This is a genomic window from Dryocola clanedunensis (assembly GCF_038405435.1).
GTDB lineage: Bacteria > Pseudomonadota > Gammaproteobacteria > Enterobacterales > Enterobacteriaceae > Dryocola > Dryocola clanedunensis_A.
On sequence record NZ_JBBYHZ010000001.1, the window covers coordinates 794530 to 852200 of the forward strand.

The 57671-nt window shown below is 56.7% G+C and carries 50 protein-coding genes (2 of these 50 only partly in view); 18 read left to right on the top strand and 32 right to left on the bottom strand.

Features of this window, described 5'->3' with window-relative positions; genetic code table 11:
• Positions 1-14: the 3' end of a Hok/Gef family protein gene (locus AAE045_RS03710; RefSeq protein ID WP_455546507.1), read on the top strand. The gene continues 142 nt to the left of window position 1, outside the view; only the last 14 of its 156 coding nucleotides appear in the window; its start codon lies beyond the left edge, outside the window; the stop codon is at positions 12-14.
• An 82-nt stretch (positions 15-96) separates the two neighbouring features.
• Here the strand turns inward: AAE045_RS03710 and AAE045_RS03715 are convergent, their stop codons facing one another.
• Complete coding sequence (locus AAE045_RS03715) at positions 97-831, bottom strand: response regulator transcription factor (protein ID WP_455546509.1); 735 nt, start codon at positions 829-831, stop codon at positions 97-99.
• Positions 832-1122: 291 nt separating this feature from the next.
• Here AAE045_RS03715 and fdhF point away from each other — a divergent pair, with 291 nt between their 5' ends.
• The 3 genes from fdhF (at position 1123) to AAE045_RS03730 (ending at position 6061) form a co-directional block, all read left to right on the top strand.
• Positions 1123-3270, top strand: coding sequence for a formate dehydrogenase subunit alpha (gene fdhF, locus AAE045_RS03720; protein ID WP_455546510.1), 2148 nt, complete (start codon positions 1123-1125; stop codon positions 3268-3270).
• Between the two features lie 197 nt (positions 3271-3467).
• Complete coding sequence (locus AAE045_RS03725) at positions 3468-5198, top strand: DUF3300 domain-containing protein (RefSeq protein ID WP_455546511.1); 1731 nt, start codon at positions 3468-3470, stop codon at positions 5196-5198.
• Between the two features lie 14 nt (positions 5199-5212).
• Entirely contained in the window at positions 5213-6061 is an 849-nt protein-coding gene (locus AAE045_RS03730; RefSeq protein ID WP_455546512.1) for a DUF2950 domain-containing protein, read from the top strand.
• A gap of 107 nt (positions 6062-6168) precedes the next feature.
• Here the strand turns inward: AAE045_RS03730 and gltP are convergent, their stop codons facing one another.
• The gene (gene gltP / locus AAE045_RS03735) at positions 6169-7482 is read right to left on the bottom strand and encodes a glutamate/aspartate:proton symporter GltP (protein WP_455546513.1); all 1314 of its coding nucleotides are present in this window, start codon (positions 7480-7482) and stop codon (positions 6169-6171) included.
• 424 nt (positions 7483-7906) lie between these two features.
• On the opposite strand from gltP, the gene acs reads away from it, so the two are divergent.
• The 3 genes from acs to actP all read left to right on the top strand — a co-directional run bounded on the left by acs (position 7907) and on the right by actP (position 12014).
• Positions 7907-9865: an acetate--CoA ligase gene (acs, locus tag AAE045_RS03740; RefSeq protein ID WP_455546514.1), complete on the top strand. Its 1959-nt coding sequence runs from the start codon at positions 7907-7909 to the stop codon at positions 9863-9865.
• A gap of 161 nt (positions 9866-10026) precedes the next feature.
• Positions 10027-10359 (top strand): DUF485 domain-containing protein, encoded by a 333-nt coding sequence (locus AAE045_RS03745; RefSeq protein WP_455546515.1) that lies wholly within the window; start codon positions 10027-10029, stop codon positions 10357-10359.
• Positions 10353-12014, top strand: a complete 1662-nt coding sequence (gene actP, locus AAE045_RS03750; RefSeq protein ID WP_455546587.1) for a cation/acetate symporter ActP — start codon at positions 10353-10355, stop codon at positions 12012-12014. The genes AAE045_RS03745 and actP overlap by 7 nt, the downstream gene beginning before the upstream one ends.
• A gap of 34 nt (positions 12015-12048) precedes the next feature.
• On the opposite strand, the gene AAE045_RS03755 is transcribed toward actP, so the two are convergent.
• The 5 genes from AAE045_RS03755 to AAE045_RS03775 form a co-directional block, all read right to left on the bottom strand.
• The gene (locus AAE045_RS03755; protein WP_455546516.1) at positions 12049-12738 is read right to left on the bottom strand and encodes an LrgB family protein; all 690 of its coding nucleotides are present in this window, start codon (positions 12736-12738) and stop codon (positions 12049-12051) included.
• A complete protein-coding gene (locus AAE045_RS03760; protein WP_455546517.1) occupies positions 12731-13156 on the bottom strand; it encodes a CidA/LrgA family protein in 426 nt (141 codons plus the stop codon). The genes AAE045_RS03755 and AAE045_RS03760 overlap by 8 nt, the downstream gene beginning before the upstream one ends.
• Before the next feature lie 81 nt (positions 13157-13237).
• Positions 13238-15379 carry a polysaccharide biosynthesis tyrosine autokinase gene (locus AAE045_RS03765; RefSeq protein WP_455546518.1) on the bottom strand — a complete coding sequence of 714 codons (2142 nt, stop codon included), beginning with the start codon at positions 15377-15379 and terminating at the stop codon, positions 13238-13240.
• A 20-nt stretch (positions 15380-15399) separates the two neighbouring features.
• Positions 15400-15834 carry an arsenate reductase/protein-tyrosine-phosphatase family protein gene (locus AAE045_RS03770; protein WP_455546519.1) on the bottom strand — a complete coding sequence of 145 codons (435 nt, stop codon included), beginning with the start codon at positions 15832-15834 and terminating at the stop codon, positions 15400-15402.
• Positions 15831-16976, bottom strand: a complete 1146-nt coding sequence (locus tag AAE045_RS03775; protein ID WP_455546520.1) for a polysaccharide export protein — start codon at positions 16974-16976, stop codon at positions 15831-15833. The genes AAE045_RS03770 and AAE045_RS03775 overlap by 4 nt, the downstream gene beginning before the upstream one ends.
• 328 nt (positions 16977-17304) lie before the next feature.
• Here AAE045_RS03775 and AAE045_RS03780 point away from each other — a divergent pair, with 328 nt between their 5' ends.
• Complete coding sequence (locus AAE045_RS03780) at positions 17305-18195, top strand: LysR substrate-binding domain-containing protein (protein WP_455546521.1); 891 nt, start codon at positions 17305-17307, stop codon at positions 18193-18195.
• 66 nt (positions 18196-18261) lie between these two features.
• Here AAE045_RS03780 and AAE045_RS03785 read toward each other — a convergent pair whose 3' ends face one another.
• The 4 genes from AAE045_RS03785 to soxR form a co-directional block, all read right to left on the bottom strand.
• Complete coding sequence (locus AAE045_RS03785; RefSeq protein ID WP_455546522.1) at positions 18262-19908, bottom strand: Na+/H+ antiporter; 1647 nt, start codon at positions 19906-19908, stop codon at positions 18262-18264.
• Positions 19909-20057: 149 nt separating this feature from the next.
• Positions 20058-21407 carry an NCS2 family permease gene (gene ghxP / locus AAE045_RS03790; RefSeq protein ID WP_455426083.1) on the bottom strand — a complete coding sequence of 450 codons (1350 nt, stop codon included), beginning with the start codon at positions 21405-21407 and terminating at the stop codon, positions 20058-20060.
• Between the two features lie 349 nt (positions 21408-21756).
• Positions 21757-22425: a glutathione S-transferase family protein gene (locus tag AAE045_RS03795; protein ID WP_455546523.1), complete on the bottom strand. Its 669-nt coding sequence runs from the start codon at positions 22423-22425 to the stop codon at positions 21757-21759.
• A 333-nt stretch (positions 22426-22758) separates the two neighbouring features.
• A complete protein-coding gene (soxR, locus tag AAE045_RS03800) occupies positions 22759-23214 on the bottom strand; it encodes a redox-sensitive transcriptional activator SoxR (RefSeq protein WP_455546524.1) in 456 nt (151 codons plus the stop codon).
• Positions 23215-23300: 86 nt separating this feature from the next.
• Here soxR and soxS point away from each other — a divergent pair, with 86 nt between their 5' ends.
• Positions 23301-23624, top strand: coding sequence for an AraC family transcriptional regulator (gene soxS / locus AAE045_RS03805; RefSeq protein ID WP_455426086.1), 324 nt, complete (start codon positions 23301-23303; stop codon positions 23622-23624).
• Position 23625: 1 nt separating this feature from the next.
• Here the strand turns inward: soxS and AAE045_RS03810 are convergent, their stop codons facing one another.
• On the bottom strand, positions 23626-25221 hold the full coding sequence (locus AAE045_RS03810) for an EAL domain-containing protein (protein WP_455546525.1): 1596 nt from the start codon (positions 25219-25221) through the stop codon (positions 23626-23628).
• Between the two features lie 520 nt (positions 25222-25741).
• On the opposite strand from AAE045_RS03810, the gene AAE045_RS03815 reads away from it, so the two are divergent.
• Both AAE045_RS03815 and AAE045_RS03820 read left to right on the top strand, forming a co-directional pair.
• Positions 25742-26023 carry a YjcB family protein gene (locus AAE045_RS03815; RefSeq protein WP_455426088.1) on the top strand — a complete coding sequence of 94 codons (282 nt, stop codon included), beginning with the start codon at positions 25742-25744 and terminating at the stop codon, positions 26021-26023.
• Positions 26024-26120: 97 nt separating this feature from the next.
• Positions 26121-27662, top strand: a complete 1542-nt coding sequence (locus AAE045_RS03820; RefSeq protein ID WP_455546526.1) for a transglycosylase SLT domain-containing protein — start codon at positions 26121-26123, stop codon at positions 27660-27662.
• Between the two features lie 54 nt (positions 27663-27716).
• Here AAE045_RS03820 and ssb1 read toward each other — a convergent pair whose 3' ends face one another.
• A complete protein-coding gene (gene ssb1 / locus AAE045_RS03825; protein WP_271131218.1) occupies positions 27717-28256 on the bottom strand; it encodes a single-stranded DNA-binding protein SSB1 in 540 nt (179 codons plus the stop codon).
• Positions 28257-28483: 227 nt separating this feature from the next.
• Here ssb1 and uvrA point away from each other — a divergent pair, with 227 nt between their 5' ends.
• Positions 28484-31309 carry an excinuclease ABC subunit UvrA gene (gene uvrA / locus AAE045_RS03830; RefSeq protein ID WP_455546527.1) on the top strand — a complete coding sequence of 942 codons (2826 nt, stop codon included), beginning with the start codon at positions 28484-28486 and terminating at the stop codon, positions 31307-31309.
• Position 31310: 1 nt separating this feature from the next.
• Here the strand turns inward: uvrA and AAE045_RS03835 are convergent, their stop codons facing one another.
• From AAE045_RS03835 to dnaB, 5 genes are all read right to left on the bottom strand, one after another.
• Entirely contained in the window at positions 31311-31664 is a 354-nt protein-coding gene (locus AAE045_RS03835; protein WP_455546528.1) for an MmcQ/YjbR family DNA-binding protein, read from the bottom strand.
• Positions 31665-31811: 147 nt separating this feature from the next.
• Positions 31812-32525: an acid phosphatase AphA gene (aphA, locus tag AAE045_RS03840; RefSeq protein WP_455546529.1), complete on the bottom strand. Its 714-nt coding sequence runs from the start codon at positions 32523-32525 to the stop codon at positions 31812-31814.
• Between the two features lie 212 nt (positions 32526-32737).
• A complete protein-coding gene (gene tyrB, locus AAE045_RS03845) occupies positions 32738-33931 on the bottom strand; it encodes an aromatic amino acid transaminase (protein WP_455546530.1) in 1194 nt (397 codons plus the stop codon).
• Positions 33932-34060: 129 nt separating this feature from the next.
• A complete protein-coding gene (gene alr, locus AAE045_RS03850; RefSeq protein ID WP_455546531.1) occupies positions 34061-35140 on the bottom strand; it encodes an alanine racemase in 1080 nt (359 codons plus the stop codon).
• A 75-nt stretch (positions 35141-35215) separates the two neighbouring features.
• Complete coding sequence (gene dnaB / locus AAE045_RS03855; protein ID WP_202305222.1) at positions 35216-36622, bottom strand: replicative DNA helicase; 1407 nt, start codon at positions 36620-36622, stop codon at positions 35216-35218.
• An 83-nt stretch (positions 36623-36705) separates the two neighbouring features.
• On the opposite strand from dnaB, the gene AAE045_RS03860 reads away from it, so the two are divergent.
• Positions 36706-37689, top strand: coding sequence for an NADPH:quinone reductase (locus AAE045_RS03860; RefSeq protein WP_455546532.1), 984 nt, complete (start codon positions 36706-36708; stop codon positions 37687-37689).
• Positions 37690-37903: 214 nt separating this feature from the next.
• On the opposite strand, the gene dusA is transcribed toward AAE045_RS03860, so the two are convergent.
• The 3 genes from dusA to AAE045_RS03875 all read right to left on the bottom strand — a co-directional run bounded on the left by dusA (position 37904) and on the right by AAE045_RS03875 (position 40982).
• Positions 37904-38902 (bottom strand): tRNA dihydrouridine(20/20a) synthase DusA, encoded by a 999-nt coding sequence (dusA, locus tag AAE045_RS03865; RefSeq protein WP_455546533.1) that lies wholly within the window; start codon positions 38900-38902, stop codon positions 37904-37906.
• Positions 38903-38998: 96 nt separating this feature from the next.
• On the bottom strand, positions 38999-40306 hold the full coding sequence (traF, locus tag AAE045_RS03870; protein ID WP_455546534.1) for a conjugal transfer protein TraF: 1308 nt from the start codon (positions 40304-40306) through the stop codon (positions 38999-39001).
• Positions 40307-40478: 172 nt separating this feature from the next.
• Positions 40479-40982: a cupin domain-containing protein gene (locus AAE045_RS03875; RefSeq protein ID WP_455426098.1), complete on the bottom strand. Its 504-nt coding sequence runs from the start codon at positions 40980-40982 to the stop codon at positions 40479-40481.
• A gap of 110 nt (positions 40983-41092) precedes the next feature.
• On the opposite strand from AAE045_RS03875, the gene zur reads away from it, so the two are divergent.
• Complete coding sequence (gene zur, locus AAE045_RS03880; protein WP_455546535.1) at positions 41093-41611, top strand: zinc uptake transcriptional repressor Zur; 519 nt, start codon at positions 41093-41095, stop codon at positions 41609-41611.
• 76 nt (positions 41612-41687) lie between these two features.
• On the opposite strand, the gene AAE045_RS03885 is transcribed toward zur, so the two are convergent.
• The 4 genes from AAE045_RS03885 to AAE045_RS03900 form a co-directional block, all read right to left on the bottom strand.
• Positions 41688-41897 (bottom strand): CsbD family protein, encoded by a 210-nt coding sequence (locus AAE045_RS03885; RefSeq protein WP_202305212.1) that lies wholly within the window; start codon positions 41895-41897, stop codon positions 41688-41690.
• Between the two features lie 237 nt (positions 41898-42134).
• Positions 42135-43469, bottom strand: coding sequence for an MATE family efflux transporter DinF (dinF, locus tag AAE045_RS03890; RefSeq protein WP_455546536.1), 1335 nt, complete (start codon positions 43467-43469; stop codon positions 42135-42137).
• A 76-nt stretch (positions 43470-43545) separates the two neighbouring features.
• Positions 43546-44154 (bottom strand): transcriptional repressor LexA, encoded by a 609-nt coding sequence (gene lexA / locus AAE045_RS03895; RefSeq protein ID WP_455426101.1) that lies wholly within the window; start codon positions 44152-44154, stop codon positions 43546-43548.
• Positions 44155-44263: 109 nt separating this feature from the next.
• Positions 44264-44632: a diacylglycerol kinase gene (locus AAE045_RS03900; RefSeq protein WP_455546537.1), complete on the bottom strand. Its 369-nt coding sequence runs from the start codon at positions 44630-44632 to the stop codon at positions 44264-44266.
• Between the two features lie 181 nt (positions 44633-44813).
• Between AAE045_RS03900 and plsB the strand changes: the two genes are divergently transcribed.
• A complete protein-coding gene (plsB, locus tag AAE045_RS03905) occupies positions 44814-47246 on the top strand; it encodes a glycerol-3-phosphate 1-O-acyltransferase PlsB (protein ID WP_455546538.1) in 2433 nt (810 codons plus the stop codon).
• Between the two features lie 84 nt (positions 47247-47330).
• On the opposite strand, the gene ubiA is transcribed toward plsB, so the two are convergent.
• The 5 genes from ubiA to malK form a co-directional block, all read right to left on the bottom strand.
• Entirely contained in the window at positions 47331-48203 is an 873-nt protein-coding gene (ubiA, locus tag AAE045_RS03910; RefSeq protein ID WP_455546539.1) for a 4-hydroxybenzoate octaprenyltransferase, read from the bottom strand.
• Positions 48203-48712 (bottom strand): chorismate lyase, encoded by a 510-nt coding sequence (ubiC, locus tag AAE045_RS03915; protein WP_455546540.1) that lies wholly within the window; start codon positions 48710-48712, stop codon positions 48203-48205. The genes ubiA and ubiC overlap by 1 nt, the downstream gene beginning before the upstream one ends.
• A 164-nt stretch (positions 48713-48876) precedes the next feature.
• Positions 48877-49845 (bottom strand): maltose operon protein MalM, encoded by a 969-nt coding sequence (gene malM / locus AAE045_RS03920; RefSeq protein ID WP_455546541.1) that lies wholly within the window; start codon positions 49843-49845, stop codon positions 48877-48879.
• Between the two features lie 143 nt (positions 49846-49988).
• On the bottom strand, positions 49989-51338 hold the full coding sequence (locus tag AAE045_RS03925) for a maltoporin (protein WP_455546542.1): 1350 nt from the start codon (positions 51336-51338) through the stop codon (positions 49989-49991).
• Between the two features lie 46 nt (positions 51339-51384).
• Complete coding sequence (gene malK, locus AAE045_RS03930; RefSeq protein ID WP_455546543.1) at positions 51385-52494, bottom strand: maltose/maltodextrin ABC transporter ATP-binding protein MalK; 1110 nt, start codon at positions 52492-52494, stop codon at positions 51385-51387.
• Between the two features lie 380 nt (positions 52495-52874).
• On the opposite strand from malK, the gene malE reads away from it, so the two are divergent.
• From malE to malG, 3 genes are all read left to right on the top strand, one after another.
• A complete protein-coding gene (gene malE, locus AAE045_RS03935; protein ID WP_455546544.1) occupies positions 52875-54065 on the top strand; it encodes a maltose/maltodextrin ABC transporter substrate-binding protein MalE in 1191 nt (396 codons plus the stop codon).
• Between the two features lie 101 nt (positions 54066-54166).
• Positions 54167-55714 (top strand): maltose ABC transporter permease MalF, encoded by a 1548-nt coding sequence (gene malF, locus AAE045_RS03940; protein ID WP_455546545.1) that lies wholly within the window; start codon positions 54167-54169, stop codon positions 55712-55714.
• Positions 55715-55726: 12 nt separating this feature from the next.
• Positions 55727-56617, top strand: coding sequence for a maltose ABC transporter permease MalG (gene malG, locus AAE045_RS03945; protein WP_455546546.1), 891 nt, complete (start codon positions 55727-55729; stop codon positions 56615-56617).
• A gap of 95 nt (positions 56618-56712) precedes the next feature.
• On the opposite strand, the gene psiE is transcribed toward malG, so the two are convergent.
• Positions 56713-57120 carry a phosphate-starvation-inducible protein PsiE gene (psiE, locus tag AAE045_RS03950; protein WP_202307093.1) on the bottom strand — a complete coding sequence of 136 codons (408 nt, stop codon included), beginning with the start codon at positions 57118-57120 and terminating at the stop codon, positions 56713-56715.
• A 145-nt stretch (positions 57121-57265) separates the two neighbouring features.
• Positions 57266-57671, bottom strand: the 3' end of a protein-coding gene (locus tag AAE045_RS03955; RefSeq protein ID WP_455546547.1) for a YjbH domain-containing protein. Its footprint extends 1691 nt past the window's final position; 406 of the gene's 2097 nt are visible here — the last part of the coding sequence; its start codon lies off the right edge, out of view; it ends in the stop codon at positions 57266-57268.

The window sequence follows — 57671 nt, forward strand, 5'->3', positions numbered from 1 at the left end:
CATTCGCGGGCTAGCGCTCAACGGGCGGGGTTCGCCCCGCCCAACTTGTGACGGGTAAGGGAGAAGTCTTAAGCACCCATTCTTGACATAAATATTTTACGCGGCGTTATTTTCAGAATGAATAATGTCTGCGGCAAATACATAACCCACGCCGCGAACGGTTCTTATTAAAGTGGGCTGATGCGGATTCACCTCTATTTTTCTGCGCAGCCGCATAATGAGAACATCAATCGTTCTGTCGAAGATATCCATCGTTTCACCGTGCGTTAACTCAAGTAGCTTTTCGCGTGATAAAACCTTTCGGGCATTTTGAATAAGTGCCAGCAGCAGCCCGTACTCTCCTTGAGTAAGATCCACCTGAGCCGCATGGGGATCGAAAAGCTGGCAACGATCCCTGTCCAGGCGCCAGCCGTTAAACTGTAGCCCCCTGCCTCTCTGTGGCACAGTTTCTGTCGCCAGCACGCCCGTGCGCCGCAAAACGGCTTTCAGGCGGGCAACAACAATCCGCGGATTGAAAGGTTTGCCGATGTAATCATCCGCCCCCATTTCCAGCCCGACCACCACGTCTGACTCACTTCCCAGCCCGGTCAGCATTACCACCGGCAATTCGGGCCGCTGCCGCTGGATCTGCTGTAAAACCTGTAGGCCGTTAATATCCGGCAGCATCATATCCAGCAGAACCAGCGCGATGTCTGGCTGCCCGGCAATCGCCTTCAGCGCCTCGTTGCCCGTATGACAAACCGTCACCGCAAAAACGTGCTCATTGAGCGTATCGCGCAGCACCTCGCAAATCGCCAGATCGTCATCCACCACCAGTATCACAGGTTTCATTATTTTCTCCGGGGAGGAGGCCAGGGGATGGTAAGAGTGTGGGTGATTGTTGAAGGAGTGCCGCATAAATGGCAACTGCGCGTGCTGAATATTCAACCAGCGTCACAAAGGGCGGGCTGCTCGTCACGTCATTTTTGACGATGTGGTGGTTTTCGTCAGGCTTCCTGCGCATTGCTCCATGCAGCATGGGCAAATACCCCTCATGTTGATGTGGCATAGATAATGCATTACCCGGGTAGATGTGACGAATCTACAGGCGTCACACCCTTTAGCATTGACTGGAGCAACACGATGAAAAAAGTCGTCACGGTTTGCCCCTATTGCGCCTCGGGTTGCAAAATCAACCTCGTGGTCGATAACGGCAAAATCGTCAAGGCGGAAGGCGCGCAGGGTAAGACCAATCAGGGCGATCTGTGCCTGAAAGGCTATTACGGCTGGGATTTCATTAATGATACTAAAATCCTCACCCCGCGCCTGAAATCGCCAATGATCCGCCGCCAGAAAGGCGGAAAGCTTGAATCCGTAAGCTGGGATGAGGCGCTGAACTATGTGAGCACTCGCCTTAGCGAAATCAAAGCGAAGCATGGCCCGGATGCCATCATGACCACGGGTTCATCCCGTGGTACGGGCAACGAGACTAACTACATCATGCAAAAATTTGCGCGCGCCGTTATTGGTACTAATAACGTTGACTGCTGCGCACGCGTCTGACACGGCCCATCGGTTGCAGGTCTGCACCAGTCGGTCGGTAACGGCGCTATGAGCAACTCAATCGTCGAGATTGAGGATACCGATTTAGTCTTTGTCTTCGGGTATAACCCAGCTGATTCACACCCTATCGTGGCAAATCGCGTCATTCGCGCGAAGCAGAAAGGGGCGCAAATTGTGGTTATCGATCCGCGTAAAATTGAAACCGCGCGTATCGCCGACCTCCATTTGCAGCTGAAAAATGGATCTAACATCGCCCTGCTTAACGCGATTGGGCATGTGATCATCGAAGAGAATCTGTACGACAAGGCCTTCGTGGCGGAGCGTACTGAAGGCTTCGATGAGTACCGTAAAATTGTGGAGGGCTACACGCCTGAATCCGTGGAGGAGATAACCGGCCTGAAGGCTGCTGATATCCGCACGGCGGCACGTATGTACGCGAATGCAAAAACGGCGACCATCCTGTGGGGCATGGGTGTTACCCAGTTCTATCAGGGCGTGGAAACCGTGCGCTCGCTGACCAGCCTTGCGCTGATGACCGGTAACCTTGGCAAGGCCAACGTCGGCGTTAACCCGGTGCGCGGCCAGAACAACGTTCAGGGTGCCTGCGATATGGGCGCGCTGCCGGATACCTATCCGGGCTACCAGTACGTGAAGGACGAAAAGAGCCGCGAGAAGTTCGCCAAAGCCTGGGGCGTGCCGTCATTACCGGCGCACACGGGTTACCGTATCAGTGAGATCCCTCACCGCGTTGCGCACGGCGAAGTGCATGCGGCCTATATTATGGGTGAGGATCCGCTGCAAACGGATGCGGAACTTTCAGCGGTTCGTCAGGCGTTTGCCGATATGGAGCTGGTCATCGTGCAGGATATCTTCATGACCAAAACCGCGGCGGCCGCCGATGTGATTTTGCCGTCCACCTCCTGGGGTGAACATGAAGGTGTTTACACCGCCGCCGACCGCGGTTTCCAGCGCTTCTTTAAAGCGGTGGAGCCAAAGTGGGACCTGAAAACGGACTGGCAGATCATCAGCGAAATCGCCACCCGCATGGGTTACGAAATGCATTACAACAACACCCAGGAAATCTGGGACGAGTTGCGTAACCTTTGCCCGGACTTCTTTGGTGCGACCTACGAGAAGATGGGCGAGCTGGGGTATATCCAGTGGCCATGCCGCGATACCGATGAGTCGGACCAGGGGACTTCCTTCCTCTATGACGGCAAGTTCGACCGCGAAAACGGCCTGGGCCAGTTCTTCACCTGCGACTGGGCGCCGCCAGTCGATCGCATCACCGAAGAGTACCCAATGGTGCTGTCGACGGTGAGGGAAGTGGGCCATTACTCCTGCCGTTCGATGACCGGTAACTGCGCCGCGCTGGCAGCGCTGGCGGATGAGCCTGGCTATGCGCAGATTCATATCGACGATGCCGCTCGTCTGGGCATTGAGGATGAAGCGCTGATCTGGGTGCATTCGCGCAAAGGGAAAGTCATTACGCGTGCAAACGTGAGTGAACGCCCTAATAAAGGCGCGGTGTACATGACCTACCAGTGGTGGATCGGTGCCTGTAACGAGCTGGTGACGGAAAACCTCAGCCCGATTACCAAAACGCCGGAGTATAAGTACTGCGCCGTGCGTGTAGAAAAGATTGCCGATCAGCGGGCAGCAGAGCAGTACGTGATTGATGAGTACAGCAAGCTGAAGGCCAGCCTGCGCGAAAGCGCAGCGGGCTGATAGTACCAAACGGCCCCGGTGAGCCATCATCAGGGCCGTTATCCCCTTCACAACGCCTCCCCGGCACGTCATGCGATCCCTGTTATCGTCAAACAATAAATAACCGTGAGCAATATACTCACTCCCTTCCATACTTATGCCATCTGGCAAATTTTTGCTTACACGCACTGGATCTCTGCCGCTCCGGGAGAAATAAAATGAAGTTGCCTTTCAAGCCTCACATTCTCACCCTGCTTTGCAGCGCCGGTATTCTTGCGGCTTCAGGTGTGCTTTATGTCAAAAGCCGTGCGCCCGAGACGGTGACACCGGCACCAGCCACGACGGCTCAGCCTGCCACGCAGCCCGTGACGACACCGGCTCCAACGACGGTGCCAGCGCCAGCAGCGCCCGCTTATACTACCGCGCAGCTCGACCAGTGGGTTGCCCCTGTCGCCCTTTATCCTGACGCCCTTCTTTCCCAGGTGCTCATGGCTTCGACCTATCCGGCAAACGTGGTTCAGGCGGTGCAGTGGTCGCAGGATAACCCCACTCTGCAAGGGGATGCGGCTATTCAGGCTGTGTCGAACCAGCCCTGGGATCCCAGCGTTAAATCACTGGTGGCCTTCCCGCAGCTGATGGCGCTGCTCGGTGAAAACCCGCAGTGGGTGCAGAATCTTGGCGATGCGTTTTTAGCGCAGCCGCAGGACGTGATGGATTCGGTGCAGAAATTACGTGCGCTGGCCCAGCAGACCGGCTCGCTGAAATCGACGCCTGAACAGAAGGTTACCAGCACTCCGGTGGTGGTGAATCAGACGAACAACGTCAACACCACCGCTCAGAAAAGCAGCGCGCCAGCCCCGGCTGCCACGGCCAGCAGCGCTCCGGCACCGCAGGTCATTACTATCGAGCCGGCTAATCCGCAGGTGGTTTACGTCCCAAATTACAACCCATCAACGGTTTATGGCAGCTGGCCGAACACCAGCTATCCGCCAGTTTACCTGCCGCCGCCTCCGGGGGAGCAGTTCACCGACAGCCTGGTCCGCGGCTTTGGCTACAGCCTTGGCGTCGCCACCACCTACGCCCTGTTCAGCAGCATCGACTGGCACGACGACGATGATTACCATCATCACCATGATGATGACGACTACCACCATCACGACGGTAACTACAACAGCGGCAATAACATCAACGTTAACGTCAATAATTACAACCGGATAACCGGTGGCCACCTGACGGATAACGGCGGGCCGGTTCACTGGCAGCACAACCCTGCCTTCCGGGACGGCGTGCCTTACCAGAACGGTGCCGTTGCTCAGCGCTACCATCAGACTAACGTCGCGGGCGGCCTGAGCGCCACGCAGCACGGGCCAGTGACGCGGGACAGCCAGCGTCAGGCCGCAATGCAGCAGCTTCAGCACAGCACCGGCCTTAACCCGCAGGGTAAAAGCCTTTCCAACGTTTCCCGCGACGTGCAGCGCGATAATGCCTCAAAACAACTCAGCCAGATTGCCCAGCGTAATAACTACCGGGGCTATGATTCCGGTAGCCAGGATGCCCGTCGTGAAGCGGCGCGCAATCAGCTGAAAAACCCAACCGCGACGCAGCAGCAGCATCGTGAGGCGGTGAAGAATCAGGTTAAAAATCCGACCGCGGCGCAGCAGCAGCATCGTGATGCGGTGAAAAACCAGGTGAAACACCCGACGCAGCAACAGCAGCAGCATCGTGAGTCTGTGAGGAACCATGTCGCCAGCGCCACGCCTGAGCAGCGTCAGCAGCACATCAACTCCTTCCGCAGCAATGCGCTAAGCGGCAACGACAGCCGATCGCCGTCCTGGCAGGCCCAGCACCAGCGCGGGACGCAAAGCCTGCAGCACGCCAGCTTTAGCGGTCAGAATCGGGCCGCGGTGCGCGAGCGAGCGCCAGAACATCGCGAATTTCATCGCCGTTAAGAAGGGAAAGGATAATGAAAAAGTTTCTGTCTTTAAGCGCGCTTTCCCTGTTGATGCTTCCGCTTTTCGCCCAGGCACAACAGGCGTTTACCACGCCTGACCAGGCTTCTGTCGCGCTTCACGAGGCGATTAAAAAACAGGATCGAGCCGCGCTCATCTCATTACTGGGTGACAACTGGCAGCAGGTCCTGCCGCCAGAAGGGGTAGACCCGGCGGCGGTAGCCCGCTTCCTGCGCGACTGGGATCGGGGCCATCGTATTGAGCAGCAGGGCCACGTCGCGCATCTCAACGTCGGCAAAGAAGACTGGCAGCTGCCCCTGCCGATAGTCAAAACGGACAAAGGCTGGCATTTCAATATGCAGGGTGCGGCGGATGAAATCCTCACCCGCACGATTGGCCGCAATGAGCTGTCGGCTATCGAAGCCGCACATGCCTACGTCGCCGCGCAGCAGGATTATTATCAGCTTAACCAGGCCTACGCGCAGAAATTCCTGAGCAGCGAGGGCAAAAAAGACGGGCTCTACTGGCCTGTTTCTGCCGGGGAAGCCCCAAGCCCGTTAGGCCCGGCCTTCAGCCCTGAACAGCCGGGCATGGGCTACCACGGTTACCATTTCCGCATCCTGACCGCGCAGGGAGCCAAAGCCGAGGGTGGGGAAAAACAGTACCTGAAAGAGGGCAGGATGACCGACGGCTTCGCGATGATTGCCTGGCCGGTGACCTACGGAGAGACGGGCGTTGCCACCTTTATTGTCGATAGCCAGGACCAGGTTTATCAGGCTGACTTAGGCGAAGAGACGGCGAAGAAAGTGGAAGCTATCACCGCCTTTGACCCTGATGATAGCTGGCAGGTTGTGACGCAATAAGTCAGATCGAGTAGTTTCGAAGGGTGGATAAGCGAGAGTGCGCCCACCAAAAAAATCAGGGCGGGAGAAGCGCATGCTTGCCCGCCCTGCTTCACTTTTTATAGCCTTTAAGTATTTGCTTTATCCGAGTATTTCCCCAGCATCTCCCGTTCATAAGCGGCGGCTTTTTTCGCGTCGAACTTATGCTCCCACTTGGCGATAACCAGCACCGCCAGCGCGTTGCCCACCACGTTAAGCGCGGTACGCGCCATATCGAGGATGCGGTCCACGCCCGCGATAAAGGCCAGACCTTCCAGCGGAATGCCCACACTCCCCAGCGTAGCCAGCAGTACGACGAACGAGACGCCCGGCACGCCCGCAATGCCTTTTGACGTCACCATCAGCGTCAGCACCAGCAGAATTTCCTGCCCCAGGGACAGCTCGATGCCGTACAGCTGGGCGATGAAGATTGCCGCAATGCTCTGGTAAAGCGTTGAGCCATCGAGGTTAAAGGAGTAGCCGGTCGGCACCACGAAGCTGGTGATGGAGGCAGGCGCGCCGTAGGCTTCCATCTTTTCAATGATGCGTGGCAGCACGCTTTCTGAGCTGGCGGTGGAGTATGCCAGAATGAGTTCGTCTTTGAGAATCCGTATCAAAATGAGAATTCGCAGGCCGCACAGGCGCGCCACCGCGCCCAGCACCATCAGCGCGAAGAAGAGAATCGCGAAGTACACCAGCAGCACCAGCTTAAGCAGCGGCCACAGCGAAGCAAAACCAAAGTTAGCCACCGTCACCGAAATCAGCGCGAAGACGCCGATCGGGGCGTATCGCATCACCATGTGTGTCACTTTGAACATGGTTTCTGAGATAGAGCGGAACACCGTCACCAGCGGCTCCCGGTGCGCCGACGGCAGCGACGACAGGCCCAGGCCAAACAGCACCGAGAAGAAGATGATCGGCAGCATGTCGCCCTTCGCCATGGAGGCGATGATGTTAGTCGGCACCAGGGAAAGAATCGTCCCCATCAGGCCGTGGGCGTGGCTCTGTACATCCTGAGCGGTGTGTTCGTATTTCGAAATATCCACGCTGGCAAGCTGCGACATATCAATGCCGTGTCCCGGCTGGAACACGTTGGCAAGGGTAATCCCCAGGATGATGGCAACCGTCGTGATCGCTTCGAAATAAAGAATGGTTTTCGCACCGATTCGCCCAAGCTGTTTAGCGTCGCCCACGCCTGCAATCCCGACTATCAGGGTCGAGATAACGATCGGTACAACAATCATTTTGATCAGGTGAATAAAGATATCCCCTGCCGGAGAGAGCAGGTTGGTGATAAGCCATTCACGGCTGTCACTTTGATAATGCAGGACGCTTCCCAGCGCGATACCCAGCACTAACGCGAGCAAAATTTGCCAGGCGAGGCTGACCTTAGGTTGTTTCATAACGATTTTATTCCTCAATAAAACGCCGTTCCCACGCTGTAGACCTGTGAGAACGTCACAAACTGAAAGGGGTAAGACATACGTCAGGTATTACGAGGGGCTTTTTCAAGCGGCGTTATGAGTATCATTTGTACGGCGTGCTGCGCAACCCTGCAATTTCAGGGATATACACTGCAAATGACCACACAAACAGGACTTTAGATAAATCTTCTGCGCTAACCTGCTGTTATAAAATGTATTTATCTGTTTCATTTTCAATTTATTCGTGTTGTGAATTATTTCTCCAGAATCATCTGTTTGTTGGATATTTCGACAAATGAATTAATGCGTGATCTGTCGCCCAAAAAGTAAACAAAGCTGCTTAAGCCCCTACAATTAACGTTTGCGTGACATATTATTAACAACTTCAAGGAGAAAAAAAGCCATGACACAACTACACAAACACGCCATTCCCGCAAATATTGCGGAACACTGCCTGATAAATCCCGAACAATACCAGTCCATGTACCAGCAGTCGGTTCACGACCCGGACGCGTTCTGGGGCGAACAGGGGAAAATCCTCGACTGGATCAAACCCTACCAGAAGGTGAAAAACACCTCCTTCGCACCGGGAAACATCTCTATTCGCTGGTATGAAGACGGCACGCTGAACCTGGCCGCCAACTGCCTGGATCGCCACCTTAAAGAGCGCGGCGACCAGACGGCGATTATCTGGGAAGGCGATGACGCCACCCAGAGCAAAAACATTACCTACCGCGAGCTGCATCGCGATGTCTGCCGTTTTGCCAATACCCTGGTAGAGCTGGGCATCAGGAAAGGCGACGTGGTAGCGATTTATATGCCGATGGTGCCGGAAGCCGCCGTGGCGATGCTCGCCTGCGCGCGAATCGGCGCCGTGCATTCCGTTATCTTCGGCGGATTCTCCCCGGAGGCCGTGGCGGGACGTATTATCGACTCCAGCTCACGCCTGGTTATTACTGCCGATGAGGGCATCCGTGCCGGTCGCTCTATTCCGCTGAAAAAGAACGTTGATGACGCGCTGAAAAACCCGAATGTGAAAACCGTCGAGCACGTCGTGGTGCTCAAGCGTACCGGCGGCAGCGTCGAATGGCATGAGGGCCGCGACCTGTGGTGGAACGAACTGGTAGAGAAAGCGAGTGCTCACCACCAGCCGGTAGAAATGAACGCGGAGGACCCGCTGTTTATCCTCTACACCTCTGGTTCGACCGGCAAGCCGAAGGGCGTGCTGCACACCACCGGCGGCTATCTGGTCTATGCGGCCACCACCTTCAAATACGTCTTTGACTACCATCCGGGCGACGTTTACTGGTGTACCGCCGACGTGGGCTGGGTCACCGGGCACAGCTATCTGCTGTATGGCCCGCTCGCCTGCGGTGCCGTCACGCTGATGTTTGAAGGCGTGCCGAACTGGCCTGCCCCGAACCGCATGGCGCAGGTGGTCGACAAGCATAAGGTGAATATCCTCTATACCGCACCAACCGCCATCCGCGCGCTGATGGCCGAAGGGGATAAAGCCATTGAAGGGACCGACCGTTCAACGCTGCGGATCCTCGGCTCCGTCGGTGAGCCGATCAACCCGGAAGCGTGGGAGTGGTACTGGAAGAAAATCGGTAACGAAAAATGCCCGGTGATGGACACCTGGTGGCAGACCGAAACCGGCGGCTTTATGATCACCCCGCTGCCGGGCGCCACGGAGCTGAAAGCCGGGTCTGCTTCGCGGCCATTCTTCGGCGTGCAGCCCGCGCTGGTAGACAATGAAGGCAATCCGCAGCAGGGCGCAACCGAGGGCAACCTGGTGATTACTGACTCCTGGCCCGGCCAGGCGCGTACCCTGTTTGGCGATCATGAACGCTTCGAGCAGACCTACTTCTCCACCTTCAAAAATATGTATTTTAGCGGTGATGGTGCCCGTCGCGACGAAGACGGCTATTTCTGGATAACTGGCCGCGTGGACGACGTGTTAAACGTCTCCGGGCACCGTCTGGGAACGGCAGAAATCGAATCCGCGCTGGTATCGCATCCGAAGGTTGCCGAAGCCGCCGTCGTTGGCATCCCGCACAATATCAAAGGCCAGGCGATTTATGCCTACGTCACGCTAAACCACGGCGAAGAGCCGACGCCGGAGCTGTATACCGAAGTGCGCAACTGGGTACGTAAGGAAATAGGCCCGCTTGCCACGCCGGATATTCTGCACTGGACCGACTCGCTGCCGAAAACCCGCTCCGGCAAGATTATGCGCCGCATTCTGCGCAAAATTGCCGCCGGAGATACCAGCAACCTTGGCGATACCTCAACGCTTGCCGATCCGGGCGTCGTTGAAAAGCTGCTGGAAGAGAAACAAGCCTTAACCATGCCTTCATAACCACTCTGTAGTTGATCCGCCCTCTCATCTGACGCTGTAGGGCGGATAAGCGAAGCGTCATCCGCCACTTTCTTGCGCGGATGGCGCTTCGCTTATCCACCCTGCGGCTTTCTGCAGGTGAGGAGGGACATAAAAATAACCCTACCTCTGGAGACTCTGTGATGAATGACCTCATTTATCAACGGATAGAAGAAAGTGCGCATTTCAGGGAGCTGGTCGCTAAAAGGCAACGGTTTGCCACCATCCTGTCACTGATTATGCTGGTGATTTACGTTGGATTTATCCTGCTGATTGCTTTCGCCCCCGGCTGGCTGGGCACGCCTCTGCACGCCGGGACTACCGTCACCAGAGGCATTCCGATCGGGATCGGGGTGATTATTATTTCTTTTGTGCTGACGGCGGTTTACGTCTGGCGGGCCAACGGCGAATTTGACCGTCTGACCCATGACGTCATACGCGAGGTGGATGTCCTGCGCGAGGTAAAAGCATCATGAAGCGTCTTCTTACCGCCCTTACGGCTCCCCTCCTTGCCCTGCCCGTTACCGTGCTGGCCGCCGACGCCATTACCGGCGACGTGCAGCGCCAGCCGACCAACTGGCAGGCGATTATCATGTTCGTTATTTTCGTCGCCCTGACGCTCTACATCACCTACTGGGCCTCGAAAAAGACCCGTTCGCGCAGCGATTATTACACTGCGGGCGGCAATATTACCGGCTTCCAGAACGGGCTGGCGATAGCGGGCGACTTTATGTCGGCGGCGTCGTTCCTCGGCATTTCCGCGCTGGTGTATACCTCCGGCTACGACGGCCTGATCTACTCGCTGGGCTTCCTGGTCGGCTGGCCGATCATTCTGTTCCTGATTGCCGAACGCCTGCGAAATCTTGGGCGTTACACCTTTGCCGATGTCGCATCGTACCGCCTTAAACAGGGGCCGATTCGTACGCTTTCCGCCTGCGGTTCACTGGTTGTTGTCGCGCTGTATCTCATCGCGCAGATGGTCGGGGCCGGTAAGCTTATCGAGCTGCTGTTTGGCCTGAACTACCACGTTGCCGTGGTGCTGGTAGGCGTGCTGATGGTGATGTACGTGCTGTTTGGCGGCATGCTCGCCACCACCTGGGTACAGATTATCAAAGCCGTTCTGCTGCTGTTCGGCGCGAGCTTCATGGCCTTTATGGTGATGAAGCACGTCGGCTTCAGCTTTAACAATCTCTTCGCCGAGGCGATGGCGGTGCATCCGAAAGGTGAGGCCATCATGAGCCCCGGCGGGCTGGTGAAAGATCCGATTTCTGCCCTGTCCCTGGGCCTTGGCCTGATGTTCGGTACGGCCGGTCTGCCGCACATTCTGATGCGCTTCTTCACGGTCAGCGATGCCCGCGAGGCGCGTAAAAGCGTGCTCTACGCCACCGGTTTTATGGGTTACTTCTACATTCTGACCTTTATCATCGGCTTTGGCGCGATCATGCTGGTCGGTGCGAATCCGGCGTTTAAAGACGCGGCGGGCGCGCTTATCGGCGGTAACAACATGGCGGCAGTTCACCTTGCGGACGCGGTGGGCGGAAACCTGTTCCTCGGCTTTATCTCTGCGGTCGCCTTCGCCACGATTCTGGCGGTGGTAGCAGGGCTGACGCTGGCGGGCGCTTCTGCGGTTTCCCACGACCTGTACGCCAACGTGTTCCGCAAAGGGGCTTCCGAGCGCGACGAAATTCGCGTCTCGAAAATCACCGTGCTGATCCTCGGCGTGGTCGCCATTGCGCTGGGCATTCTGTTCGAGAAGCAGAACATCGCCTTCATGGTGGGGCTGGCCTTCTCCATCGCCGCGAGCTGTAACTTCCCGATTATCCTGCTGTCCATGTACTGGTCGAAGCTGACCACGCGCGGCGCGATGATTGGCGGCTGGCTCGGCCTGCTGACGGCGGTGATTCTGATGATCCTCGGCCCGACGGTATGGGTGCAGGTTCTGGGCCACGCGACGGCTATCTTCCCGTACGAATACCCGGCGCTGTTCTCGATTCTGGTGGCGTTTGTGGGGATTTGGGTCTTCTCGGCGACCGATAACAGCCCGGAAGGCAATCTGGAACGCGAGAAGTTCCGCGCCCAGTTCATCCGTTCCCAGACCGGGATCGGCATTGAACAGGGCCGCGCTCACTAAGCTCTCTATCCCGGCGCGCTCTGCGCCGGGTTCTTTAAAACATCAGCCAGCCAATCACCGGCGCGCCAACCACCATCACGACCCCGGACAGCATCATCACCAGGCTGGCAACCACGCCCTCTTCCGGCCCAATTTCATAGGAGCGCGCGGTCCCGGCACCGTGAGAAGCCGCCCCAAACCCCGCACCTTTCGCCATCCCGGCACGAATGGAAAGACGCAGAAACAGGACGTCCCCCACCGCCATACCAAACACCCCGGTGATCACTACGAAGAGCGCCACCAGCTCCGGCTGCGCGCCGATGGGCTTTGCCGCCGCCAGCGCGAAAGGCGTAGTGATGGAGCGAACGGCAAGGCTGCGCTGGATAACTTCAGAGAGCGTAAACAGGCGCGCCAGCCAGACCGAACTGGTGACGGCGACCACCGTGGCGGTGACCACGCCCGCGGTCAGGGACATCCAGTGACGCTTAATAACGTGAAGATTGTCATAGACCGGCACCGCGAAGGCGATAGTGGCCGGGCCGAGCAGCCACATCAGCCAGCGCGACTCCCCCATGTAATTCTGGTATGAGATATGCGCCACAATCAGCATCAGCACCAGCAGCAGCGGCGTGAGGACCAGCGGCATCAGGGGTAATTTATGAAAGCGACGGTAGAGCTTTTTATTGGCGTAGTAGAGCACCAGCGTGATAACCAGGCACAGCACGCTCAGCTGGAATTTATTCACCGCGAGCCTGCCTGCGGGCTTCACGGGCCAGCTCAAAGCGATAGACCTTATCCACCACCAGCGCGGTCAGCCCCAGTACCAGCAGGGTGCTGATGGCAATGACCAGAAATATCCGCCAGCCGTCCACCATCAGCAGCTGCAGGTAATTGACCACCGCGACCACCGCGGGCACAAAAAAGAGCAGCATTTCGGCCAGCAGCCAGCGCGACCCTTCGCGCACCCACTTCAGCGGCACAACCCGGCAGATAATGAGCATCAGCAGCAATAACATGCCGACGATATTGGCAGGAAGCGGCAGATGCCAGCGGTCAACGGCCCACTGGGCGAGGATAAATAAGCCCGCATACAGGGCGACCTGGACGGGCACCTGAATGCGGTTAACAACTGAAGGCGTAAAACGTCTTAACGCCACGGCCATGGTTATACAACTCCGCGATAAACGAGAGCCGCATTATAGGAGGGCCGCAGCGCCAAAAATAATGAATTAAAAGCATTGCACCTATAGTGGTGCGGAATAGTTGCTGTGGCCGTAGGCGGAGGGGCTGCCCTCGTGAACGGCGTTAAACACCACCCCATCCAGCGTGATATTGCACTTTGAAAAGCGGCTCAGCGCAATATCCAGATCCCTGAGGTTATTGGTTTTATAACGCAGCACCAGCAGCGCCAGGCCAACGTGCTGCGCGACGATAGCCGCATCGGTAATGGGCAAAATGGGCGGCGTATCGATTATCACGTAGTCGTACTGCTGCTGCGCCCACGTCAGCATCGGCAGAAAGTGCTGGCTCATCAAAAGCTCCGACGAGTGCGCCGAGCTTTCCCCGGTCGAGATAAAATCCAGCCCCGGATGGCCGGTAGTCTGAATGGCCTCAGCGGCGTCGAGCCTGCCCTTCAGGATGTCCGCCACGCCCTGGGTTTTACGCATGCCAAGCAGCTCGTGCAGGTATCCACGGCGAAGATCGGCGTCAATCAGCAGAATGCTTTTTCCCGCGTCCGCCATCACCGCAGCCAGATTGCTGCTGATAAATGTTTTTCCCACGCCGGAGGTGGCGCTGGAAATCATGATGATGTTTTTGTTCTGCTTGTGCACCAGTGAGATAAAAATGCCGGTACGCAGGCTGCGCAGCGCTTCGATAGCCAGATCTTCCGGGTGCGCTTTGCTCAGCCAGTCTTCCCGGCCAGGATGCTGGTTATTTTTCAGGTGTCGGGTTTTGGCATACAGCCACTTGCTCAGCGGCACGGACCCCAGCACGCTGACGCCCCGCTTCTCAATGAGCTTCGTATCATCAAGGGGGCCGCGCAGGATATGCATCAGCATAGACCAGCCGCAGGACACCACGAGTCCGAACAGGCCCCCGAGCACCAGAATCAGCCCCTTCTTGCTGCCGACGGGAAGCGGATCGCTGACCGCTTCATCAACAATCCTGACGTTCGCTACCGTGCTGGCCTTCGCAATGCTCAACTCCTGCTGTTTGGACAGCAGCTGCATATAGATTTCCTGCTCTGCTTCCACATCGCGCTTTATGCTGACGTAGTCCTGCTGCGTTTTAGGGATGGTGGCGATCTGCTGGTTTAGTTCACGCTTCTCTTTTTCAAGCAGGGCATCTTTTTCCATCAGCGAGCGGTAGAGCGGATGACCTTTGGTGTAATGCTTAGAAAGCTCGATTCTGGCAAGCTGCAGCTCATTTTGCTGCGCCTGAAGGGTGACCAGCGACTCGAGGATATTTTTCGCCTCAAGGGGCAAATCCACCGAGCCGTTAACCTGCATAAACCGATGCAGCTTCTGGTCAGCCTGACGCAGCCGCTGCTGGGTGCCGGGAAGTAAATTATTCACGAACTCAAGGCTTTTGGAGGTTTCTTCGGCCTTGCGCGCAATATTATCCTTCATGTAATTCTGGCTGATACTGTTGAGGATGCGCATATTGTTCCGCTTGTCGAAGCCGGAAAAGGTGACGCTCAGCAGACCGCTCTCTTTGCCCTGCTCGGCGGCATTCAGGTGCTTAAGCAGATCGCGGGTGACATTAAACCGCGAATGCTCGATCAGGTTAAATTTTGTCCCGGCAGGAGCAGCAATGCTCGCAACATTAATTTTTATGCCGTTTGCGCTTACCGGCTGATTTGTTTTGCCCACCAGCGGCTCGGCTCCGGCGAAGCTCAGTTTATAGCTGTCCGGGGACGTGACGGTAAGCGTCCAGGCTTCATCTTCATATTCCGGTGGAACATCAAACTGAACAACGCGGACGCTTTTTTCGGTCGTATCCTGAAATAAATCCAGTAACGCCCCAATTACCGGCACCTGTTTCTGCGTGACTTCAATCTGCAACCCTAAATCAGCAATCGTTTGATTTAGGACGCGCCGGGAAGTCAGAATGCCAATTTCCGTTGGGGTAGAAGATGCATTCATATCAAAGGGGCTGAGGAATTTACCGATCAGACTGTTGGCGCTATTTTTTTCAACCTGGATTAAGACGCTGGCGCTATATACCGGCTTCTGCGTAGTGGTATATAAAAAGGCAAGCAGTAAAAATGCCAGCGTTGTAAAGATGATTTTATATTTATTTGCATAAAACAGCGCCAGCAGGCTCAGGAGATCGATTTCCTCATCCCGGCTCATTAAGGTTTGCAGATTCTTTTCCAGGTTCATTAATGTTCATCCGTGACGTTTCAAGGGCCTAATGCTTTTCCCCAGGCATTAGCGGCATAGCTAATTGTTTGATAGATAATTTGATAATACTCTCTGCTTTTTTGATAAGGGTCCGGAATATCATTCCGGCCCGCCATCTGGCTGAACAGCAAAGACCTGCCGCTTAGCTGCGGATAAAGCTGCTTGATAAGCCGCAGGTGGCCGCTTTCCATGGCCAGTATCAAATCGTGCTGGAGAGCCGATTCGAGCGTGAATTTCTCCGCCCGGTGATCCGCTATATCCATGCCGTTCTCGCGGGCAACGGAACTCATAACGGCATCCACCGGCATATCTGGCCGCGCCTCAAGCCCGACCGAATTGACAACGATTCCGGGGAGCAGGGATCGCAAAAGTCGTTCCCCCATCGGGGAACGGCAGATATTCCCCATGCAGACAACCAGCACTGACTTTATCACCCGCCCCCCCAGTTCCTGATAAGCCTTGCCGCCTCGGTCATGTCTTTCACGCCGCTGATTGTCGGCACCAGCTGGGCAATGACGCGGTTCCAGCGGGCAACCGGAGCAGTGGTGACATAGACGATGTCATAAGGCTCAAGCTCGAAACCCGTCCCCAGCACAAGGGCGCTGGCGTCACTGGCATCCAGCTGGTAGATAGCGGCAATTTTATTCTCTTCTGCTTTGGTTTTCTGAGCGCGAATGACGAAAATACCTGTGGCATCCGAAGTTGACTGATTTATCCCTTGCGCATGGCCCAGCGCCTCGGTAAGGGTCATGCCGCTGCTGTCCATTTTCAGCACCGTTTGTTTATTTACTTCACCCATGACAAAAATTTTCAGATCGTCATTGCGGGGAATATAAAGAACGTCCCCCGCCAGCAATAAGCGGTTTTGCATCAGGTCGCCGGATTTAAGCAGCGCTTTCATTGAAAGCGTCTCTTTATTGCCTTTATGGATCAGTACGGCATTATTCCAGTCGGCGGCTTCCGTCAGCCCACCGGCCTGGTTAAGGGCATCAATGATCGTTAAGGGGACGTTGGTAATGGGCTGCTGGCCGCTTTTTACCACCTCACCTGTGATATAGGCTTTTTGGGAGTGGAAGCTGGCAATGCTGACATCAACCTGCGGGGATTCAATCCAGGGCGCAAGCTTAGTGGTTAATACCTGCCTTACCTGTTCTAATGTTTTCCCCTGCACCTTAATTTTACCCGCGTAGGGATAGAAAATGGTGCCGTCGGCCTGCACCCAGTTTCCCGAATCGCTGGCGCTGCGGTACTGCCCGGCGGGCGTCGTCAGTTCGGGATGATCCCACACCGTAACCGTTAGAATATCGCCCACGCCTATACGATAGACATATGCCTGCACCTGCTTGTCCAGCGAACTATTATTTTGCGGGGTGGCTTTCACCGTGGAAAGAGAGGCAACAAGCTGAGGAGTAATAGCATATACGCTAAATAAATCTTCGATATTAGCCTGCGCGTCTGCGGCGTTAACTTTCGCTTTTCCGGAGACATCCAGATGTGTTCCTGGAGAAAATGAACATCCAGAAACAATGAGCATCCCCAATAAAAGGAACAGATGCGCAGGCGCTATTTTATCCATTACCACCACACTCAGAGTCGTCCATAAACAAAAATATAATTGCCATTCGCAAATAAAATATATGGCATCCCGCCAGTTCGTGAATATCATATAAAAAACCACACCTGTCAATGCAGCTTGCGGCTCCCCCCGCCTAAAATAGGAAAACACCCAGGATTATTTACATATGAATAAATTATATTACAACGCTTAATGTGTATATTAATCATTACTTAATAAATATATTTAATAACTTCCCCCTTACGCACGGGATTAATTTCCTTAAGACACTGCAAAGAATAGACATTATGAATTAGAATGAAGACAGGCATAGACATAGGGAATGACCATGGATATCAGAACGCTTCGCTACTTTGTAGAAGTCGTCCGCCAGCAGAGTTTTACCCGCGCAGCGGAAAAGATGTTTGTCACCCAGCCCACCATCAGCAAAATGCTGCGCAACCTGGAAGACGAGCTGGGCTGTACCCTGCTGATCCGCGACGGCCGCAAGCTGCTGCTCACCGATACGGGACAGGTGGTGTTTCAGCGTGGCCTGGCGATTCTGGCAGAGTTTCGCCAGCTGGAAGCCGAACTGGGCGACATCAACCATCTGAATAAGGGCGTGCTGCGGCTGGGTATTCCGCCGATGGTGGGTATGCTGATGACCGGGCCCATCGGCCTGTATCGCCAGCGCTACCCCGGCGTAGAGCTGAAAATTTCTGAATTTGGCGGCCTGACGGTGCAGCAGGCGGTGATAAACGGCGAGCTGGATTTAGCCATGACGGCGTTCCCCACCGAAGACGAAAACCTATTCTGCCGCCTGCCGCTCTTTCGCCACCGCCTGTGCGTGCTGGTGCCCCGCTCCGGCCAGTGGATGTCGCGCACCAGCGTCGATCCGGGTGAGCTTGCCGCCCACCCGCTGCTGATTTACAACGAAGACTTTGCCCTCAGCCGCCAGCTAATCCAGCTCTTTCAGGAGCACGGATTTACGCCGCAAATTGCCGTACGCAGCGGGCAGTGGGATTTTCTTGCGTCGATGGTGCAGGCGGGCATCGGCATCGCTATTCTGCCGGAGCCGATCTGCGAAAAACTGGATAAATCCACGCTGATGTGGCTGCCGTTAAACAGCCAGTTAAGCTGGCAGTTAGAGATGATCTGGCGGGAGGGTGTTTATATCTCCCAGAGCGCACAGGCGTGGATTGCCTGCTGCAAAGAGTTCTGGCCGACGGTTGAAAACTAGCGGCTGGTGGATGACGCTGGTGATTAACCACTCTACGGTCAGGTTAGCACCAGCGTCGCTTGCGGATTAATGCTGCTCGACTAACAGCGCCTCCAGCAAATCCAGGTCGTGCAGCAGCTTCATCAGCGTGTCATTGCTGATTTTTTGCGTCGCGCGCAGATGATAAAGCTCGGCACGTTCTGAGCGTAAAGCCGCCAGTCGGAAGCGCCGCTCGAGGTTCTCTTCCAGCACGCTGCTCTCCACGTCGTTGCGCCCGTCGGCACGGCGGCGCAGATTCCCGATGACCCGCGAACTCACCTCTTTGAGCAGCTGATCGTCGATATTCTCTTTGGTGTCCGCCGCCAGCCGCTCTTCCATCTTCTGGATCGCGACAATCGCCACCTCCGCCGTTGCCGAGCGGGCCAGCCGCTCCTCCGTACGGGCGACCGCTTTGTCCGGCACATCTACGTTACGCAGCAGGATCGGCAGCATCACCACGCCCACCAGCAGCGAGAAGAGAATGACCCCCGCAGACAGGAATATCAGCTCATAGCGCGCCGGGAAGGGTGAGCCATCCCCCAACAGCAGCGGAATAGAGAGCACGCCCGCAAGGGTTATCGCCCCTCGCACGCCCGCGAAAGAGGCGATGGCCAGCTCGCGCGTCGTATAGTTGCCAAACTCCAGCGGCCGCTTTTTCAGGAAGCGCAGGCTGAGGCGCTTCATCGACCACAGCCACAGGAAGCGCACGCCAATCAGCGCGATGTAAATCAGCCCGATATCCAGGAACAGCATCCACAGCTCCACGTTTGGATCGGCGTTTGCCGCAGCGACGGAGGTTTCGAGAATGCCCGGCAGCTGTAGTCCCAGCAGCAGGAAGACCATGCCGTTGAAGACAAACTCCAGCATCGCCCAGACGCTGTTAGCACGCAGGCGCATCGCCAGCGGCGCGCTGCGCAGCACGCCGGAACGGGTAATGGTCATCCCCGCCGCCACGGCAGCCAGAATGCCCGACACGCCGATGTGCTCGGCAATCAGATAGGAGGCGAACGGCAGCAGAAGCAGCAGCAGGATTTGCGTGGCGGGCTCATCGCCGCTCCAGCGGCTCATCAGGCGCAGTGATTTACCGTACAGCCAGCTCACCGCAATGCCCGCCAGCAGGCCGCCGATGGCAACCTTAAAGAACTCGAGCGTTGCGCCACCCACGGTGAATACCATGGTGCCAACCGCAACGGCGACGGCCATCTTCAGCGAGACCAGGCCAGAGGCGTCGTTCATCAGCGCCTCGCCCTGCAATATCCCCATGATTTTCTTTGGGATACGCCCTTCGCCGACAATGCCCGACAGCGCCACGGCATCCGTTGGCGACAGCACCGCCGCCAGCGCAAAGGCCGGGATCAGCGGAATGCCCGGTACGAGGTAGTAAATCAGGAAGCCAATGCCGACCACGGTGACCAGCACCAGTACCAGCGCCAGGCCGATTATTTCCCGCCCGTGGTTCAGAAACTCGTGGGTTGGCGTCTTCCAGCCGTCCGCAAACAGCAGCGGCGGAATGAACAGCACGAGGAACAGCTCGGGGTTGAAATCGACGTGCAAACCGAAGTGGGGCCAGGCCAGTACCGCACCAATGGCGATTTGCATTAACGGCAGCGGGATCTGGAACGGCAGCATACGCGTCGCGACCCCGGAGAGTGAAACCACAAGGGTCATGATGAGAATGGTAAAGAAAATTTCCATGCTTTCCTTCAGTTCGGTGTGTTGTGAAGCCCTTTTTTCAGGAGGTTGCTCCCATAATAGAACAACTTTCTACACCGGAAGGAAACAGGAAATGCCTTGAAGGAAAAGAAGCGTGCGGGTTACAGGACGTAACCCGCAAGAGATAAGAGCTAGATTGCCCAGCCGCCCGCGTAGAACGCTACCAGCGCAATCGCGATTACTACCGTGCCGATGTTCAGCTTGCGCCATTCACCGGAGACCAGACGGCCAATCACCAGCGTGGCGAAGCCGATCATGATGCCGGTAACGATGTTACAGGTCAGCACGATGAACACCGCGGTGATCAGGCCAGCCATCGCATCCACAAAGTCAGCAAAGTCGATTTTCGCCACGTTGCTCAGCATCAGCAGGCCGACGTACATCAGCGCAGGCGCGGTTGCGTAGGCAGGCACCAGGTATGACAGGGGGGAGAGGAACAGGATCAGCAGGAACAGCACGCCAACGGTGATGGCCGTCAGGCCCGTTTTGCCGCCCGCTGCCGTACCCGCCGCGGACTCAATGTAAACCGCCGCAGGGGCTGCGCCCACAAGGCCGGAGAACACGCTGCTCAGGGAGTCGGTGGTCAGCGCTTTGCCGCCGTCAATGATCTGCCCGTCTTTATCCAGCAGGTTCGCCTGACCGGCTACCGCGCGGATAGTCCCGGTGGCATCGAACACCGCCGTCATCACCAGCGCCAGTACGCTCGGCAGTACGACGGGATTCAGCGCGCCCATAATATCCAGGCTGCCGATCAGCGAATGGCCGGACTCATCTTTCAGCGACGGCATGGCGAAAATGCCGGAGAAGTGCACGGTTGGATCGAAGATCAGGCCAACGACGGAAACGCCGATAATGGTCAGCAGAATGCCGCCGGGGACTTTTAATTTCTCAAGGCCGATAATAACGGCCAGGCCAATCAGCGACATGATCACCGGGAAGCTGGCGAAGTTGCCCAGGGCAACCGGCAGGCCTTCCAGCGGGTTCTTAACCACCAGGCCCACGCCGTTGGCGGCAATCAGCAGCAGGAACAGGCCGATACCGATGCCGGTGCCGTGCGCCACGCCCATCGGCAGGTTGCGCAAAATCCAGCTGCGGATGCCGGTGGCGGAGATAATGGTAAACAGCACGCCCATCAGGAACACCGCGCCTAAGGCAACGGGAACGCTGATGTGCTGGCCGAGCACCAGGCTAAACGCGGTAAAGGCGGTCAGCGAGATGGCACAGCCGATAGCCAGCGGCAGGTTCGCCCACAGGCCCATAACCAGCGAGCCAACGCCCGCGACCAGACAGGTTGCCACAAAGACCGCTGCCGGCGGGAAACCCGCTTTGCCCAGCATGCCCGGTACAACAATGACGGAATAGACCATCGCGAGGAAGGTAGTCAGCCCGGCCACGACTTCCTGACGAACGGTGCTGCCACGTGCAGATATTTTGAACCAGGCGTCAAGACCGCCGGTCGCACGCGGTGAAGGAGTAGACATAGTGAAAAATCCCCTGAGATTTTTATGATTACGTTGTTACACGTGACGGACTTCCCGCTGCCGATTAAACATCTAATCCCTGGCCGTGATTGCGACAAAATGGGGCGTCGCAAAATAGCAAACGTTTAACTCCACGTGTAAAAACTGTGCGTCAAATTGAAGGCAAACGATTATCCGGTCTTCTTGAGTGGATTTTCAACCGAACTTTCTCGCTTTTTGCTGAAAATCGCGCTGGGCGAACAAATTATCGCCACGTCGTGCGCAAACGATATCGTCGATGCGCAATTTCGCAACAATACTGCAAGATACCGATAATGTTTTTCACTGACTCATAGGATTTCTGAATAGGTTAGCCGCCCGGGATGCCGAAGGGTCCGCCCTGGGTAATGGCACGTTGCCATGCCGGACGCTGCTGCGCATTTTTCAGCCATGCCTGGAGATTTGGCAGATCGTTAAGCCCCCCTCTTTCCAGCAGGGCGATAACCGGGAAAATCATCTGGATATCCGCCGCGCTGAAAGCCTGCCCGGCAAACCAGGGGGAAGTGCCGAGATAGTTTTCAATAAACCGGGCGTGCGTAAGGATCTGCTTATTAAGATAGGCCTTCTGCACGCCCTGCCCCAGCACATTACCTACCGGGCGCAGCAGCCAGGGCACGGGAGCCTTCCCAAGGCTGCTGAAGACCAGCTTCATCATCAAAAGCGGCATCAGCGATCCTTCGGCATAGTGCAGCCAGAAGCGGTATTGCAGCCTGTCCTGCGCGGCGATGGGCTTCAGGCGGCTTTCGGGATCGTAGGTCTCCTGGAGATATTCAAGAATGGCGCCGGACTCCACCAGCACATTGCCGTTGTCCTCCACCACCGGAGATTTGCCCAGCGGATGCACTTTTTTGAGCGACTCGGGCGCCAGCATGGTGGGTTCACGCTGGTAACGCACGATCTCGTAGGGCTGCTCAAGTTCTTCAAGCATCCACAGCACGCGCTGCGAGCGGGAGTTGTTCAGGTGATGGACGAGGATCATGGGCTAACCTTTTGTTTTCTGGGATGGGATAACTATAGGAAACGCTGCGTAAAACGGGGAATAAAAATCGCTCAAAAAACACACAATTTTTCTTGCTTACTCGCCAGCGGGTTCTACACTTAAGTTATCGGCGCAATCCGGAACCTCCTGAGAACCTGTAATTGAGGGGCGCTGACGTCGGGGGAAACCCTCCTTGCGAAAAGCGGGATAGATCGAAAGACAAAGACCGGGAACAAACTAAAGCGCCGAAGTCGGGCGCTTTAGTTTTGGGCTGAAATGTGGCGCAGCCCGGCTAAGCGCAGCGTCATCCGGCAATTCAAACCGGGCTTTATCCTAATCCTCCAGCAGGCGCGCGCCCGTTCCCTGCTCGCCCAGCCTGTCCCCCGGGTTACGCAAAGGACAGTCCGCGCCGGACAAACAGCCGCAGCCGATACAGCCGTCCAGCTCATCCCTTAATGCGGTTAGCGTATGAATCCGGCGATCCAGCTCCTCGCGCCACAGGGACGAAAGCTTCTTCCAGTCATTCTTATTGATGGAATGCCCGTCCGGCAACACGCCGAACGCTTCGCCAATCGTCGCCAGCGGAATGCCGATGCGCTGGGCAATTTTAATGATCGCCACTGTCCGCAGCACGTCGCGGGCGTAGCGCCGCTGGTTTCCGCTATTGCGCGAACTCTTGATCAGTCCCTTACTTTCGTAAAAGTGCAGCGCCGAAACGGCCACGCCGGTGCGCTTCGCCACTTCACCCGGTGACAGCAGGGATTTAAAACGGGGGGCTCTCTTTTCCAAAATGCGCTTTACCTCAAGTTAACTTGAGGAATTATACTCCCTGCCAGTTAACCCTGCTAATCGATAACGTTGATTAAGGAAGGCCCATGGCACACCAGGACATCATTTATACCCTGACTGAATGGATTGATGAGCATATCGACCAGCCGCTGAACATCGATGTGGTGGCGAAGAAATCGGGCTACTCCAAGTGGTATCTGCAAAGAATGTTCCGCGCCGTGATGCGCCAGACGCTGGGCGAGTACATTCGTCAGCGCCGCCTGCTGCTGGCCGCAAGAGAGCTGCGCTCCACCCAGCGGCCTATTTTTGATATCGCGATGGATTACGGCTACGTCTCCCAGCAAACCTTCTCACGCGTTTTCCGCCGGGAGTTTGACCGTACGCCGACGGACTACCGCCACCACGCCTGAACTATCGGGCGGGGCTGGTTGGCAGCGGGGTGTGCTGGCCTGCCAGCGCAAGCCAGTTAATAAAGTCATGCGGGGGCATCGCCTTTGCAAAGTGCCAGCCCTGGCAATACTGCACGCCGCGCGCCTGCAGCCAGTCAACCTGCTCCTGCGTTTCGACGCCTTCCGCAATGGTTTTCAGATCCAGACTGCGGGCCATATCAATAATATGTTCCGCAATGAGGTAGCAGGCCTTATCGGTGGTGAGATTATCGATAAAAGATTTATCAATCTTCAGGATATCCACGTTTAAAAACTGCAGATTATGCAGGTTGGAATAGCCCGTTCCGAAATCGTCGATGGCAATTTCAAACCCCGCCTGCCGGAAGGCCTGAATGACCGGCCTGGTTTTTGGCACGTCGATAAAGCCCCGCTCGGTTACCTCAACCTTTATCTGGTGGGCTTTCACGCCGTACTGCTCGATTTTCTCCTCCAGCACCGACACCAGGCGCGGGCAGTGGAAATCCGTGGCGGACAAATTAACGGATACGTAAAGCTCCGGATGAATCGCCAGAAATTCCCCAAGATCGTTGAACAGAGCGTCCACCACGTAATCCGAAATTCGCTGAATCAGCCCCTCCGCCTCGGCCAGCGGAATAAAGCTGGCGGGGCTAACGGACTGGCCGCTGTAATTTACCCAGCGCAGCAGGGCCTCTGCGCCGACGCATCTCCCTGACTGAATATCAATAATGGGCTGGTAGTGCAGCTTTAGCTGATTTTTCTCAATCGCGCGAATCAGCAGACGTCGGGGAGAATTAAGCTGCTGGCGAGTGCGCGACCACATCAGCAGAAGAATAATGCTGCAGATCACCCCCAGCGGCACGGTCAGCGTCAGCTGGTGAAACCACTCTTTATTGAAGCGCTCGCCGGACGTGGAGACGATGACCGCGATGGGCCGCCGCCGGGACTTTTCAACGGCGTAAACCCGATCATTATCCGTAAAGTATTTTTCGTTACCTAGAATAAACTGGTGCAAACGCTGCTTGTTTACCTGTTCGCTTAACGAGAAAAACTCTTTGGTGACAGTATCATAGACGCCATAATCCAGCGTGCGGTCATCTGACATGACGTCGGTGTAGGCCCGGGGATTAACCAGCGCAATATAATTCCCCCGCTGCATGTAAGTCATTTTATGGTCAGCAAAAAAGGGCGTGTCCAGATAATAGTAAATCGACACGTTTGGCTTACGGGTATAATTCGGTTTTGGCGCAGTGAACGGCACCGGAGGCTTATAAGCGGTGGAGCATAAAAATTCATTGCCCCTGCTGTAAATCACATCTTCGACATAAAGTTTGCTGCGCGCGATATCCAGCATTTTCTGCATATGCTTTGGGCTGCAAACCTGCCCGGAATACTGCCCTGCCTCCGCCTGTGCAGAAGCGACCTGCTGGATAACAAGCTCTGTTTTTTCGATCGCTAATTGCGCAAAAGAGCGTAGATGCTGCCTTGTCTCAGATGCAGCGCGAACGTGCGCAAAATACACAGCCAGCATAACGGGCAAAAACACCGTTAGCATCAGCCCCGCCGTCCGAAATATACGCAGGCTCATCCGTCTTGTCATGGTGGTCTCATGTCCCTGCTATTACCGCCCTTTACCCTTAACCGGAACACTCCCGCAATGTCTCGATTAAATTGCATGAATATTCATGCATAAGCAACAGGCGTTTTTTCCTTACTGACAAAGCTTAGAGCAAAATAAGTCGTTACGTAGCGACGCCCAGGAATAACCGGCGATAAGTTTTAGCTTACGGCGTAAAAATGGGCATTATTTTAATTAAACCAGCAGCGAATAAACCATTAACTGAAATTAGTCCGTATTCCCGGAATTTGATCCCAGCGGCAAAATGACGGCGGCAGGCCCGCCATCGGGTAAGCCACTGTTTAAGCAAAACGTGTGAAAAACGCACAGCGCTTCTGGCGATTAAAAAAGCAAATGTGATATAGTTCACAACTTCGCTGCAAGCGTAATTTTGTTTACATTTTCTGCAACCACTCATACTGACGGTTCTGTTCTGCTCTCTGGCGCACCTCATGATGCGACACCGTTACAGGTAATGAGTTTGCCTCTGAGGATCGGCTCCATGACTGCAATCACTACCGGCGTTTTACTTATGCGCTGGCCGTTAGTAAGTGCCGTGCTGATGTTTCTCGCCAGCACCCTGAATATTCAATTTCGAAAATCCGACTATGCGTTTTTAGCCGTCATCAGCAGCCTGCTGGGCATCGCCGCCGCGCTCTGGTTTGCCACCGGCCTGCTGGGCCTGACGTCGGCGGATTTCGCCGTGATGTGGTCGTCGTTTAAAGATGTGATGGTCGAGATTTCCAGCCACGCGCCGCCTGAATGGCCGATGGTGATGACCTGATAAGCCGCTCCGGCAGCCGCCGTCATTGCGTGCTGATCTAAGGCGAAGTATTGCAGTTTGACTAGAATGAATAGATGAAAGCTATGGAGTCAGCTCCATGAACGTCATCTCTCTTTCGCGGCTCGCCGTCACCTGCTTCGCCTGCCTTATCGCTTTTTTGTTAATTAACAGGGTCTCTGCCGCTGCCCCCGTAGAGGCTTTACCGCCACAGCCGGAACAATCGGATCTGGCAATCAGCGCGGACGCGATACTGCAGCCCTGGAAAGGTGATTTGCCCGGCATGCTCGACCGACGCGTCATCCGGGTTCTCACTACCTACAGCAAAACGTTTTACTTCCTTGATAGGGGCACCCAGCGCGGGCTTACCCACGACGCGTTTATCGCGTTAGAAAGCGATCTGAACCGCAGGCTCATCAAGGACAAAAAGCTTCAGCATCGCCATCTCCGGGTACAAATCATCTTCGTGCCGGTCGCCCGCGACAGGCTGTTTGCTGCCCTCAACGAAGGCAGGGGCGACATCGCGGCGGCTAACCTCAGCGTGACGCCCGCGCGTGAGAAGCTGGTCTCCTTTACAACCCCCCTGTATACCAACGTTAAAGAACTTCTCGTCTCCGGACCTTCATCCCCCAACGTGTCGACGCTGGAACAGCTCTCCGGCAAAACCGTCTTCGTGCGCTTTTCATCAAGCTATTACGAAAGCCTGCGGGCGCTCAACGTGCGTTTTGCTCGCGAATCTCTTCCCCTAATAACGCTCGAGCCAGCCCCCGAGGCGCTCGAAGATGAGGATCTGATCGAAATGCTCAACGCGGGCCTCATCCCGCTGATCGTTGTCGATCGTCACAAGGCTCTTTTCTGGAAACAGGTGTTTCCAGAAATTCAGGTGCATGAAGATGTGGTGCTGCGCGACGGCGCGGACATCGCCTGGGCGGTGCGCAAAAACAGTCCTCAGCTTCTCGCGCTGCTTAATGGCTTCGTTGAGGAGAACAGCAAGGGCAGCCTGCTGGGCAATATCCTGCTTACCCGCTACCTGAAAAGCGTTAAATACGTCAAAAATGCCGCGGCTGATGAAGAGCGACGCAAGCTGCTGGCGATGGTGGAGGTGTTCAGAAAGTATGGCGACCAGTATGACGTGGACTGGCTGCTGATGGTGGCGCAGGGCTATCAGGAGTCTCGCCTCGATCAGAGCGCCCGCAGCAAGGCCGGGGCGATTGGCGTGATGCAGGTTTTACCGAGCACCGGCAGGGAGCTGAACGTCGGGGATATCCGCAAGCTGTCCCCCAACATCAATGCCGGAGTGAAGTATATGCGCTGGATGATCGATCATTACTACCGCGACGAACCCATGACGCCTCTCGACAAGGCTCTCTTCACATTCGCCTCTTACAACGCGGGCCCGGCGCGCATTGCCCGGCTGCGTATCGAAACGCAAAAGCGCGGCTTCGATCCCAACGTCTGGTTTGGCAACGTGGAATATCTGGCCGCCGAGAAGATCGGCACCGAAACGGTGACCTATGTCAGCAACATCTATAAATATTACATCGCGTACCAGCTCATCATGAAGGAGCGGGCTCTTCAGCAGAAGGCGCGGGAACAATCGATGGGCCAGCCGGTGCCGGAAAAAGCAAAGGTGACAGAGTGAGCATTAAAAAAGCCCCGTAAAACGGGGCCCTGTGGGATTATTTATAACGGATAATCAGAACGGGATATCGTCGTCAAAATCCATTGGTGGTTCGTTGTTAGCCGGAGCCGCTGGTGCGCTCTGCTGCGGACGAGACTGCGCGCCGCCGCTGAACTGGTTGCCGCCCTGCGGCTGCTGAGGCTGACCCCAGCTGCCCTGCTGCTGACCGCCGTTGCCGCCAGCCGGTGCGCCTGCACCACCGCCAGCACGGCCACCGAGCATCTGCATGGTGCCGCCAACGTTGACCACGACTTCGGTGGTGTATTTTTCAACGCCAGCCTGGTCGGTCCATTTGCGCGTCTGCAGCGCACCCTCGATGTACACCTGGGAGCCTTTACGCAGATATTCACCGGCCACTTCCGCCAGTTTGCCGAACAGCACAACGCGGTGCCATTCAGTCTTCTCTTTGGTTTCGCCGGTTTGCTTATCGCGCCAGGACTCTGACGTGGCCAGGGTAATGTTGGCGACTGCGCCCCCATTTGGCATGTAGCGTACTTCCGGGTCCTGACCCAGATTCCCGACGAGAATCACCTTGTTTACGCCTCTGCTGGCCATGATCGTGTCTCCTGAAACGTTTTATGAATAGTGTAAACCCTCGATTCTACCATGCCACCCCCAATGTTTATAGCTGCGGGATGGATTCCAGAATCTCTCTTCGCTATACATTATTGCATTAAAGCACTGGATATCCATTCAGGTTTTATTGTGTCATAATTAGTCGTTTGCGATCTCCGGTGGCAATCCGTGCGCCGGGCATAAAGCGTTTAATCCGGGAAAGGTGAATGGATAAGATCGAAGTTCGGGGCGCCCGCACCCATAATCTCAAGAATATCAACCTCGTCATCCCTCGCGACAAACTCATTGTTGTGACCGGGCTGTCGGGTTCTGGCAAATCCTCACTGGCTTTTGACACGCTGTACGCCGAAGGGCAACGTCGCTACGTTGAGTCCCTTTCCGCCTATGCGCGTCAGTTCCTGTCGCTGATGGAAAAGCCGGATGTCGACCACATTGAAGGGCTGTCGCCGGCGATTTCTATCGAACAGAAATCTACTTCGCACAACCCGCGATCCACCGTCGGCACCATTACGGAAATCCACGACTACCTGCGTCTGCTTTATGCCCGCGTGGGCGAACCGCGCTGCCCGGACCACGACGTCCCGCTGGCGGCGCAAACCGTCAGCCAGATGGTGGACAACGTGCTGGCCGAGCCGGAAGGCCGCCGCCTGATGCTGCTTGCGCCGATCATCAAAGACCGCAAGGGCGAGCACACCAAAACGCTGGAGAACCTGGCAAGCCAGGGGTATATCCGCGCCCGTATCGACGGTGAGGTCTGCGACCTCTCTGACCCGCCGAAGCTGGAATTACAGAAAAAACATACCATTGAAGTGGTTGTCGACCGCTTCAAGGTTCGTGAAGATATCGGCCAGCGCCTGGCAGAATCCTTCGAGACCGCGCTGGAGCTCTCCGGCGGCTCCGCCGTCGTGGCGGATATGGACGACGAAAAAGCGGAAGAGATGCTGTTCTCTGCCAACTTCGCCTGCCCGATTTGCGGCTACAGCATGCGCGAACTGGAACCGCGCCTGTTCTCGTTCAACAACCCGGCTGGCGCATGCCCAACCTGCGACGGCCTGGGCGTACAGCAGTATTTCGATCCGGATCGCGTGGTGCAAAACGGCGAGCTGTCGCTGGCCGGTGGCGCAATCCGCGGCTGGGATCGCCGCAACTTCTATTATTTCACCATGCTGCGGTCGCTGGCGGAGCATTATAAGTTCGACGTAGAAACGCCGTGGAACGAGCTGAGCGCGTCGGTGAAGAACGTCGTGCTGCACGGGTCCGGCAAAGAAACCATCGAATTCAAATATATGAACGATCGCGGCGACACCTCCGTACGCCGCCATCCGTTCGAAGGCGTTCTGCACAATATGGAGCGCCGCTATAAAGAAACGGAATCTTCCGCCGTGCGTGAAGAGCTGGCGAAGTTCATCAGCAGCCGCCCTTGCGCCAGCTGCGAAGGCACGCGCCTGCGCCGTGAAGCCCGCCACGTGTTCGTTGAGAACACCCCGCTGCCCACCATTTCGGATATGAGCATCGGTCATGCGATGGAATTCTTCCAGAACATGAAGCTCAGCGGCCAGCGCGCGCAAATCGCCGAAAAAGTGCTGAAGGAGATTGGCGATCGCCTGAAGTTCCTGGTGAACGTCGGCCTGAACTACCTGTCCCTTTCCCGTTCCGCAGAAACCCTCTCCGGCGGTGAAGCCCAGCGTATCCGCCTGGCGAGCCAGATTGGTGCCGGGCTGGTCGGCGTGATGTACGTGCTGGATGAGCCGTCCATCGGCCTGCACCAGCGCGACAACGAGCGCCTGCTGGAGACGCTGATCCACCTGCGCAACCTCGGCAACACCGTGATCGTGGTGGAGCACGACGAAGACGCGATTCGCGCCGCTGACCATATCATTGATATCGGCCCTGGCGCGGGCGTACACGGCGGCCAGGTAGTGGCGGAAGGCAGCATGCAGGACATCATCGATGCGCCGGAATCTCTGACCGGACAGTTCCTGAGCGGCAAACGCGAGATTTCTATCCCGAAAAACCGCGTGCCGGCCGATCCGGAAAAAGTCCTCAAGCTGATTGGCGCGAAGGGCAACAACCTGAAAGACGTCACGCTGACGCTGCCGGTAGGCCTGTTTACCTGCGTTACCGGGGTTTCGGGTTCAGGTAAATCAACGCTGATTAACGATACGCTGTTCCCGCTCGCCCAGCGCCAGCTCAACGGCGCGACCATCGCGGAACCGGCGGCCTATCGCGACATTCAGGGGCTGGAACATTTCGATAAAGTTATCGATATCGACCAGAGCCCGATTGGCCGTACGCCGCGTTCAAACCCGGCAACCTATACCGGCGTGTTCACCCCGGTACGTGAGCTGTTTGCGGGCGTGCCGGAATCCCGCGCGCGCGGCTATACGCCGGGGCGCTTCAGCTTTAACGTGCGCGGCGGGCGCTGTGAGGCCTGTCAGGGCGATGGCGTGATCAAAGTCGAAATGCACTTCCTGCCGGATATCTACGTGCCGTGCGACCAGTGCAAAGGCAAACGCTATAACCGCGAAACGCTGGAAATTAAATACAAGGGCAAGAGCATTCACGAAGTGCTGGATATGACCATTGAAGACGCCCGCGCGTTCTTCGATGCCGTGCCTGCGCTGGCGCGTAAGCTGCAAACGCTTATCGACGTGGGCCTGTCTTACATTCGCCTTGGGCAGTCGGCAACGACGCTCTCCGGCGGTGAAGCCCAGCGCGTGAAGCTGGCGAGGGAGCTGTCAAAACGCGGCACGGGGCAGACGCTCTATATTCTCGATGAGCCGACCACCGGCCTGCACTTCGCGGATATTCAGCAGCTGCTGGAAGTGCTGCATCAGCTCAGGGACCAGGGCAACACCATCGTGGTCATCGAACATAATCTGGACGTGATTAAAACCGCGGACTGGATTGTCGACCTTGGCCCGGAAGGCGGCAGCGGCGGCGGCGAGATCCTCGTTTCCGGCACCCCGGAAACGGTCGCCACCTGCGAGGCGTCCCATACCGCGCGCTTCCTTAAGCCATTGCTCAGGTAAATTACCTGCCGAGCTGCTGCCTGGTCTGATCGGGCAGCAGCGACAGCGCCTGCTGGTAAGACGCATCCACCAGATAGTAAATCTGTGAATCCGGCAGCGTGCCGTCGAGGTATACCGTGCTCCAGTGCGCCTTGTTCAGGTGCGCGCTGGGAAACACGTCCTTATGGCTTTCCCTCAGTAAATCAGCAAGCTCCGGGCTCGCCTTCAGCGAAACCGCCGGACGTTTTTCCACGTCGTGCACCATGGCGTAAAGCACATCCGCCACTTTAATCTGCGTGGCCTTCCAGTCGCTGTGAACGGTTTGTTCCGCGCCAGGCTTATTCATGCAGTACTGCAACAGCTCCGAATTGGTCATCTTATTCCCCTGATAGCGTGGTCATGATGTGATGGGCCTCCCTAAGTGTGCGACCCGGACGCCAAAAGGTACAACCCGGCGGGGCAAATTAGATGAAAAAAACGGCGATGGGCCTTCGCGCATCGCCGTCATTCTTACCGTTAAGGCCTAGTATTCTGAGTTCACTATCACTTCTTCGCCAAACGCGCCCGCTTTCGGCAGCGGCTGGTAGCTGGAGTTGGAAGCCCGCAGCACGCGAATGCCGCGCGCGCCCATGTCCTGTGCGGCCGTAATGTCGTTATCCGAGTCGCCGTAGAAGATCTTGATCTGCTTGTCCTTCAGCCACTGGGTTTTGGTGTTCTGGCCTTCTTTGTCGCCGGCAAAAATAACCGGATTCACCGCGCTCTGCGGGATGAGGAAATCATTCTGCAACGTTTTAGTGACGGTTTCGGTTTTCGTCTGGCTGCGCCCGGTCACGAAATAGATGCTGTCGCCGCGCTTCAGGTGCAGGGTGATCAGCTGCTTCGCCACCTCTTTCGGCATGCTGAACTCGTCCCAGCCGTTGTTCATCTTTTCCCAGAACTCCGGATTTTTCAGGTAGTCCTGTTTGCCCGGCGAATACTCCTTCTGGCCGCGATAAAAGCCCGGGCTTGAGAACAGCACCGTGTCATCGATATCGAACCCAACCGCAATCGGCGGGCGGCCCAGCAGGCTATTTTCAATTTGCGCCACGGAAACCCAGTGCACGGGTGCCTGCTGAGCAAGCTGGGCAACGGTAACGCCCGGGTTGAGAGGAGCCGGGGCAGATTCTTTCGCAACAACGGAGTGGTTCAGGCCAAGCAGTAAACAGGCGGCGCTAAAGGCCAGGGTAATTTTACGCATCGTCATCCCTATTTCGTCAGTTTTTTTATCGTTATAAACCAGAGCGGCTGGTCAAAAATTTATCTGACCATACCTGCGGGACGCTGACAGATAAAGGTTTTTTGCGGGATATGTCTGAGAAAATGGCGACGATCACAGAATATGCGGGACGTAATTGCAGGGCGGATAAGCGAAGCGCCATCCGCCCTGCAATAAATAACGTGAGTAAGTACTTACATTACAGCAGCAAAAGCCTTAGCCACGCGGCGCACGTTGTTGCTGTTCAGGCCCGCGACGCACATGCGCCCGCTGGCGATCAGGTAAACGCCGAACTCATCGCGCAGGCGGTCGACCTGCTCCGCGCTCAGGCCCGTATAGCTGAACATGCCGCGCTGGGTCAGCAGATAGTCAAAGTTGCCCCTCGGCACCTCTGTTTTCAGCACGGAAACCAGCGCCTGGCGCATGTCGAGAATACGGCAGCGCATGCTCTCCACTTCGGCTAGCCAGCTGGCCTTCAGGTGTTCATCGTTCAGCACGGCTGCCACAACCTGCGCGCCAAAGTTCGGCGGGCTGGAGTAGTTGCGGCGCACGGTAGCTTTAAGCTGGCCGAGCACGCGGCCCGCGGTTTCTGCATCTTCGCAGACGACAGACAGCCCGCCGACGCGCTCGCCGTAGAGCGAGAAAATCTTCGAAAAGGAGTTGCTGACCAGCGCAGGCATGCCCGTACCGGCAATAGCGCGAATGGCGTAGGCATCCTGATCCATGCCCGCGCCAAAGCCCTGGTAGGCGATGTCGAGGAACGGGATCAGCTCACGCGCTTTGAGGATTTGAATAACCGCATCCCACTGGGCGTTCGTCAGGTCCGCACCTGTCGGGTTATGGCAGCAAGGGTGCAGCAGCACAACGCTCCGGGCCGGTAATTTATTCAATGTTTCAAGCAGGGCTTCGAAACGCACGCCGTTGGTTTCGCTGTCGAACCACGGGTAGGTATTCACCGTAAAGCCCGCACCGGCAAAGATAGCGACGTGGTTTTCCCAGGTCGGATCGCTGACCCAGACCTGCGAATCAGGGAAGTAAGTTTTCAGGAAATCCGCACCAACCTTCAGCGCACCAGAGCCGCCGAGCGTCTGGATTGAAGCGATACGCCCGTCGCGCAGCGCTTCGTGCTTAGCGCCAAACAGCAGCGGAGCAATGGCGTTGCGGTAGGTGTTCAGGCCTTCCATCGGCAGATAAAGGGAGGCGCCGTGCGGCTTCGCGTTAAGGCGAGCTTCGGCTTCCGCCACCGCCTGCAGCTGCGGGATCACCCCATCTTCGTTGTAGTACAGACCAATGCTGAGGTTGACCTTGTCGGCGCGGGGATCAACTTTGAAGCGTTCCATCAGGGACAGAATCGGGTCGCCAGCATAGGCGTCAACTTTTTGAAACACGGTGGGGTTCTCCTGGTTTACGGTGTCGCGGATGACCAATGTAAACCGGAAACCGGGGGGAAATCGAGGGGTTTGTTTTAGCGGTTTTGTAGGGCGGATAAGCGCAAGCGTCATCCGCCGTTTCCGTTCTTAGTCCAGATACTCCATTGCCACCCGTGAAGTGAGGCGCGTGATAAGTTCGTAAGCACTTACTTTTGTGATTTCAGCAATACGCTCCACGGGCAGACCTTCTCCCCAGAGCACCACGCCGTCGCCCACTTTTTCCGTCGCTTCCGGGCCAAGATCGACGCAAATCATGTCCATTGCCACGCGTCCCACAATCGGCACCTCACGACCGTTAACCAGCACCGGCGTACCTGACGGTGCGCAGCGAGGATAGCCGTCGCCGTAGCCCATCGCCACCACGCCCAGACGAGTGTCACGTTCCGCAATCCACGTGCCGCCGTAGCCTACCGGCTCACCGGCTTTATGGCTGCGAACCGCGATCAGGCTGGAAGTCAGCGACATCACAGGCTGGAAACCAAACTCCCCGGCCCACGGCTTCTGCTCCAGGGGAGAGACGCCGTAAAGAATGATGCCCGGACGTACCCAGTCGAGATGCGACTGCGGCCACAGCAGAATGCCGCCGGAGGCAGCGATAGATTTCTGGCCTGGCTTGCCGTCAATAAAGGAGGCAAAGGTATCCAGCTGGCGGGGGGTGGCATCCGAATCCGGCTCGTCCGCGCGGGCAAAGTGGCTGACGATATTCACCGGCTGGCTGACATTTTTACAGTTCACCAGCCGCTGATAAAAGGCTTCCGCCTCGTGCGGCAGAACGCCCAGACGGTGCATGCCGGTATCCAGCTTCATCCAGACCGTTACCGGCTGGCTAAGCTCCGCCTGCTCCAGCGCCTCGAGCTGTTCGATGCTGTGAATGGCGGTCTGGAGATTATGTTCGGCGATGGTTGGCAGATCGCTGGCGTTGAAGAAGCCTTCCAGCAGCAAAATGGGCTGAGCGATCCCCCCTGCGCGCAGCCGTACGGCCTCTTCGAGGCGGGCCACGCCGAAGGCATCGGCATCAGGGAGGGTGCGGGCGGTCTCAAGCAGACCGTGCCCATAGGCGTTTGCTTTCACCACCGCCACCATGCGGCTGGCCGGAGCCAGTTCGCGCAGACGCTGGAGGTTGTGTCGCAGAGCGCGGCGGTTAATTTTTACGGTTGCCGCTTGCATGTTTCTTCCTTGCAGAAAAGTGTCTTCATTTCGCACAGACGGTGGATGAAGCTACGCTTATCCACCCTACATAAATCAGTCTTCGTCGTACTGCGGCCCTGCATAGTTATCGAAGCGCGACCACTGGCCGTTAAAGGTCAGGCGCACGGTGCCGATTGGGCCGTTACGCTGCTTGCCGAGGATAATCTGCGCGATGCCCTTCTCGTCGCTGTTGTCGTTGTAGACCTCATCGCGATAGATAAACATGATTAAGTCGGCATCCTGCTCGATGGAGCCGGACTCACGCAAATCCGAGTTGACCGGGCGTTTGTCGGCACGTTGTTCCAGGGAGCGGTTAAGCTGGGAGAGCGCCACCACCGGCACCTGCAGCTCTTTGGCCAGCGCCTTAAGCGAGCGCGAGATTTCGGCGATTTCCAGCGTACGGTTATCGGAAAGCGACGGCACGCGCATCAGCTGGAGGTAGTCGATCATGATCAGGCTCAGGCCGCCCGCTTCGCGATAGATACGGCGCGCGCGGGAGCGAACTTCGGTTGGCGTCAGGCCGGAGGAGTCATCAATATACATATTGCGCTTCTCGAGCAGGATGCCCATGGTGCTCGAAATACGCGCCCAGTCCTCGTCGTCCAGCTGCCCGGTACGGATTTTTGTCTGGTCCACGCGGGAGAGCGACGCCAGCATACGCATCATGATCTGCTCGCCTGGCATCTCGAGGCTGAAGATAAGTACCGGCTTATCCTGCAGCATGGCGGCGTTTTCGCAGAGGTTCATCGCAAAAGTGGTTTTACCCATCGACGGACGCGCCGCGACGATAATCAAATCCGACTTCTGCAGCCCGGCGGTTTTCTTGTTCAGATCCTGATAACCCGTATCCACGCCCGTCACGCCGTCGTGCGGGGTCTGATAGAGCGACTCGATGCGCGAAACCGTCGCCTCAAGGATCTGGTCTATGGATTTTGGGCCTTCATCTTTATTGGAGCGGTTTTCTGCAATCTGGAAAACGCGCGATTCAGCCAAATCTAATAAATCTTCGCTGGTTCGCCCCTGCGGATCGTAACCGGCGTCGGCAATTTCGTTCGCCACGGCGATCATTTCACGAACTACCGCACGTTCACGGACGATATCCGCGTAAGCGTTGATGTTCGCCGCACTTGGCGTATTTTTTGATAACTCTGCCAGATAGGCAAACCCGCCGACGCTGTCCAGGTTGCCCTGTAGCTCCAGGGATTCCGACAGCGTAATCAGGTCGATTGGCTTGCTCATCTCCAGCAGACGCTGCATCTCGGTGAAGATTAAGCGGTGCGGGCGGCTGAAGAAATCGTTGGCGACGACGCGCTCGGAAACGTTGTCCCAGCGTTCGTTGTCCAGCATTAACCCGCCTAATACCGACTGCTCCGCTTCCAGAGAATGCGGCGGCATTTTCAGCCCTTCCATCTGACGATCGCGGGTTTCGTTCGGTTTGTTGAAGGGTTTATTTCCTGCCATAGTGAGGGAGTTACCAGATTTCATGTTCACAGAGACCGAGGAGTATAACACCTGGTCTGTTCACTTCGACACAAGGAGTTTCCATGGCAACGCGTATTGAGTTTAGCCAGCACGGTGGTCCGGACGTGCTCAAAGCGGTGGAGTTCACCCCTCAGGCCCCCGCCGCCGGTGAGATTCAGGTTGAGAACAAAGCAATTGGTATCAATTACATAGACACCTATATTCGCAGCGGGCTTTATCCGCCGCCGAAGATGCCGAGCGGGCTGGGAACAGAAGCCGCAGGCGTGGTGAGCAAGGTCGGGCAGGACGTAACGCACCTGAAGGTGGGCGACCGCGTGGTCTACGCCCAGTCAGGGCTGGGCGCCTACAGCAGCGTCCACAACGTGCCCGCTGACAAAGCGGCAAAACTTCCGGACGCCATCTCTTTTGAACAGGCCGCCGCCTCCTTCCTGAAAGGCCTGACGGTCTATTACCTGCTGCGTAAAACCTATGAAGTGAAACCGGACGAGGTCTTCCTGTTCCATGCCGCCGCCGGTGGCGTGGGGCTCATCGCCTGCCAGTGGGCAAAAGCGCTGGGGGCAAAACTCATCGGTACGGTTGGGTCGGCGGAAAAAGCCGAGCGGGCGAAACAGGCGGGCGCCTGGCAGACCATTAACTACCGGGATGAGAACGTTGTCGAACGTATAAAAGAGATCACCGGCGGCAAGAAGGTCGCGGTGGTTTATGACTCGGTGGGGAAAGACACCTGGGAGGCTTCGCTCGACTGTCTGCAGCGTCAGGGGCTGATGGTGAGCTTCGGTAACTCATCCGGCCCGGTGACCGGCGTGAACCTGGGCATTCTCAACCAGAAAGGCTCGCTGTATGTTACGCGTCCGTCACTTAACGGTTACGTCACCACGAGTGAGGAGCTGGAGGAAGCCTGCAACGAGCTGTTCTCGCTCATCGCCAGCGGCGTGATCAAAGTGGATGTGGCCGAGGCCCAGAAATTTGCCCTGAAGGACGCGGCACGTGCCCATGAGGTGCTGGAAAGCCGGGCGACGCAGGGTTCCAGCTTATTGATTCCATAAAAGAATTTGGGCTTCCCGAGGGAAGCCCATTCTTTTTTTGTTCGCGCTGCCTGTAGGGTACAGCTGCGATGAATTCTTGTGTTACAGCCCGGCAATATTGTCAGGTTTCGTCAGGAATTGATACCGCCAGCCGTGGAAAGTTAATCACAAAGATGCGAGGTTGTGATCAACTCCGCAATACCTGAGCAACGATTGCGGGTATTCACCGCAGAAGTTAACGCTTATCCGCAACCAGCGATAAAGCATGCTCCACCACGTCTATGCCCGCTCCTGCTTTATGGGCGTTCTCGCTCAGATAGCGACGCCACTGGCGCGCGCCGGGGATCCCCTGGAACAGGCCGAGCATATGGCGGGTAACATGGCCAAGGTAGGTGCCGTTTGCCAGTTCGCGCTCTATATAAGGGTACATGGCGCGTACCGCGGCAACCGTATCCACTTCCGGTGTATCACAACCAAAAATCTCGCGGTCTACGGCGGTCAGCAGGCCAGGATTTTGATACGCCTCGCGCCCGACCATCACGCCGTCCAGGTGCTCAAGATGCGTTTTCGCCTCTTCCAGCGTCTTCACGCCGCCGTTTATTGCCATGGTCAGCTGCGGGAAGTCACGCTTGAGCTGATAGACGCGCGGGTAGTCCAGCGGCGGAATTTCGCGGTTTTCTTTCGGGCTAAGCCCTGAGAGCCAGGCTTTACGGGCGTGGATGATAAACATCTCGCATTCGCCCTTCCCGGCTACGGTGCCGATAAAATCACACAGGAATTCGTAGCTGTCCTGCTCGTCGATGCCGATACGGGTTTTCACCGTTACCGGGATGGACACCACGTCGCGCATTGCCTTGATGCAATCTGCTACACGCCGGGCGTCGGCCATCAGGCACGCGCCGAACATGCCGTTCTGCACGCGATCGGACGGGCAGCCAACGTTAAGATTTATTTCGTCGTAACCGCGCGCTTCCGCCAGCTTCGCACACTGGGCCAGCGCCGCAGGATCGCTGCCGCCCAGCTGCAGGGCGACCGGATGCTCTTCCTCACTGTAGGCCAGATAGTCTCCTTTACCGTGAATGATTGCCCCGGTGGTGACCATTTCGGTGTACAGCAGGGTATTCTTCGACAGCTGACGCAGGAAATAGCGGCAGTGGCGGTCGGTCCAGTCGAGCATTGGCGCGATGGAAAAACGGTAGGGCTGGAACGGAGTCTGGCTGCTTTGTGAGGACATAGGCAATGAGCGTTTACGCAGGTTACGGTGAAAAAAGGGTCGCCACTATAGCACAGTCGGCGTCGGGACACCTGCTCGTCCCGACGCCTGTTTTTATCAGAAGGTCATGCTGAGCTGCGCCCCTGCACCCCAGGTTTCGTCTTCGCCGTACAGGCCCATCAGGTCGATGTGTACGCGATTAAACGGTGCAAACCCGACGCCGCCGGTGAAGACGTTGCTGTCGTCACCCTTCACATCAGCACGATAGCCCGCGCGAACGGCGAACCAGGACAGCGGACGAATTTCGGCACCCACGCCCACGAACTGCGAATCCTCTTCGCTTTTGAAGCCTTTGGTTTCGGTCAGGTCACCGTCGGCGCTCAGCGTCACAAAGTCGTTATGCCACGCCGCGCCTGCGGTAACCAGCGGGCTAATCTGGTAGGTATCTTTATAGCTCTTCGTCTCTCCGGTACGGCCGTTAGTGATACGAATATCTTTGGTGTCGATATCGCGTGAGATCAGGTTCTGACCGCTGAGGCCCAGGGTCCAGTTTTCACCAAAGTCTGCCGCAAGCCCGGCATCAATGTTAAAACCGGTGTCGTCGTTACGGTAGCGGCTGCTGTTCCAGTCGCTGCTGTCATAGGTGTAGATGGAGGTGGTGTAGTTATAGAGCCAGGTTTTTTGCAGCTTAGGCGTGACGCCGATTGAAACCGGCACGCCGCCCAGGTCGAACTGCTTAGCCATTGCCACGCCGTAGTCAGAAACGATTGCAGCACGGCCGGAAGCGGTGGAGTTCAGGTTGCGCGTAATGGCGTCCGAACCATTGGTCGCCGCGTCGATAGCAACGCCTGCCGCCACCGTATTGGAATTTTCAATGCCGCGCAGGTAGTCAATATCCTGCTGATCGATAGAAGAGCTGACTCGACCGTGGGCATAGGCTTTGGTGACAAACGCCAGCGACAGCACGTTGTTGGGAATGCTGACGGAAATCCCCGCCCCCGCTTTCGCCTGCGCCGTTTTTCCCCGTAAATCTTCCAGTTCACCCGCCAGGTCCCCAGCCGCCCCCTGAAGCAGGTTCAGAGAACCTGTCGGGTTAAGGATGATCTGTTGCAGAGTAAGGCTGTCGATCACATCTTCATAGTTATCAACCTTGTCGCTGATATCGTCGATCTGATCCTGCAAATTGTCCTTGTCCGTAATTTGCGCGCCAACGGAAGGAAGAATTACCGTGAACGAATCCTCCTCCTGCGCCTTTGCCAGCAGCGCCGGGTTGATTAACGCCCCGCTGCCGTAGCTGCCGGAGGCCACGCCCGTGCCGCCCATTGCATCACTTCGGGCTTCCGCCCACGTACCCGCCGCCCAGGTTGGATTTGCCACAAACAAAGATGCGGCGCCAAGCGCCACCAGAGATTTTATTTTTTTCATTCACCGCTGCCCGTCTGTTTAGTCAGTTGGAGTAACTAGCCCCCGTCAGTAAAGCGCTAACGGGGGCGGACTGTTGCTGTGAATAAAGTGTTAAAAAGTTGGCTATTTAGCCTATAGGAATCCCGTTTCTATCCATTCGGGTTAGGGTTTCAAAATCTCCATGCAGAGTTATTTATAGTTTACCCGTTGGTTTTCGGGTAGGCCGACCGTCATGCGGGCCGAAAAACTGTGGCGGATGGTCTATCCAGCGGTCTTTACGCTGGGCGGCATAGCCCGGGTTCAGCGGGTAATAGATCTGGTTTTCGTCTTTGTTTGCCTCGCCAACAACCAGCAGACGAACTTCATGCTCCGTATTATTGATAAACGTGTGGCAAACGCCCGTCCCCGCCGGGAACCCCACGCTGTCGCCAGGCTCAAGCTGATACAAATTTCCGTTGATCCACACCTGCGGATGGCCCTCCAGCACGTAAGCGAACTCTTCTTCGCTGCTTTCGGCATGAGGATAGGAGGTGCGGCGTCCCGGCAGCAGCCGTTCGTGGTGAATGCCAAGCCGGTTCAAACCCAGGCTACGGGCAAGCGGTGCGCCAATGGAAAACAGTTCGTTACTGTCGGGATAGGTGGAATCATCCGCGCCTTCAAGCTCGCGCCAGTGGCGGATACAATCTGGTTTTTGCATGACATCTCCGAAGCTAAACTTTTATCAGGGTTCACCGCCAGTATGTACCAACATTCGGCGTTTTTACGGCTTTTATGGTAAAGTCAGAGGCTATTAACCGAGGATAGCTGATGGATACGACGACTTCACAAACCGTGTTAGCGCAGGCTGAAAAGCTCTGTGCCCAGCGCAATGTACGCCTGACGCCACAGCGTCTGGAAGTGCTGCGCCTGATGACGCTGCAAACGGGTGCCATCAGCGCTTACGATCTGCTGGATCTGCTGCGCGTCAGCGAGCCGCAGGCCAAACCGCCGACCGTTTATCGCGCGCTGGATTTCCTGCTGGAGCAGGGTTTCGTTCACCGTGTGGAATCCGCCAACAGCTATGTGCTGTGCAACCTCATCGATCAGCCAACCCATTCGTCAGCCATGTTTATCTGCGAACGTTGTGGTGCCGTCAAAGAAGAGGCCGCTCAGGGCGTGGAAGACATTATGCACAAGCTGGCCGCGAAAATGGGCTTCGCTCTGCGTCATAACGTCATTGAAGCGCATGGATTGTGTTCTGCCTGTGCCGAAGTCGAAGCCTGCTGCCATAAAGATGAATGCAGCAGCCATGACCATACGGTGCAGATTAAAAAGAAGGTTCGATAAGAGAGGATTCGGTACATCCTTGTACCTGGGCAGGTAGCCTTAGAGGGTCAGCACATCTGAGGGTTGTGCTAACTGTCTACCAGCGATATTTGTTGCGGGTTTCCCAGTCAACGACTTCTTTTTCCGCCTCGTCTTTCGACGAGCCGTATCGTTCCTGAATTTTACCAACCAGCTGATCGCGTTTACCTTCGATGACCGTCATGTCATCGTCCGTAAGCTTGCCCCATTTTTCTTTCACAGTACCTTTAAACTGTTTCCAGTTACCGCCGATTTCATCTTTATTCATAATGGTATCCTTAGCGTTCGGTGAAGAAGTGTAGGGTTAACATCGTCCGGGCCGTCCCGTCTGCGGAGACCCACTATCTGCTGGACGTGATAATAATTGTAGTCAAGGATCTGGCACCGAGGCGGCAATTAAGAATATTGAACCATAGCGGCGGGATGATAAAAGCCGAAGCGCCACGAAAATCCGTGGCGTATCAGCGTGCTGGAGGGTGCTTAAAGGTCTCGTCAGCAGATGTAACTAACTATGACCTTCTGGTGCAAACCAGGTGTTGTTTCGCCAGTGGCGACGCCATATCCAGCCCAGCGAAAGCCCCCGCAGCGCCAGGAATACCGCCAGTGCCAGCCACAGACCGTGGTTTCCCAGCCAGGGTACGGTGAGCAGCGTCAGGCCAAAACCGGCTGCGGCAACGGCCATACTGTTGCGCATTTCTGCCCCGCGCGTGGCGCCGATAAACATGCCGTCCAGCAGATAACACCAGACGCCCACCACCGGCAGGACGATTTGCCAGTGAAGATAGCTATCCGCCTGCTGCTGTAGCGCCGGTAACGACGTTAACAGCGCAACGATGTTCTCCCCAAAGAGGGCATAAATCACGGCAAAGCTTAGCGCCACCAGCCCCGCCTGGCGGCAGGCGGCCTGCCAGACGCTCAGCAGCTGCGAGCCGTTTCTGGCGCCGTATGCCTGCCCGGAGTGCGCTTCCACCGCATAGGCAAAGCCGTCCAGCGCATAGGCGGTAAAGGTCAGCAGCGTCATCAGCACGGCGTTAACCGCCACGATTTCACTGCCCAGACGCGCGCCCAGAATGGTTACCGAGGCAAAGCAGATTTGCAGCAACAGCGAGCGCAGCATAATGTCCCGGTTCAGCGCCAGCAGGCGACGAACGTTGCCCCGCCAGGCTTCTTTGAGCATCGCAAGCGTAATGCCGCGCATCCCCAGCACCTTTTTAACCATCAGCAGGCCGAGGAAAAAGGTGGCGTATTCCGCCACGGCGGTTGCCGTTGCCGCCCCCTGCACGTTCATGTGCAGCCCCATCACCAGCCATAAATCCAGCACGATATTCAGGACGTTGCCGACCACCAGCAGAATGACCGGTGCCCTGGCATACTGCACGCCCAGCAGCCAGCCAAGCAGCACCAGGTTTGCCAGCGAGGCCGGGGCGCTTAGCCAGCGGATCTCCAGGAAACGACGCGCCTGCTCCAGCACCTGATCGTTGCCGCCGACGATACTCAGCGCCAGATTAATCAGCGGATAACGAAGCGCGACGATAGCGAAGCCGGCAAGCAGCGCAAGCCCGAGAGGCTGCACCAGGGCACGGGCCAGCGCCGCCGGATTGTTAGCCCCGAAAGCCTGCGCGGTTAAGCCGGTGGTGCTCATGCGCAGAAACAGCAAAAGCATAAACAGGAAGCTGGTTGCGGTCGCGCCAATGGCCACGCCGCCCAGATAGACCGGGCTATCAAGATGGCCGATGACCGCCGTGTCCACCAGGCCTAACAGCGGGACGGTGATGTTGGAGAAAATCATGGGTAACGCGAGGCGCCAGAGCGCTTTGTCTGTCGTCGAGAAGAAATGCATGTGGGCGTCCGCTGCAAGTCTGGAGAGAAGCGTCAGGGCGTGATGCGCGCGGGACGCGCATCACCAGATATGAGGGTTACAGCCACTCACCGTTGCGGATAACCCCAACGGCCAGCCCTTCAATTGAGAAGTTCTGCTCGCGGAGATCGACGACGATAGGCTCAAATTCGCTGTTTTCTGGCAGCAGCTGCACGGTGTTGCCCTGCTGCTTAAGGCGCTTAACGGTGACTTCGTCGTCAATGCGCGCGACCACCACCTGGCCGTTATGGACGTCCTGGGTTTTATGCACCGCCAGCAGATCGCCGTCCAGAATACCAATGTCCTTCATGGACATGCCGCTGACGCGCAGCAGGAAGTCGGCATTGGGTTTAAACAGGGAGGGGTCAACCTGGTAATGGCCTTCGATGTGCTCCTGCGCCAGCAGCGGTTCACCTGCGGCGACGCGCCCCACCAGCGGAAGGCCGGTCTCTTCTTCAACCAGAAGACGGATACCGCGAGACGCGCCGGAAACAATTTCGATGGCGCCTTTACGCGCCAGCGCTTTGAGATGCTCTTCAGCGGCGTTGGGAGAACGGAACCCCAGACGTTGAGCAATCTCGGCACGCGTTGGTGGCATGCCGGTCTGGCTGATATGATCCCGAATGAGATCAAACACCTCTTGCTGCCTGGTAGTTAATGCTTTCATTCCGCCCCCTGGGTGTTTATACAGTTATGCTGTGAGTATATACAGCTAAAGGCGAATTTGAAACCACAAATTAAGCAAAAAACCAGGCACTTAACCAGATCTGGAAAGCTTATCGCAAATGTTGCCAAAGCAGAGTGACCCAGGTGAACAGCGCGAGGATAATTGAGATCAGCACTGCCGCCGAGCCCATATCTTTCGCACGGCCTGACAGCTCGTGATATTCCGTGCCAACGCGGTCCACTAACGCTTCGATAGCGCTGTTCAGAATCTCAACGATCATCACCAGCACAACGGAGCCAATCAGCAGGACGCGGGTGATAGGGTCAAAGTCCAGCCAGCAGGCGATGGCGATGGCGATAACCGCGGCAACTCCCTCCTGACGGAAAGCGGCTTCGTTAACCCAGGCGGCGCGTAGCCCCTTCCAGGAGTAGCCAGCTGCTTTGATAATGCGTGTAAAACCAGCGGAGTTATTCGCCATTGAGGGAAACCTTTTTGAAATTAAAGCGTCAATGCTTATCTGAAACCCACCTCTTTGATGCTCAGCTATAGCTGGCGACCTTAAGGAAGTGGGGTAAAATCGCAACGCCACAGAAATCTTATACAGTTTCTGATATTCTTGCGGCGAATTTGCACTATTAACCTGAGGCTTTACATCGTTTATGTCAGGCTGGCCAAGAATTTACTACAAATTGCTTAATTTTCCATTAAGCGTTCTGGTAAAGAGCAAGTCCATACCGGCTGATCCCCAAGCCGAGCTGGGCCTCGATACCACGCGCCCTATCATGTACGTGCTGCCTTATAACTCAAAGGCGGACCTGCTGACGCTGCGTGCGCAGTGCCTGGCGCATGATTTGCCCGACCCGCTGGAACCTCTGGAAATCGACGGGGCGGTACTGCCGCGCTACGTCTTTATCCACGGCGGTCCGCGTGTCTTTACTTATTACACACCAAAAGAAGAGTCGATTAAGCTCTTCCACGACTATCTCGATCTGCACCGCAGCAACCCAAATCTGGATGTACAGATGGTGCCTGTTTCGGTGATGTTTGGCCGTTCACCGGGCCGCGAGAAAGGCGAAGTGAATCCCCCTTTGCGCACCCTAAACGGCGTTCAGAAGTTCTTTGCCGTACTGTGGCTGGGCCGCGACAGCTTCGTGCGTTTCTCCGCTCCTGTCTCTTTGCGCCGCATGGCGACCGAGCACGGGACGGACAAAACTATCGCCCAGAAGCTGGCTCGCGTGGCGCGTACGCACTTTGCCCGTCAGCGTTTAGCTACCGTCGGGCCGCGCCTGCCGGTACGCCAGGATCTGTTTAATAAGCTGCTGGCCTCGAAGGCCATTGCGCGTGCCGTGGAAGACGAAGCGCGCAGCAAGAAAATCTCCCATGAGAAGGCCCAGCAAAACGCCGTGGCGCTGATGGAAGAGATTGCGGCTAACTTCTCCTATGAAGCCATCCGTCTGACTGACCGCGTGCTGGGCTTAACGTGGAACCGCCTGTATCAGGGCATCAACGTTAATAACGCCGAACGCGTGCGCCAGCTCGCCCACGACGGGCATGAAATTGTTTATGTGCCCTGCCACCGCAGCCACATGGACTACATGCTGTTGTCCTACGTGCTTTATCACCAGGGGCTTGTTCCTCCGCACATCGCGGCAGGGATTAACCTGAACTTCTGGCCAGCCGGCCCGATCTTCCGCCGCCTGGGCGCGTTCTTTATCCGCCGCACCTTTAAGGGCAGCAAGCTCTACTCCACCGTGTTCCGCGAATATCTCGGCGAACTGTTCAGCCGTGGCTACTCCGTTGAATACTTTGTTGAAGGTGGCCGCTCCCGTACGGGCCGCCTGCTGGACCCGAAAACCGGCACGCTGTCGATGACCATTCAGGCCATGCTGCGCGGCGGTACCCGTCCTATTACGCTGGTGCCGATTTATATCGGTTACGAGCACGTGATGGAAGTGGGGACCTACGCGAAAGAGCTGCGCGGCGCGACCAAAGAGAAAGAAGGCTTCATGTCGATGTTACGGGGCTTAAGCAAGCTGCGTAACCTGGGCCAGGGCTATGTGAACTTCGGCGAACCTATGCCGCTGAACGCGTTCCTGAACCAGCGCGTGCCGGAATGGCGCGAGTCTATTGACCCAATCGAAGCAGTTCGTCCGGCGTGGTTAACGCCAACGGTAAATGAAATCGCCGCCGAGCTGATGGTGCGCATTAACAACGCAGGCGCGGCCAACGCCATGAACCTGTGCTGTACCGCGCTGCTGGCATCGCGCCAGCATTCGCTAACGCGTGAGCAGCTGACCGAACAGCTCGATTGCTATCTCAGCCTGCTGCGCAACGTGCCGTATTCGCCGGATGCCACCGCTCCGGAGCAAACGGCATCGGCGCTTATCGACCACGCGCTGCAGATGAACAAGTTTGAAGTCGAGAAGGACACCATCGGCGACATCATCATTCTGCCGCGCGAGCAGGCCGTGCTGATGACCTACTACCGCAACAACATCATGCACATGCTGGTGCTGCCGTCGCTTATGGCTTCTATCGTCACGCAGCACCGCACAATCGATCGTGCCGAGCTTCAGCGTCAGATTGAAGTTATCTACCCGATGCTGAAAGCCGAGCTGTTCCTGCGCTGGGATAAGAGCGAGCTGGCGACGGAAATCGACGCGCTGCTGGGCGAGATGGATCGTCAGGGGCTGGTAACGATGAGTGCCGGTCAGGTGCAGATTAACCCTGCCCGTTCACGTACCCTGCAGCTGCTGGCGGCGGGCGTGCGCGAAACGCTGCAGCGCTATGCCATTACCTTCTGGCTGCTGAGCGCGAATCCGTCTATTAACCGTGGAACGCTTGAGCGTGAAAGCCGCACCGTGGCGCAGCGTCTCTCCATGCTGCACGGTATCAACGCGCCGGAGTTCTTCGACAAGGCGGTCTTCACCTCACTGGTGCTGACGCTGCGCGATGAAGGCTATATCAGCGATACCGGCGACGCGGAGCCAACGGAAACGATGAAGGTTTACCAGATGCTGGCCGACCTGATTACCTCAGACGTGCGTCTGACCGTTGAAAGCGCAACGTCGCAGGTCGTGGCGGCGGAGTAAACAAGCTGGCGGATGGCGCAATTGCTTATCCGCCCTACGATTCAATTTGTAGGGCGGATAAGCACAGCGCCATCCGCCGTTTTATTAGAAGTGCATCATGCTCAGGGCCATGCCGATAAACAGCACCAGCCCAACGTAGTTGTTATTCAGAAACGCTTTAAAACAGGCATCACGGTCGCGGTTAGCAATCATCCTTTGCTGATGGATAAACAGCGCGCCCGCAAGGCCAATAGCCCAGTAGTACGCCCCGCCCAGCCCGTTCAGCCAGCCGATCAGCGCCATCAGCGCCAGCACCACCACCTGCAAAATGCCGATAATCAGCTTGTCGTTACGCCCGAACAAAATGGCCGTCGATTTAATGCCAATCTTCAGGTCGTCATCCCGGTCAACCATCGCATACTGCGTGTCGTAGGCTACCGCCCAGCAGATATTCGCCGCAAACATCAGCCAGCAGCTTAGCGGCACGCTTTCGCTCACCGCGGCAAACGCCATAGGGATAGACCAGCCAAACGCCGCGCCAAGCACCACCTGCGGCAGATGCGTATAACGCTTCATAAACGGATAGATCCACGCCAGCGCAAGAGCGGCAATGGACAGCAGAATCGTCATGACGTTGAGGGTCAGCACCAGCACGAACGACAGCAGCACCAGAATGATGAACAGATTGCGGGCTTCTTTCTCACTGACCGCGCCGCTGGGCAGCGGGCGATGGGCCGTGCGCTTCACGTGTCCGTCAAATTTACGGTCCGCATAGTCATTAACCACGCAGCCCGCGGCGCGCATCATCCAGACGCCAGCGATAAAGACCGCCAGGATGGTCAACGGCGGCACGCCCGGCGTCGCCAGCCACAGCGCCCAGAGCGTCGGCCAGAGCAGCAATAAAGAACCAATCGGCTTATCCAGCCGCATCAGGCGCATATACGCCTGGAATTTCCCTTCGGTCAGACTCCACTCCATTATTTTTCCTCTTCGTACAGCGGAGATGCGGGCAGAAACAGCTCCGTCAGCAGCAGCGGCTTGTCGGACAGCCTCAGGCGGGAACGACGCCCCCACAGCTCCGCGCTGCGGCCAATCTGAATAAAATCACGTGTCAGGGTTGAAGCACTAAAAAGATAGCGCCCAAGCGGCGTGTTGCCCAGCCTCTGCAACGCCAGCTCGGGGCCAGCCAGCGTAGACTCTGGCACCACGGTACGCCCGACCAGCCAGGGAACACCGTCGCCGCACAGCACTATTTCACGCAGCCAGTAGCGCTGCGCAGGGGGAAGCAGCCCGGCTTCGGGCAGCTGTTCATCCGCGGTAACAAAGGCTTCGCGGATAATCTCTACCGTCACTTTTGCGCAGTGCTGCTCAAAGCGTTTAGTCATTGAGTCTTCAAGCAGCAGCCAGTCGAGAAAGCTGGCGCTTAGCCCGTCCGGGATCTCAGCGAAGAAGCTCAGGGCGCGCAATCGCGAAAGCGCCTCAGACATGGGGGATTCTCCGATACATAACCTGCGGGCATTGTAACGCAGAACGGAGGATGCGTGGCAGGCAATCGCTTTACAACGGTGCAACATGGCGGGAGGGCAGATAAAAAAAGGGTGCGTCACGAGGACGCACCAATCTTACAAGCATCAGCACTGTGGGGAGACGACTACCCCTTGCCTTTTACACTGCTGATAAAAGTTTTACGGGCGGAGGTGGAACCCAGACGCTCGGCTTCATTCAGCAGTTTCAGGGCCTTATCGATTTCCCCTTTATCCACGGCTTGCCTGATGGCCTGGTTGTAGTAGCTTTCCGTGTCGGTGAGGATTGGCTCGCTCTTCGCGGCTGGTGCCGGAGCGGACGTTGCAGCAGGAGCGGAAGCCGCCACCGCACCGGTTGCCGCTACAGGTGCAGCGTAAACAGGTGCCGCGGTGTTACCCACGGTGACCGGGCCCGGGCCTGATGATCCAAACAGCGGGCCGACCAGCACGCTGGAGCTGGAAGATGTTTTCACTTTCAGCTTCAGCGTACCGTCTGTGGTATGGCGCGCAACCGGATCTGGAATATCCGGCACGGCGTTACCGGTTCCCTTGGCGTAAGCCTTGGCGGGATCCAGCAGCTTAGTGGTTTGCTGCAGATCTTTATCCGTGGTGAAGACCAGAACGTAAATTTTTTGCTGCCCCAGCGCAGGGGTCAGGCGCATCAGTCCTTCCAGACGGTCCGCGCTCATTACGCCCGGCTCCTGGTAGGTGAAATATTCGCTCGGGAAGTAGGCAGAAGGCGTCATATTCTGATCAAGGATCAGCACGTTCGGTGCAAAGACGCTGGTTTGTTTGTTTACTTCGCTGGTCAGCGTAATGTACAGCTCACCGATGTTGGCCGGCACGCTGTAGGCCGCAACCGGGCCGGAAATACCGGCAACGTTCAGACTCTGCCCGCCGGTAGCAAGCGTGGTGGTCTGGGTTTTAGACTGGTCGACGGGGGTCCAGGTCAGCTGCTGTAGCGCAGCGGCCGGAATAGCCGGTGCCGTGGTGGTGTTCTGCGGTACGAAGTTAACCTCGGCCAGGCTGACGCCGGGCAGGCTTGCGAGCAGCCCTGCGGATAAGCAGAGCGCGACGAGACTTTTTTTCATTTTCATTGTTATAACCTCGAACTGAAGACGATGGACGTTAGCCAGGCAATAGCGCGTCCATCTGAAACGGTTTTGGCATACAAGGGTAATGCGATGAAGGAGGCAGTGGCTCCTCCCCCATCGTTTCATAACATCAGGTTAAAGCTGAATTACCACCAGATTTCCATCTGCGCACCGAAGGAGAACTCATCGCTGTCGCCGCGGCCGAAGGACATGCCGTTGAAGCCATCGCTGGTTGCTCTGCCGAAGTTTGAGTTGGTAGATGGACGACCGCTGGTGTCGTAACCCCAGTTCTCATCCCACTTGGCGTAGGTTGCGAAGACGCGCAGTGCCGGGCGGGACCAGATGCTGTCGCCTGCCTGCCATTGCTGTGCCAGGGTAATTTTGTACTGGTTGTTGGTATCGCCAGTTTCCTGGGATTTCACGTTGTCGTAACCGACTTCCAGCAGGGTGCTCATGATTGGCGTCCACTTGAACATTGGACGAACGCCCACGGTCCACCATTTGGTGCCGTTGCCGTTATCCCAGTCGATGTCCTGGAACATACCGACGTACATCAGGTCCCAGCGGTCGCCCAGAGAGATCGCACCGTGGTCGATAACGCGGGTCAGGTGGCCGTTGTTGTTGATGCCGTAAGCGTACAGGCTGCCGTCTTCATCGTTGCCGATGCCGATGCCGCCGCCCTGAGACAGGCCTTTACCCTGTGAGGTCATGGAGTCAGTGGCGTACTGCACAACAAATTTGTTATAGCCTTTCAGCATGCTCTGGGTGTGTTCAGCGGTGAACATCCAGCCGTCTTTGGTCGCGCCAGGCTGCAGGTAGTAGTCGTCGTTAACGTTGGTGTGACCGTAGTCCACACCCAGCTCCAGCGTGCCGCCTGGGTTAACTTCCATCTGGCCTAAACGCACGTCAAACACGTCGTTCGCGGTGTCAGTGGTGTAATCGCGGATGTTGTCACTGCCGAAGGTAGCAGAGCCGCCCGCTTCGGTGGAGCGAGTCGCTGCCAGAGAAAGCTTACCGAAACCAAGATCCACGTTTTCCAGACCTGCGCCCGGACCGGAGATATCCCAGTAGTAGAAGTCGATCATGTGAACGTCATGACGCTGATAGAAACGCTTACCGGCCCAGATGGTGGCGCCCGGCAGTGCGTCGATCAGGTTTTTACCCTGCACGTTGGCTTCACGGAACGCCGGGCTGGTTGCTTCCCAGTCGTTCTGCTGAGCTACGGAGTAGGCCACGTTGGTATCGAAGTAGAAGCTCTTATCGCCTTCTTTCCACACTTCCTGACCGAATTTCAATTCCGCATAGGTTTCACATTCGTTACCAAGACGGTATTTAGATTGGGCACCGGTCGCCTGGAAGCACTGCTGTGCACCGCCGCTACCGGTCCAGCCGATACCAGAACGGGCATAACCGTGGAAGTCCACCGCCATTGCCTGAACAGACATAACGCCTGCTGCTACGGCTACCGCCAGTGGGAGTTTGCGCAGAGTAATCATCGTTCTATCTCCTGAGATCATTGCTTTTCTTTTTTTATGGGAATGCTTAAACGCCTGGCTCTTGATGCAGCCTACGACAAGCAGTGCCGTCCTCACGGAACAGATGGCAACGCTCTGGCGGCAGGCCAATTGCGAATGTGGCACCCTCTTTTACCAACACCACGTCATTCTGGCGGTACACCAGGTTCTGACGAATGGCGGGGATTTGGATGTGAATCTGAGTCTCATGTCCTAACTGCTCTACCACCTGCACTTCACCTTCGAGGGTGACGTCGGCGATGTCGCTTGGCAGCAGGTGTTCAGGACGAATCCCCAGGGACATGTTGGTCCCCACCTGAACCTGGCTGCTTTCTACCGGCAGCCAGACCTGCTGGCGGTTCGGTAATTCAACCTGTACCTGATCGATTGCTGTGGCAGTCACTTTTACCGGCAGGAAGTTCATCTTTGGCGAGCCGATAAAGCCCGCGACGAACCGGTCCGCCGGGTAGTGATAAAGTTCGAGCGGTTTCCCCACCTGCGCCACACGACCGGCGTCCAGCACCACAATCTTGTCGGCGAGCGTCATGGCTTCTACCTGATCGTGGGTGACGTAAATCATGGTGCGCCTCAGGCGCTTGTGCAGACGGGAGATCTCGATACGCATCTGCACGCGCAGCGCCGCATCGAGGTTGGAAAGGGGTTCATCGAGCAGGAACACCCGTGGTTCCGCCACCAGCGTACGGCCAATGGCGACACGCTGACGCTGCCCGCCGGAAAGCGCCTTCGGGCGACGATCCAGCAGATGAGCGAGCTGTAAGGTTTCGGAGACCTGGTTGACCCGCTGATTAATTTCGTCTTTTTTGGCACCGGCCAGCTTCAGGCCGAATGACATGTTTTCCGCCACCGACAGGTGCGGGTAGAGCGCGTAAGACTGGAAGACCATGCCGATACCGCGCTCGGCCGGAGGCACGTCGTTGACGCGCTTCTCGCCGATGAACAAATCACCGCTGGTCACGGTTTCAAGGCCGGCAATCATGCGCAGCAGGGTCGATTTGCCGCAGCCCGATGGCCCAACGAAGACCACGAACTCGCCTTCCTGGATATCCAGGTTGATGTCTTTCGAGACCACTACATCGCCCCAGGCTTTGGTGACGTTCCGCAGCTGTACGCTTGCCATGCCCTTCTCCCTTTATTACTACGCTCTGCCAACGGACAGATAAATCAAGATGTGTCGGACTATGAACGATTCATACATTGTGTGAATCCTCCACCCCTGTGGTTTTCTGTGGGGGAGGAGGCGGGAGGATGAGAGAGGGGTTTCTGCAACCGGTTACAGCCGCACAAAGAGATTTTCGTGATCGGCGTTTCAAAATTCCGCGTATTTTTATGTGCGCCAGAACACATAACTGCCAGTTATGCAAAGCAGATCACAGATAACGGGGGTGGGGCGTAGAGGCAGGGAGGATGAGAAGCGCTTGCCATCTCCGCAGACTGACCACCGTAACGCTTCTACCTCGTTTGTATCTACGCGCACCACCACTCAAAAGGATGGGACACATGAAAATTAAAACCGGCGCCCGCATTCTCGCTTTGTCAGCTCTGACAACGATGATGTTTTCCGCCTCTGCACTGGCAAAAATTGAAGAAGGCAAACTGGTCATCTGGATTAACGGCGACAAGGGCTACAACGGCCTGGCTGAAGTCGGTAAGAAATTTGAAAAGGATACCGGCATCAAAGTGACCATCGAGCATCCGGACAAGCTGGAAGAGAAGTTCCCGCAGGTTGCGGCGACGGGCGACGGTCCGGACATTATTTTCTGGGCTCATGACCGTTTTGGTGGTTACGCGCAGTCTGGCCTGCTGGCCGAAATCAGCCCGGACAAAGCCTTTCAGGACAAACTCTATCCGTTCACCTGGGACGCAGTTCGCTATAACGGCAAAATCATCGCCTATCCGGTTTCTGTAGAAGCGTTATCGCTGATTTATAACAAAGACCTGGTGCCAAACCCGCCGAAGACCTGGGAAGAGATCCCCGCGCTGGATAAAACGCTGAAGGCGAAGGGCAAGAGCGCGCTGATGTTTAACCTGCAGGAGCCGTACTTCACCTGGCCGCTTATCGCCGCCGACGGTGGCTATGCGTTCAAACTCGAAAACGGCAAATACGACGTTAAAGATGTGGGCGTGGACAGCAAAGGCGCGAAAGAAGGCCTGAGCTTCCTGGTTGATCTGATCAAAAACAAACACATGAATGCCGATACCGACTACTCCATCGCCGAAGCTGCCTTCAACAAAGGCGAAACCGCGATGACCATTAACGGTCCGTGGGCGTGGTCCAACATCGACAAGAGCAAAATCAACTACGGCGTAACGCTGCTGCCAACCTTCAAAGGCAAGCCGTCTAAACCGTTCGTTGGCGTGCTGAGCGCGGGTATCAACGCCGCCAGCCCGAACAAAGAGCTGGCGAAAGAGTTCCTGGAAAACTACCTGATGACCGATCAGGGGCTGGCCGAAGTGAACAAAGACAAGCCGCTTGGCGCCGTGGCGCTGAAATCCTACCAGGAGCAGCTGGCGAAAGATCCGCGTATCGCCGCCACCATGGATAACGCCCAGAAAGGCGAAATCATGCCTAACGTTCCGCAGATGGCTTCCTTCTGGTATGCCGTTCGTACCGCGGTAATCAACGCAGTAAGCGGTCGCCAGACCGTTGATGCTGCAATGAAAGACGCTCAGGGACGTATTACTAAGTAAAAAACTGGCGGGTGACGCAAGGCTTACCCGCCCTACGAAACCTGTAGGGTGGATAAGCGCAGCGTCATCCACCGCGTTAAGTCGTTGTAGAGGAAGACCCCATGGATGCTGTTAAAAAGAAGAGCCGCTGGTGGCAAAACGATGCGCTGAAGTGGTCAGCGGTCGGCTTGTTGGGCCTGCTGGTTGGCTATCTTGTTGTCTTAATGTACGCCCAGGGGGAGTACCTGTTTGCCATCATGACGCTGATTTTAAGCTCGGTTGGCCTGTATATTTACGCTAACCGCAAGGCCTACGCCTGGCGGTACGTCTACCCTGGCCTTGCCGGCATGGGGCTGTTCGTCCTCTTCCCGCTGGTCTGCACCATCGCCATTGCCTTCACCAACTACAGCAGCACCAACCAGCTCACCCAGGAGCGCGCGCAGGAAGTGCTGATGGACCGCCAGTACCAGGCGGGCAAAACGTTTAACTTCGGCCTCTATCCGGCGGGCGACGAGTGGCAGCTTGCCCTCACCGACGGGGAAAGCGGCAGGAATTTTATCTCTGAAAACTTTAAGTTCGGCGGCGAGCAGCACCTGAAGCTGAAAGAGGCGGATGCCCTGCCCGCGGGCGATAAAGCCAATCTGCGCGTGATTACGCAAAACCGCGCGGCGCTGACGCAGATCACCGCCGAAATGCCGGACGCCAGCACGCTGACCATGAGCTCCCTGCGCCAGTTCTCCGGCACCCGCCCTCTCTACACGCAGGCCGATAACGGCGAGCTGACCAATAACCAGAGCGGCGTGAAGTACCGTCCGAATAACGACATCGGCTACTACCAGTCCGTTAACGCCGACGGCAGCTGGGGCAACGACCAGTTAAGCCCGGGCTATACCGTCACCATCGGCTGGAAAAACTTCCTGCGCGTCTTCCACGACGAGGGCATTCAGAAGCCGTTCCTCGCCATCTTCGTGTGGACCGTTGTCTTCTCGCTGTTAACCGTACTCCTCACCGTTGCGGTGGGCATGGTGCTGGCCTGCCTGGTGCAGTGGGAATCTCTGAAGGGGAAAGCGATTTATCGCGTGCTGCTGATTCTGCCTTACGCGGTGCCCTCGTTTATCTCAATCCTGATCTTCAAGGGGCTGTTTAACCAGAGCTTTGGTGAGATTAACATGATGCTCAGCTCACTGTTCGGCATCAAACCGGCCTGGTTCAGCGACCCGACCACCTCGCGCGCCATGCTGATTATCGTGAATACCTGGCTGGGCTACCCGTACATGATGATCCTGTGCATGGGCCTGCTGAAAGCGATTCCGGACGACCTGTATGAAGCCTCGGCGATGGACGGCGCAGGGCCGTTCCAGAACTTCTTCAAAATCACGCTGCCGCTGCTGATTAAGCCGCTGACGCCGCTGATGATTGCCAGCTTCGCCTTTAACTTTAACAACTTCGTGCTGATCCAGCTGTTGACCAACGGCGGCCCGGACCGCCTCGGCACCACGACCCCCGCGGGCTACACGGATCTGCTGGTGAGCTACACCTACCGCATCGCCTTCGAAGGCGGCGGCGGACAGGACTTCGGCTTAGCGGCGGCTATCGCCACGCTTATCTTCCTGCTGGTTGGCGCGCTTGCGATTGTTAACCTGAAAGCCACCCGCATGAAGTTTGATTAAGGAGCGACACTCATGGCCATGGTTCAACCCAAATCACAAAAGCTGCGTATGATCACCACGCATCTGTTTTTACTGCTGTTTATCGCGGCGATTATGTTCCCGCTGCTGATGGTAATTGCGATTTCCCTGCGCCCCGGCAACTTTGCCACCGGCAGCCTGATCCCGGATCAGATCTCCTGGGAGCACTGGAAGCTGGCGCTGGGCTTCAGCGTCGAGCACGCTGACGGACGCGTCACGCCGCCGCCGTTCCCGGTGCTGCTGTGGCTGTGGAACTCCATTAAAATTGCGGGGATCACGGCGATTGGTATCGTCGCCCTCTCCACCACCTGCGCCTACGCTTTTGCCCGCATGCGCTTCCCGGGCAAGGCCACGCTGCTGAAAGGGATGTTGATTTTCCAGATGTTCCCGGCGGTGCTGTCGCTGGTAGCGCTGTACGCGTTGTTCGACCGCCTGGGCCAGTACATTCCGTTTATCGGGCTGAATACGCACGGTGGGGTGATCTTCGCCTATCTTGGCGGTATCGCGCTGCACGTGTGGACGATTAAAGGCTACTTCGAAACGATTGACGGCTCGCTTGAAGAAGCGGCCTCGCTGGATGGCGCAACGCCGTGGCAGGCCTTCCGCCTGGTGCTGCTGCCGCTCTCCGTGCCGATTCTGGCGGTGGTGTTCATCCTGTCGTTTATCGCGGCGATTACCGAAGTGCCGGTCGCGTCGCTGCTGCTGCGCGACGTGAACAGCTACACCCTGGCGGTGGGCATGCAGCAGTATCTCAACCCGCAAAACTACCTGTGGGGCGACTTTGCCGCGGCGGCCGTGCTGTCCGCAATCCCGATTACCGTAGTGTTCTTACTGGCGCAGCGCTGGCTGGTGAGCGGCCTGACGGCGGGCGGTGTGAAAGGTTAATTTTTCCTGTAAGTCAAAGCTGTACATTGCTTTAAAGCCACTGCAATCCTCATTAGTCCTCGTATCATTTCTGGCGGCCTTCGGGCCGCCCTTTTTTATTCCCGCTTCAGCCGGCTGCTGTTGCACAGCCACAGCGTGATCACCAGCAGCAGGATCGCCCCGGAGTAAATCAGCACGTCGACGGGGGATTTATGGTCGATGATGATCAGCCGCACGATGGCGGTAATGCCGATATAGACGAAGTAGCGCAGCGGGAAATGATAGCCGGTCTGGAAGTACTTAATAATCAGGGCGATAAATTCGAAATAGAGGAAATAGACCACCAGCCCTTCAATCAGCAGATATTTGCTCGCCTGCTCCGTGGGGGCAAACAGCACCTTCGCCAGGTGGTAGGTCTCTTTGCCGAGGAAGATAATCAGGATCACGCCCAGGGCCAGCAGGCCAAGGTTGAGTACCGTCTGCATGACGGTAGAGATCCATTCAACGCGGGGTGTGGCAGGCATAGCAGTCCCTCAAGAAGGTAGTCCAGAAGGAGTGTTATACGTTAAAAGTGTGATCTGGATCGAGATTTTTTGCTTATAGCGTCAATGGACCCTCACCGTGAAAGATGTTGTAGGCCGGATAAGCGCAGCGTCATCCGGCACTCCGTTAGCGGAAGTTCAGGCTCCGGTCGCTGGTCATGCTGTAGAGGTCAAACTTGCGGCCCAGCATCTGCCCGCCGTCTCGCGTCAGCGGCGTCCAGCCAATCTGCGCGCGGGAGCGGGTCGGTGACGAGGTGAAGATATCCAGCGGCACGTTCACGTAGAAGCCTTTAGTGAAGTCCCCTTCCCCGTATTCTTGCTTCGAAACGTTGGTGATGGTGGCGTACGTGCCCACCACAATCCCGCTGTCGAAGCGTTTGGAGATCTCCAGCGTGCCGCCCTTATCCTTCGCCAGATACTGCCCGACGCTCAGTTTCACCAGCACGTCATCGGCAAACGAAGGCGTCCAGTAGCCCGTCAGGTGGCCGGTCGGCGCGCTGTAATCGGTAAACTTCATCATGTCCTGCGCGCTG

Bases quoted from the DNA above. Each gene is read 5' to 3' on its own strand.
- dusA (WP_455546533.1), bottom strand. From the start codon at position 38,902: ATGTCCTCACAAAGCAGCCAGACTCCGTTCCAGCCCTACCGTTTTTCC.
- AAE045_RS03760 (WP_455546517.1), bottom strand. From the start codon at position 13,156: ATGGCCGTGGCGTTAAGACGTTTTACGCCTTCAGTTGTTAACCGCATT.
- plsB (WP_455546538.1), top strand. From the start codon at position 44,814: ATGTCAGGCTGGCCAAGAATTTACTACAAATTGCTTAATTTTCCATTA.
- aphA (WP_455546529.1), bottom strand. From the start codon at position 32,525: ATGCGTAAAATTACCCTGGCCTTTAGCGCCGCCTGTTTACTGCTTGGC.
- AAE045_RS03795 (WP_455546523.1), bottom strand. From the start codon at position 22,425: ATGATCCTCGTCCATCACCTGAACAACTCCCGCTCGCAGCGCGTGCTG.
- AAE045_RS03835 (WP_455546528.1), bottom strand. From the start codon at position 31,664: ATGACCAATTCGGAGCTGTTGCAGTACTGCATGAATAAGCCTGGCGCG.
- psiE (WP_202307093.1), bottom strand. From the start codon at position 57,120: ATGCCTGCCACACCCCGCGTTGAATGGATCTCTACCGTCATGCAGACG.
- zur (WP_455546535.1), top strand. From the start codon at position 41,093: ATGGATACGACGACTTCACAAACCGTGTTAGCGCAGGCTGAAAAGCTC.
- dinF (WP_455546536.1), bottom strand. From the start codon at position 43,469: ATGCATTTCTTCTCGACGACAGACAAAGCGCTCTGGCGCCTCGCGTTA.
- acs (WP_455546514.1), top strand. From the start codon at position 7,907: ATGACACAACTACACAAACACGCCATTCCCGCAAATATTGCGGAACAC.
- AAE045_RS03780 (WP_455546521.1), top strand. From the start codon at position 17,305: ATGGATATCAGAACGCTTCGCTACTTTGTAGAAGTCGTCCGCCAGCAG.
- AAE045_RS03745 (WP_455546515.1), top strand. From the start codon at position 10,027: ATGAATGACCTCATTTATCAACGGATAGAAGAAAGTGCGCATTTCAGG.
- alr (WP_455546531.1), bottom strand. From the start codon at position 35,140: ATGCAAGCGGCAACCGTAAAAATTAACCGCCGCGCTCTGCGACACAAC.
- malF (WP_455546545.1), top strand. From the start codon at position 54,167: ATGGATGCTGTTAAAAAGAAGAGCCGCTGGTGGCAAAACGATGCGCTG.
- AAE045_RS03820 (WP_455546526.1), top strand. From the start codon at position 26,121: ATGAACGTCATCTCTCTTTCGCGGCTCGCCGTCACCTGCTTCGCCTGC.
- AAE045_RS03885 (WP_202305212.1), bottom strand. From the start codon at position 41,897: ATGAATAAAGATGAAATCGGCGGTAACTGGAAACAGTTTAAAGGTACT.
- AAE045_RS03785 (WP_455546522.1), bottom strand. From the start codon at position 19,908: ATGGAAATTTTCTTTACCATTCTCATCATGACCCTTGTGGTTTCACTC.
- AAE045_RS03860 (WP_455546532.1), top strand. From the start codon at position 36,706: ATGGCAACGCGTATTGAGTTTAGCCAGCACGGTGGTCCGGACGTGCTC.
- dnaB (WP_202305222.1), bottom strand. From the start codon at position 36,622: ATGGCAGGAAATAAACCCTTCAACAAACCGAACGAAACCCGCGATCGT.
- ubiA (WP_455546539.1), bottom strand. From the start codon at position 48,203: ATGGAGTGGAGTCTGACCGAAGGGAAATTCCAGGCGTATATGCGCCTG.
- AAE045_RS03725 (WP_455546511.1), top strand. From the start codon at position 3,468: ATGAAGTTGCCTTTCAAGCCTCACATTCTCACCCTGCTTTGCAGCGCC.
- traF (WP_455546534.1), bottom strand. From the start codon at position 40,306: ATGAAAAAAATAAAATCTCTGGTGGCGCTTGGCGCCGCATCTTTGTTT.
- malG (WP_455546546.1), top strand. From the start codon at position 55,727: ATGGCCATGGTTCAACCCAAATCACAAAAGCTGCGTATGATCACCACG.
- AAE045_RS03765 (WP_455546518.1), bottom strand. From the start codon at position 15,379: ATGAACCTGGAAAAGAATCTGCAAACCTTAATGAGCCGGGATGAGGAA.
- uvrA (WP_455546527.1), top strand. From the start codon at position 28,484: ATGGATAAGATCGAAGTTCGGGGCGCCCGCACCCATAATCTCAAGAAT.
- ssb1 (WP_271131218.1), bottom strand. From the start codon at position 28,256: ATGGCCAGCAGAGGCGTAAACAAGGTGATTCTCGTCGGGAATCTGGGT.
- malM (WP_455546541.1), bottom strand. From the start codon at position 49,845: ATGAAAATGAAAAAAAGTCTCGTCGCGCTCTGCTTATCCGCAGGGCTG.
- AAE045_RS03925 (WP_455546542.1), bottom strand. From the start codon at position 51,338: ATGATTACTCTGCGCAAACTCCCACTGGCGGTAGCCGTAGCAGCAGGC.
- malK (WP_455546543.1), bottom strand. From the start codon at position 52,494: ATGGCAAGCGTACAGCTGCGGAACGTCACCAAAGCCTGGGGCGATGTA.
- AAE045_RS03775 (WP_455546520.1), bottom strand. From the start codon at position 16,976: ATGGATAAAATAGCGCCTGCGCATCTGTTCCTTTTATTGGGGATGCTC.
- AAE045_RS03900 (WP_455546537.1), bottom strand. From the start codon at position 44,632: ATGGCGAATAACTCCGCTGGTTTTACACGCATTATCAAAGCAGCTGGC.
- ubiC (WP_455546540.1), bottom strand. From the start codon at position 48,712: ATGTCTGAGGCGCTTTCGCGATTGCGCGCCCTGAGCTTCTTCGCTGAG.
- malE (WP_455546544.1), top strand. From the start codon at position 52,875: ATGAAAATTAAAACCGGCGCCCGCATTCTCGCTTTGTCAGCTCTGACA.
- AAE045_RS03715 (WP_455546509.1), bottom strand. From the start codon at position 831: ATGAAACCTGTGATACTGGTGGTGGATGACGATCTGGCGATTTGCGAG.
- ghxP (WP_455426083.1), bottom strand. From the start codon at position 21,407: ATGTCTACTCCTTCACCGCGTGCGACCGGCGGTCTTGACGCCTGGTTC.
- lexA (WP_455426101.1), bottom strand. From the start codon at position 44,154: ATGAAAGCATTAACTACCAGGCAGCAAGAGGTGTTTGATCTCATTCGG.
- gltP (WP_455546513.1), bottom strand. From the start codon at position 7,482: ATGAAACAACCTAAGGTCAGCCTCGCCTGGCAAATTTTGCTCGCGTTA.
- soxS (WP_455426086.1), top strand. From the start codon at position 23,301: ATGGCACACCAGGACATCATTTATACCCTGACTGAATGGATTGATGAG.
- AAE045_RS03815 (WP_455426088.1), top strand. From the start codon at position 25,742: ATGACTGCAATCACTACCGGCGTTTTACTTATGCGCTGGCCGTTAGTA.
- AAE045_RS03730 (WP_455546512.1), top strand. From the start codon at position 5,213: ATGAAAAAGTTTCTGTCTTTAAGCGCGCTTTCCCTGTTGATGCTTCCG.
- AAE045_RS03875 (WP_455426098.1), bottom strand. From the start codon at position 40,982: ATGCAAAAACCAGATTGTATCCGCCACTGGCGCGAGCTTGAAGGCGCG.
- AAE045_RS03810 (WP_455546525.1), bottom strand. From the start codon at position 25,221: ATGACAAGACGGATGAGCCTGCGTATATTTCGGACGGCGGGGCTGATG.